We start from the raw sequence: 57,486 nt of genomic DNA, 5'->3' as shown, positions 1-57,486 counted from the left end.
AAAAGATCTTGCTTTTTCATCCGATCCACAACAAGTTTTGACGAGGTACTGTTATCTTTATCAACAAAAACGATTGGAATTCCAATCTCGCTTCCCTGCTTTTCAATCAGCCCTCCAGCTCCTACTGCAAGTAGAACAGGGAAAAGAAAAAGCAGCCACGTTGTCCATTTTTTTAGCATTTGTTTAATATTTAATCCCATTAATCTCATATTACTTTTCCCCTCTTCCTAACTTGAATTTCATCAACGTTAGAGCGAGAAAAGCACATGAAAGGAAAAAAAGAGATAGAGAGGATTTTAGAAAATGGTTATACTCTTCTCCACTAAATAAGGCAAGAAACGATTTTAAAATCATAGAGTTCGGATAATACACTTCAAGCCATAAAAGTTCTTCTGGAAAATAGACAGGTGGGATAAGATGTCCTCCTAAAAGAGCGCTGACAATCATAAAAAAGAGTCCACATAGTTGATAAAACTGAATACGTTTTGTTAATGCTTCTATCAGGATAAATAAACTTATAAAGAAAAAGGCTGAAATTACGGTTAAACCTCCAAAAATCCAGCTATTTTCCACTGCTTTTAATCCGAGACTTTCAAAGATAGGCACTCCAATCAGAAGCGAACATAGACTAATTAGAAGAAGCAAAGCAAAACCTTTTCCGATACTAATGGAAAAGAGCGAGATATGACGTGAAACAAAACGATGATTTAATGCTTTTGTTTGCTTTGTTCGCAACAAAAATAGCCCTCCATAACTCCAAAACATAATAAGCAACACATAAAAAGAGACCGCATAGTACTGAATGACATTTTGACTGAACAATCCCTTTACAACATCATGAGAAAAAGCTTCATTCCTTTCTAAAACGTGAAAAGAAAACGAAAGCAGAGAAGATCTAAATTCTTTTTCAAGCTCACTTTCCGAAAAACCAGCATCTTCTGAAAATTTATATACAGTATTTATTCCACTTTGTGATGCTGAAACAAAGTCAGCCGCGCTCTTCATAAGATAGGCGACAAGCTCAGATTGAAGAGGTCTTCTGCTGTTTCCTATTACTTCAACAGGAATATTTTCTCCATTTTTTAATCCTTCACTAAATCCTTCGGGCACAATAATAATGGCCGCTATTGTATTTCTCTTTAAAAGTCTATTTGCTTCATTTATATCTGTTTCAATTGGCGTAATTAATTTATGTAATTCTTCATTTTCTGTAAACTGCTGAAGAATAAATTGCGTTTCAAACGTATTGTCTTCATCAACAATGCTAACCGAAAATGATTTAACTTGCTCTCCCTTGTGAAATAGCGCACTAAATGTAACGCCAAGAGTTGCCACAAGGGCTAGCGGAATGAGCAAAAGCAAAATTGTCATGCGCCAGTTTTTTAAAAGTATTTTAAAAGAAAGTGAAAAAAACGTGCCTGTCCGCTTCATCTCGTTCACCCGCCGCTAACTGGTGGTATAAAAGCAACAACGTCATTTTCAGATAACTTTTCCTCGTCGAAAGCGTACTCTTCGTTAACAGCTACCATTACATTATCCAATAGGAAATCATATTTCTTTTGAAGCATTTCTTTAAGTTCTCCAACCGTTTGACCGCTATATTGCACATGAAGCTCTGACTTTCCTACTTGTTCTTGCAAGCGTGCAAAAAGTAAAATTTTAATCATTCTGTTCTCCTTCCTTCTGAGGCTTTCCATCTGGATATGGAATTGTTTCAAGCTGATCTCCAATCCACTGTTCCCCATCTTCCCAAAACTCTTTTTTCCAGATTGGGACAATTTGTTTAATTCGTTCAATTGCATACTCGTTCGCCTCGTATGCATCACGTCGATGAGGAGTTGAAACAGCGATAACAACGGCAATATCTAAAATATCTAGCATTCCGATTCTGTGTGTAATCGCTACTTTTACATCTCCCCACTTTTCTTCTATTTCTTTGCCAATTTTCTCAAGCATTTTAACCGCCATTTTGTCATATGCATCATATTCTAGCTTCAGCGTACGCTTCCCTTTTGTAAATTCCCTTACTGTACCAATAAAAGTTGTAACGGCTCCTGCTTCACGTCTCATCACTTTCTTCATTACTTTGTTTGGCTCAATCGGTTCGCGCACAATTTCAAATAGTTGATTCATCATTTATCACTTCCTTAAAATAATTACCTAACCATTCAGTAAACTCATTACTATGAATAGAATATACAAGATAATGTCCCTTGGGAATTGGCCCCCACGTTAAAACAAGTAACACGTTAGATAGATTCTTAAGCATATGTACATCTTCTTCATTTTTCACTAAACAGATTTTAGGATATGCCTCTTCTTTATACCCTTCTACAATAATCATTTCAATAGAAAAAAGACGATAAAGTTCGATAAGCTCATCAAGCGTCCATTTTTCTTTTTTGATGGAAAGTGAAAAAAGACCGCCTCCTTCTACTCCCGAGACATCAGCACCAGCAAGGCGATGTCTTACACTATCCTTTCCTTCTACATTATAGGGTTCTCCTCCGTGACCATGATGTTTAATAGTGGCAACACGCACATGCTTCTTTTTTAAATAAGAAACGATTTTTTCTACTAGTGTTGTTTTGCCACTATTTTTATAGCCTACAACCTGCAAAATATGGGCCATAAAATCACTTCCTCTTATGTATAATCCTTCTTCTAGTTTACCATGAAAATGATCTAAATAACGTTGTATTCCCTTCCCTTTAAAAAGAACGACGCTTTTGGTAAGTATCTTGATCATTAATATTAAGAAAAGCAAAAGAAGGACTTTTAAGGTTGTTAGCAAAAAGTACAGAAATCGAGTCTAGAAGACTGCTCATTCTCAAGTTCCCTTCCTCAAGGTTCTCTATAATAAAAGGAAGCGTTCTTTTATGATAAAGAGCGATTAGTGGCTGCTTCTTTTCTTCTATCACAGGAACAATTGCATCAAAACGTTCGTCTCTGAGTTCTTTTAATTCAGCAAGCACATCCCCTGTTATATTTGGTGTATCACAAGGGAGAATAGCGTACCAGTTTGCTTTTATTTTTTTCATTCCCGTATACAAGCCTGCAAGAGGCCCTTTTCCACGATATTTTAAATCATCCAGATACACTTGGTCATACATCGTTTTTAATTTTTCTTCAAGGGATGGATGACTAATAATTACTGTGTTTTGTGTTTCTTCATTAAGGGCTTCAAATGACCATTGATAAAATTCTTTGTCTTTCCAATGAGCAAAAGCTTTTTGTCTTCCAAAACGTCTAGACTCTCCTCCTACTAGTAACACCCCTGCTATGTCCATAGAATTCCCCTTCCTTTTTTAGTTGATTATGTCACAGTTTTTTCAGTACCTCAATGTACTCATTTAAGGTTACTTCGTAAAAACGGGCAACTTGTCTAATTCATTAACCTATACGTTTTATGTTCTTCTGCATAAGCTAAAAGTACAGAAAGAAAGAGGGAAGTTAGATTTACTTTAGAAACAAAGGAGGGCAATAAAATGGGCTTTAATTCTGGCTTTGCATTAGTTGTCGTTTTGTTCATCTTGCTTATCATCATCGGTACTTCTTACACTTACTAAGAAGAAAAAGAGCCTCTGAGCGCTTGTAAGCTCAGAGGCTCTTTTTTTATTTTTTAGGACCAAAAAATTTATTTTTAGTCTTCTTAACCATTTTCCCAGTTGTATCTGCAGATTTCCCAATCATCTCGTTTGCCTTGCTTGATGTTCCTTTCAAAATGTTCGAAGATGTATCTGTTACCTTTCCAACCAATCCACCTTTTCCGGATACGCCTTTAACAATATTGTTTGCTGTATCAACTGTTTTATGAAAAAGCTCATTTACTTCATTTGACGTATTTTTCACAAACCCTCTTTTTTGCCCATCTCGTTGGTTCTCCTCACGTTGTGAAATAATAGTCTCCTCCTTTATATTCTGCTTATTTTCATACATATGAACAACATCGGTTGTCCTAGAATATTTCTTTCATTTTATAGATAAAAACGCATACACATTTCTCTTTACAACAAAACAAAATATTTAAAAAGATAAATGTCAGAATAGTTTTATTTTAATTAATTAAAGATAGCGCTTACATTATATACAGCAAGCGGTGCAACAAAGTTTCATTTTTCATAACAATAGGTTTAGAACCTTGAACATTGGGTAATATTTTGTTAGGTTTAGAAACCATAAGCGATTTATTCATATTTTTGTTTTTGTGTCAATATGACGTAAGAAGAAAAATGTGAAAAAAATTACAGAGTTGTGGAGATATTGAACTACCGTACTCTTCTCAATATCTCAAGAGAGGAGGAACCGAAAACTTTCCATTTTATTTCACGCGTAATGAGCACATCATTGCGAGAAAATAAGTAAAAAGATTTTATGTTCTTATAAACCACATTAGTCGTAAGTTTTGTAATGTTTTAAGGAGGAAGTTGATGTCTGGAAATTTTAAAAAGTCCATATCATTGTTTGATCTTATTCTTATTGGATTGGGAGCAATCTTCGGTTCAGCTTGGCTTTTTGCTGTAAGTAGTGTTGCTTCAAAAGCAGGTCCAGTAGGAAGTTTGGCTTGGTTAATCGGGGGGGCCATTATTCTTTTAATTGGTCTCGTTTATGCTGAGCTCGGGGCAGCATTACCTCGTACAGGTGGAATTCTTCGGTACCCAGTATATTCACACGGTCCGTTAGTTGGGTATCTCATTTCTTTTGTAACGATTATCGCCTATACAAGCTTAGTTTCGATTGAAGTAACGGCAGTTCGTCAATATTTAGCGTTCTGGTTCCCAGGGTTAACAAAAGCGAATTCAGAGTCACCAACTGTTATTGGATGGCTGTTGCAGTTTGCTTTACTCGCTCTATTTTTCTTACTGAACTACTGGAGTGTTAAAGCATTTACAAAAGCAAACGCTATTATTTCAGTTTTCAAATATTTAGTTCCTGTCACAATTATCGTTATTCTTGCTTTCCATTTTAAATCAGCTAACTTCTCAGTAGCTGGGTTTGCCCCATTTGGTGGACAAGGAGTTCAAACAGCAATTGCAACAGGTGGCGTAATGTTTGCTTATCTTGGATTACATCCAATCGTTTCAATCGCAAGTGAAGTTAAAAACCCACAGCGTAACATTCCGATTGCGTTAGTTGTTTGTATTATTCTTTCAGCCCTTATTTATACAGCAATGCAAGTTCTTTTCCTCGGAAGTATTCCAACAGATATGATCGGTAACGATTGGGCGCAAATTGCCGATAAATTTTCACTTCCGTTTAAAGATATTGCCATTGCATTAGGTTTAGGTTGGTTAGCTGTAATTGTTGTGTTAGACGCTGTTGTTTCTCCAGGAGCGAGTGGAAACATCTTTATGAATACAGCATCCCGTCTCGTTTATGCATGGTCACGTACTGGAACACTTTTCAAAACGTTCTCAAAAGTAGATAAAGGAACAGGAATTCCTCGTTCTTCTCTATGGCTTTCATTTGGACTATCTGTATTCTGGACATTACCATTCCCATCATGGGACGCGCTTGTTAACGTTTGTTCGGTTGCCCTTATTCTTTCATATGTAGTAGCTCCAATTTCATCTGCTGCGTTTAGAGTAAATGCAAAAGACCTAAAAAAACCGTTTAAGCTTAAAGGTATGAGTATTATTGCACCTCTTTCATTTATCTTTGCAAGCTTTATCGTATATTGGTCAGGATGGAAAACAAACTCTTGGTTATTAGGTTCTCAGCTTGTTATGTTTGTTCTATACCTTATCTTCTCTAAATATGTACCAACAAAAGAAGTAAGCTTAGCACAACAATTAAAATCTGCTTGGTGGTTAATTGCTTATTACATTATCATGCTTGTTATTTCTTACCTTGGTTCATTTGGTGGAGGAACAGAGACATTAAAAAATCCTGTAGACTTAATTCTTGTCACTGTAGTAGCACTAGCTATTTACTACTGGGCTAAATATAGTGGATTACCAAAAGCAATTATTGATAATGATGAGCCTATACCTGAAGAGAAAACGGAAGCTAACGCAGAACCTGCTAAATAAAGCTTGTTTCGCAAACTGAATAAAGTTAAAATAAAAGCTGCCTTCTGGCAGCTTTTATTTTTCACAAAGGAGCTATTAAAATGAATTATGAAGGCTTATTAAAAGCTTATTTATCTCTTTGGAACAACCGCCAGCTTTCTTCCTATAAAGAAGCTGAAGAAAAACTTAAAGAGCTTATAAAAGAAGATTTAAGTTCAGCATGGTCGCACCCTCGTATTCGTAAATCAAAAGAAGTTCAGCTTACAACTGCCCTTACTCGAATTGAACAGTCTTCTTTAGAAAATGAGACGAAACAAGCATTAAAAGCTTTGTATGAACAAATTTATGACGCGATAAAATAAACGTCAAGGAATGAATTCCTTGACGTTTATTTTTTATTTATATGAAAAAGCCTTTTCCGCTTTCTCAAATGCTTGTTTTAAATCTTCTTTTAAATCCTCAACATCTTCAAGGCCAACTGAAATACGAAGAAGATGCTCTGTAATGCCTCGTTCTTCTTTATCTTCTAGAGGCATGCTTGCATGAGTCATCGTAGCAGGATGCGTTAAAATGCTCTCTACTGCTCCAAGGCTTACCCCAACTGAAGAGAGAACAACATGATTAAGCGTCTCTTTTGCTACTTCTTTATCTTTTAATTTAAAGGAAATGATAGCCCCGTAGCCACTTGCTTGCTCACTTGCTAATTTGTGCTGTGGGTGAGATGGAAGTCCTGGATAATACACCTCATCTACTTGTGAGTTATCACTTAGCCACTGCGCAAGCTCTAAAGCTGACTTTTGTTGCTGATCTAGACGTACTTTTAGTGTCTTAATCCCTCTTAATAGAAGCCAGCTATCATTAGGACTTAAAATCGCTCCAAAAGCGTTTTGTACAAACCCAATTTTCCCAGCAAACTCTTCGCTATTTGTAATGGCAACTCCAGCTACAACATCACTGTGACCTCCAAGATATTTCGTTGCGCTATGAACGACAATATCTACGCCTTTATCAAGCGGTTTTTGTAAGTATGGCGTCATAAACGTGTTATCCATAATCGTAAATAAATCATATTCTTTTGCAAGGCGCACAATTTCTTTAATATCTGTTACGTGTAAGAACGGATTTGATGGAGTCTCAAATAAAATCGCTTTTGTTTTTTCTGTAATACGTTGTTCTACTTCTTTAATATCTGTTGTATTAGCAAACACAGCTTTAATATTAAAATTAGTGAAGAGCTGTGTAACCGCTCTGAATGTTCCCCCATATACATCATGTGAAACGATAATTTCGTCTCCACTTTTTAACAAACATAAAACAGAAGAAATAGCAGCCATACCTGATGAAAAAGCAAATCCATACGTTCCATTTTCTAAGGATGCAACAGTATGTTCTAGAGCTTCTCGTGTAGGGTTACCTGATCGAGAATAATCGTATCGGTTATTTTTTTGCTGATTAAACGTAGTTACTTGATAAATAGGCACATTGACAGAACCAAATGGCTCTTCAACGTGAGTTTTAGCGTGTATAAGCTTTGTGCTGAACTTCTGATCTTTTGTACTCATCAAATCTCTCCTTAAAGTCTTGAATTAAATCCTCTCCATGCTCAATACCAACTGATAAGCGAAGCAAGCAATTCGTTACTCCAATTTCATTTCGAACATCCTCTGGAATATCAGCATGTGTTTGGCGTGCAGGGAACGTAATTAATGTTTCAACGCCTCCTAGGCTCTCAGCAAACGTAACTACTTGAAGATGTTCTAATAAGAAAGGCACTAGGGCTTCTTCTTTTACAGAGAAGGAAAGCATTCCTCCAAAGCCTTTTGCTTGTTTCTTCATTACGTTATAGCCTGGATGACTTTCTAATCCTGGATAAAATACTTTATCAATCAAATCTTGTTCTTCAAGCCACTGAGCAATTTTCAAAGCATTTTCCTCGTGGCGATCCATTCTTAATGCCAATGTTTTTAAGCCACGAAGAAGGAGAAAACATTCCTGTGGTCCAAGAATGGCACCAATAGCATTTTGATAAAAGCGAATTTGTTCACCAAGCTCACGACATCGACTAACAACAAGTCCACCAATAACATCATTGTGTCCGCCTATATACTTACTTGCACTATGTACAACAAGATCTGCACCAAGTACAAGTGGCTGCTGTAGATATGGAGACATAAATGTGTTATCAACAATTGTTAAAAGATCATGTTCTTTTGCAATAGCAATTGCTTCATGCAAATCTGTAACGTGCATAAGTGGATTTGTTGGTGTTTCAATAAATAGAGCTCTTGTATTTTCTTTTAGATTTCTTTTTATCTCTTCTGAATTTTCAGTGTTAACATATGTAACCTCTACGTCATTTTTCTTGACAATATCTTCAAGAATACGATATGTTCCACCATATAAGTCTTTTGAGATAATAAGATGATCGCCTTTTTCAAGAAGAAGGAAAATGGCTGAGATAGCAGCCATACCTGATGAAAAAGCAACTCCTACTTCTCCTTTTTCAAGAACCGCAATTGCTTCTTCAAGCGATGTTCTAGTAGGATTGGCTGTTCTAGAATAATCGTAACCTGTGCTTTCTCCTAAACGAGGGTGTTCAAACGTAGATGCTTGATAAATTGGCGTTGTAAGTGAACCTGTTGCAGCATCTCTTTTCATTCCTGATCTTACTAACTCTGTTTCAATATGCATAATATTCTCCCTTTCTTCCTCAATATAAAAAAGCCACTCTTTACAAATGAAAGAGCGGCTAATCCGAAATCTCTCATCTGTAAGAACAATTTGTTCTACAGGAATTGGCACCGTTCAAGTATATTACTTGATGGTTGCCGGGCTTCATCGGGCCAGTCCCTCCGCCACTCTTGATAAGAGTAAATTTATAATTCATTGATTTTGTTAAGTAATTAATCTTACTTTAGTAAAAATATGAGTGTTTGTCAACGAAGTTTTCTAAAAAGGTTAAATATACACACTATTCAAAAGGATTTTCTACTATATCCTGTTTTAAGCATATATTAAAAAAACAGCAGAAACGAATGTCTCTGCTGTTTCTTTTACTCATATAAAAAAGCAGTGATGGAATATACAGTGCAGTCCCATCTTCTTAATCTTTCACTCACTAGTTCATTGTATTCTGCTACGCTTTTTGTTGCCTCATATAAAGGAAAGTCCATTGCCTTATTCCTCCTCTATCTTATTTTTATCATTATAGACAAACGTAGGAACATCTAATCTTGTGAGTTTGTTCCTTTCTATCTCTTTTTACGCTTTTGAAGCTCTTTTTTTACAATTGGAACACCTTTTTTAATAGCTCTTTGGACTTTAGGATTCTTCAGTAATCTGATAATTTTGCTCAATCTTCCCATGATTATTTCAGCTCCTTATTATTTCGATACTGACTAAGACGTTTGCAGTATTTATATAAATAAGCAATTGCTTCTAAAAACCATTTTGGAAACTTTTTTGGGAAATAAGATTTTTGATAAAAATAGCGATAAGCTCTTGCTAAATCGCGCCACTGATAGCATGTTTTCTTCTGAGTATAGCGTACAACATCAATAATACGAACTTCTTTATCCTGCGTTAGAATAAGATTGTGTAAATGAATATCTGAAGGGTTTAATCCTTTCGAGCGTGCAAAGGCAAGTCCTTTTTCAACCTCTTCAATTGCTTTTGTAGGAATTCTCACACCTGTTGTTAAACACTGATAAAACGTTTTGCCTTTAATATATTCCATTACAATATAGTTTGGTCCAACTTCATATATTTCAGGAAAAGTGAGAGAATGTGATAATTTTTCATACACTTCTCCCTCTTTTTGCGCTAAGTGATCAAACGAAGGAAAAAATAGTTTAATCACTTTATTTTCATTTTTCACTTTAAAAGCCCACGCACTTCTCCCTGTTCCTATTACTTTTAATTCTCTTGGCAGGTGAATAAGAGAATATGAAGAGCCTTTTTTTTGGAACTTAACTTCCTCTACGAGTTCTGAAGCTTTCCTCACATTTTTTCCCCCTTCACTCTTTTTTCAAACATACTACAAATTTCACACTTTCCATAATAATATGCTTTTAAAAAAAAGAGCTCTTACCTTTGGTAAAAGCTCTTTTGAGATGACTTTTTTAAGCTGAGAACTTGCGTAGCTTTGTATCTAAAATAAAATTACCAAATGGAATAACAGATGCTAACAAAGCACTTACAATCCATTTATATGACCAACGTACTTTCATCGTGACATAACCAACCATTAAAATATATAAAACAAACAATCCCCCATGAATAGAACCAACAACTGTTACAACTTCAGGGATATTTGCTATATACTTAAGCGGCATTGCAATTCCTAAAAGAGCTAAGAGAGAAAGCCCTTCAATGAGTCCTACAAACCTCATTCCACCGAGTGGAGAGTTCATCATATTATCGTCTCCTTTGTATTGTTTTTATTTATGTATGTCCAAATTCATTTTTTATGTGCTTACGTTTTTAGTATACCAAAGTTACAAATCTTTTATCACCTTGTTCCTGTGACAGTTTCATGACATTAAGAAGCCGGGAATACCCGGCTTTTTCCTATACTTTAAAAATCGACGTAACACCTTTAAAAACCGTTGATAGCTGGTTAACAGCGTTCATCATTTGACCTGCTGTATTCATCATTTTATCCATATTATACGTACCATCGCTGTTCTTAAACTGTGCTAAAATTTGCGGTGGCTGACTTTTTGTTTGCATCCACTGCTTAGGATAGTAGTGGGGCTGACCTTGTTCATACATATTCTGCTGTGGCATATATCCACCGGTTGTTATATGTTGATTGTACATGTTAGGAGTATAAGGGACATCTACAAACTGAGTGTTGTTTACATATGGATGACTTTGATACAAATAGGGATTTCCGTAATTTTGAATAGGTGCATATCTGTACTGATGAACTCTTCTCATCCGTTCTTCCCCCTCTCTTTTCATTTTTATACTATGTAAACAGCCTAGGCAGACGTGAATACGAAATTTATCGTTTTTTGTCATTTTTTGTCGGAATTCTAAATTTTTCGAACAAAAGGAACTTGCCGATTATTGTGTTAAACTATAAAAAAGGGGTAAGGGGGAGTTTAAAATGACAGTTGAAACACTTCGTAACCGTTTTGTTGACGTAAAACAATGTGAACCAGAAAATCACGATCAGCTACTCGATTTTGCTAGGCGCAAGTATTTAAAAGGGGAATTGAGTCTTAGCGAGTACAAGAAAGTGATGTATGCACTTGAACAAGATGGAGCAACTAATTTAACTTTTCCTTAATACTAAGAGAGCGCTTAATAAAGTAAGCGCTCTCTTTTTTTATATTTCCTACAAAAAGGAGCTTTTATTAAGCTCCTTTTTCTCTTTCTGCTAAAATAGATTCTAAAAAATACTTATTTGATATATACATTTTGCTAAATTGTTTAGCTCTTGTATCTTTATGGAACGATTGCAAAATAACATTGTGTAAATTCTCAGTTGCTGCATCAACTTGAGTAAAATGAACATATTTGGGTTTCGTCTCTAGAATCCATTTCCTTACAGCTTTTTCCCATTCATCAAGCAATGAAAAAAACGTTTCAGCATATGGCTTTACTTCCTCATAAAAATCTGCTGATTGTTCTTTCGCTTTTACAACCTTTAATCTATTAGAAGCTTCTTCATTATAAGATAGAAGCTTTTCAGTAAGCTTATAAACGTTGGACATCAAATCACCTCTAAGAGGTTATTGTAACATGGAAATAAAAAGTTGTAACATTAAATTGATTCTGCGATAGCGATGCGATATTCAGACTTTTTTACATATTTTAGTTCATCAACTGCTTTTTCGATTTCTAAAAGAGAGGCTTTGATTGAAGACAGCATTTCTTCTGACGCAGTGGGCTGTTCTTTCGCTTTTTCGCTTACTCGTCTTCCTAGCTCTTTTTCAGTTTCGTCTAAACCTACAATCGCCTGATCCAAAAGACCTAAAAGCTCACTTTTACGAACCCATTTTTTATTCATTTGTCTTCCTCCTCTACGCTATGTTCTTCTATTTATTCTTTCTTTTTTCTTTCCTCCCTTTCTCGCTGACAAAACTAGTTTTGATTCGCTAAATAAATCTTCTTTTTAACGGTTATTCGACATTTTCTAAAATGTATGATTTTCAGATAATCGACCATACTAACGATTGGAGGTGGATATCAATGAAAGAACGTTTCGAAAACAACACAAATGACAGCACTGAACAAACACTTCAAAAACAACATAACGCTGCTCAAAATCTTGCAGATCAACAAATGGATGCAGGAAACTCAACAGAGATGAGCAAAAAACAAGATGGACCAAATCGTCCTTCTACTTAATATCATAAAAAAAGGACATCAACATTATGTTGGTGTCCTTTTTTATTTTCCTTTTATGAGCTCTTTAATTCTTCCTTCTACTAACATATAGAAGTGAAGCATCCTTTGTTTCTTTTTATACCATCTTGTAATGTTCACAATTTCAACAAGAGGCATATCTACTAGCCATCTTTCAAGCTTTTCTTTGCTTTCAACCCATTTATCTCTCTGCGTCTCATGATGAGCAACAGGTCTAAATGCAGAACGAAGATATGGGGTGGCTATTTTTCCTCTTTCTCTAAAGTATTGTTCATAATCATAACGAGATCCTGTATGAGGAGTTGAAGAAGCAAAATCATCAAATAAAGTAAAAAGCTCTCTGTGAAAAAGAAGTTCTGAAAGCTTTATCCCTAGTTCAATACGCTCTTCAACTTTTAAAAAGTTATATACAGAAAGACCATAAAGCTCTCCTTGCATTGTTGGAAATAGAACGGAGCTAAAATGCAACATTTCTTGAAGTTTGAAAAAAGGACGAGAAAACACTCTTTTCTGATAAACAGGATGAGAAATAACAGGTTGTTGGATAATATGCTGTTCATTCACAATGAGCGCATGGACGAGCCTTTTTTTCTTTCCTTCCTCCCAAAAACGAGTCCACTCTTCTTCCATAAAAGAATGAACATCGAACTTAGAAAGCAATGAAAAAAGCGACTTCTTCTTCTTTTTTGATAATTCATAAAGTAAAAGCTGTGGGTATGCATCTTTGAAAATGAGCCAATTGGCACGCTCATATGTTAAAAAAAGACGTTTTCTTAGGTTTTTCTTCAAAGCAAAAGAAAAATACGCTCCTTCTAAATCACACATATTCCATCCTGCATTGCGGGATACCATACTTGCAAGGAAAGCCCATTCTATTTCTTCATGACGTTTAAAATATGTATAGTATGCCTCTGTTCTTGAGATGTTGTCTATGTTTGCTTTTTCCGTTTCTTTTATAATATAATCAACAATCTCCTGCTCGTTCATTCCTGTTCCCTCCTTTCTAACAAACGACCTTTTTCATATTTTTGTAACTATGGACTTATGATTTTTGTTATGATATATAATATATTTTTTTGTGGGGCGTTAAATTTAAAGGGGGGAAATCATTCATGATTCGATATCCAAACGGTCGCGCGTATCAGAAAGCAGAGATAAACCATACTAAGCAAAAAGGAAATCATATTTACAGCAATCGTGGGATGACGCTTGAAGATGATTTAAATGAAACGAACAGCTATTATTTAGACCATAGCATTGCTGTTGTTCACAAAAAGCCAACGCCCATTCAAATTGTAAACGTAAACTATCCGAAAAGAAGTGCTGCAGTTATTAAAGAAGCTTACTTTAAACAAGCTTCAACAACGGACTATAACGGCGTTTACAAAGGAAAATATTTAGATTTTGAAGCCAAAGAAACAAAAAACAAAACGTCTTTCCCACTTCAAAACTTTCATGATCATCAAATTGAACATATGAGCAATGTTGTGAAACAAAATGGCATTTGTTTCGTTATTTTAATGTTCTCTTCTGTGGAAGAAATATACTTGTATGAAGCATATCATCTTCTAAAATGGTGGGACGACATGAAAAAAGGCGGGAGAAAGTCCATTCCGAAAAAAAGTATTGCACAAGATGGACATCTAATTGAACTTGGATTTCAGCCTAGAATTCCCTATTTAAAGGTTGTTGACGAGCTTTATTTTAAAATTTAGCTTCTTAATATTCCCCTTTTATGTTAAGTTAATTGTTGACTTTCTTTTATCAATAGGTATGATTATAGTGGTTGATTCTCTTTTCAATTCGTTGAAAGGTAGGAATGAAAATGTCTGATCAATATAGTTCTCGCGAACAGCGAAGAAAACAAAAGGAAAATTCAAAGCGAGGAAGAGGAAAACAAAAAGGCGATAAAGGAAAAAAGAGCCTTTTTAAACGCGTACTAGCTATCATTCTTCTACTTGGCGTTATTTGCTTCGTAATTGGGGTAGGAACGTTTGCTTATATCGCAAGCACCGCTCCAGAGCTTGACGATGCAAAGTTAACTGACCCTGTTTCCTCAGTTATTCTAGACAAGAACGGCAAGGAAATAACGGAACTCGGCGGTGAAAAGCGAGAGCTTGTTACATATGACGAGATTCCAGATAAGGTTAAGAATGCTTTTATTGCAACAGAAGATGTACGCTTTTATAAACATAGCGGAATTGACTTTTACCGAATCGGTGGAGCGGCTGTTGCGAACGTAACGAGTGGATTTGGAGCTGAAGGAGCAAGTACAATTACCCAACAGGTTATTAAAATGTCTGTTCTTACTCCTGAAAAAACTGTCACTCGAAAAGTACAGGAAATGTGGCTAGCTCTTCAACTTGAACGTAAATATTCAAAAGAAGAAATCTTAGCTATGTACTTAAATAAAATTGACTATGCGCGCTCTCAAGTGTTCGGAGTCAAGAAAGCCGCTGAGTTCTTCTTTGGAAAAGACTTAGACGAGCTTACGCTTGAGGAAGCTGCCCTTCTTGCTGGTCTTCCACAAGCTCCAGGAGCGTATGATCCTTATACACATCCTGATCGTGCTGAAAAGCGTCGAAACACAGTATTAAACTTAATGGCGAAACACGGCTTTGCTTCAAAAGAAGAAGTAGAAAAAGCTAAACAAGTGCCTGTTACAAAAAGTTTAATTCCGATTGACGAACAGGAAGAGACAGATGGGGAATATACGACATTTATTGATGAAGTCGTAAAAGAAGTAAAACAAAAAACAGATGTAGACGTCTATTCTGCTGGTCTTAAAATTCATACAACGCTTGACACAGATGCGCAAGATTACGTTGATGAACTTTTATCAACAGACAACATGGTCAACTGGCCTGATGACAAGTTTCAAGCAGGATTTACTGTTGTAGATACTAAAACGGGAGCGATACGTGCCGTTGGTGCGGGACGTAATCGGGTTGCGCGTGGCTTAAGTTTTGCAACAGGAGTCAATCGCCAACCAGGATCAACCATTAAACCAATTTTAGATTATGGACCTGCTGTTGAAAATTTAAAATGGTCCACATACCATCAGCTAAAAGATGAACCGTATGAGTATTCAGATGGTACGCATATCGGAAACTATGGTGGCAATTATCATGGTACTGTGTCAATTCGAAAAGCGCTTGAACAATCGTACAATATTCCAGCACTCAAAACATTCCAAGCTGTTGGAGCAGATAAAGCTCGTGAGTTTGGAACAAATCTTGGTTTAAATCTACCAGATCCTATTACTGAAGCTTACTCAATCGGTGGATTTAGCGGCGGTGTAACTCCAACACAAATGGCTGGAGCATACAGCGCGTTCGGTAATAATGGTGTGTATAATACACCACATACTGTAACAAAAGTTGAATTCCCTGACGGAAACGTTATGAATTTATCTCCTGAATCTGACTCTGTTATGCACGATTATACGGCATATATGGTGACAGATATGTTAAAAGACGTTGTGAAAAAAGGGACGGGTAAAGCTGTTTCTGTTCCAAATGCAACGGTGGCAGGAAAAACGGGTACAACAAACTTTAGTAAAGACGACCGTGAAAAGTATAATATTCCATCAAGTGCCTCCCCTGACGCATGGTTTGTCGGCTATAGTCCGAACTATACGATTGCCGTGTGGACAGGATATGAGAACATTGAAAAAGGAAAGTACTACATGGATACAAGCCAAGAGCTTGGCATGGCGAAGCAAATCTTCAGTAAAGTAATGACTCACGTTTCTGAAGATGTAAAAGATGAAGACTTTAAGAAACCAAGCTCAGTATCTGAAGTAACGGTTGAAAAAGGCTCAGCAAACCCAGGTCGTCTGGCGAGTAAATATACGCCTGACAGTGCAAAGGTTACAGAGCTTTTCGTAAAAGGTACAGAGCCTTCTAAAGTATCAAAAACATATGAGAAAAAAGCAGAAGAAAAGAAAAAAGAAGAAAAAGAAGAGGAAAAAGAAGACAGTGACGTTAAGAAACCATCAGGTCTTAGCGCTTCATACAACAAAGCTTCCAATCAAATTGTGTTAAATTGGAATTATAGTGGAGATACAGACGGTGTTTCCTTTAGAGTCTCTTCAACCGTAGATGGTCAAGCGGGTTCATCTACAACAACAAACGGCACTTCAGCTACGTTTGAAGCTTCCTCTCCTAACGGTAACTATACTTTCACCGTTGTAGCGGTCAATAGTTCAGGGGATGAGAGTGACGGTGCTTCAACATCCCTTCGTATAGGAACTGGAGACGGTTCAACAGGAACTGACGAAGAAACGGATAATAATAATCAGGATGATCAGCAAGGTACACGTCCTGAAGATGAACAACCGTCCGAAGATGATAGCGGAAGCGATGACGAGAGCAACAATAATAATGATGATACAACCGATGAACAAAATAACGAGCAGCCAACGCCAACTCAGCCAACGACTCCACCTAGTGGAAACGAGGGAAATGGTGAAGGAACTGAGGGCGAAAACGGTGGTGGCAATACTGAAACACCAACTCAGCCTGAAACTGAAACGCCAACAACTCCAACTCAGCCTGAAACTGGAACTGGAACTGGAACTGAAACACCAACAACTCCAACTCAGCCTGAAACTGCTCAATAAAAATAGCCGATCCTTTTAAAAGGATCGGCTATTTTCTTTTTATAATGGCATTTACTTTTGCTTGTTTATTAGCTTCTGTAAAGAGCTCATCAAGCTGCATATAAGATACATACTGATTCGGCTTTTGCATAATAAAGAAAAGACGTTCTGTAACATTGAACGGTTTGATTTCTAAAGAAGCTACATGCTCTGAGAAATTTTGAAAACCAGGAACTGGTGAATGATTCATCCAAAAAAGAAAGGTAATAAATTGACCAATTGAACTTTTCATAAGTTCTTTAACATCTTCTTTTTTTCGCTGTCGAAACAGCTCTCTTATCTCTTCCTTTTCATTTTGAAACACTTTAAAAGGAGTCTCGCTCCCCTTTTCCCACGGGCGTTCTTCTCTTTCGTTCAAAAGAGCCATTATATCATAATAAAACAAATCACTTTTGGAGGAAACAACGTCCTCCTCTTGATAAAAAAGCGGATGAATAAAGCTTTGTGGCACTTTTATGCTTTTCATGCTTTTTTACTCTTCATTCTTTTCTTTCCTTCGCGACAAAGCTCAAGAAGTGGACAAATCTCGCATTTTGGGGCTTGTGCTTTACAATGATAGCGCCCGAAAAAAATTAAGCGATGATGTGTAACAGACCATTCATCTTCAGGTACTTTTCTCATTAGTGTTTTTTCCACTTCTAAAACAGAGTCTTTCCACCGACAGATAGCAAGTCTCTTTGAAACTCTTTCAACATGTGTATCAACAGCTAGAGCTGGTACACCAAAAGCCACTGATAAAACAACATTAGCTGTTTTACGCCCTACTCCTGGAAGCTTTTCAAGCTCTTCTCTCGTTTTTGGAATTTCTCCATTATGTTCCTTTATTAATAATTCACAAAGTTTGCGGATGTTTTTAGCCTTATTTCGATAAAGACCAATAGAACGAATATCTTGCTGTAATTCTTCTTCTGTTACGTTCACATAATCCTGTGGTTCATGGTATTTCTCAAACAAGTGGGTTGTTACTTTATTAACTAGGGAATCTGTACATTGTGCAGAAAGCACTACAGCAATCGTTAAATCAAATGGATTACGATGATTGAGCTCACAGTGAGCATCAGGAAACATCTCAGCCATTTGATCCAAACAGTAGCGAATTTCTTTTAGAGTTAACATTCTTTTTGTTCTCCTTTATTGTTCCTTATCCAAAAAAAGAAAACGAGAGAGCCCTCCCGTTTTCTTCTACTGCTCTAACCAATTAAAAAAGGGAATCGTCGTTTTGCGCGTTCCTTCATTAGAACTTACTCCTTGCTTTGACTGCTGATGTTGTCTAAACTTTCGACTTTGGTTTCTAGCTTGTTCAATTGTTTTTACACCGTTCTTTTTCCATTCAAAAAGAATGCGGTCAATATAACGAAAGTTTAGTTTCCCGCTCATAACAGCTTCACGAAGCGCAGCCTTAATAATAACTGGCTCATGGTCGTCTTGGTCAATCCACATCGATAATGTTTCACATTCAAAAGGTGATAGCGGACGACCAAACTCTTTTTCAAACATTGTGTAAAGGTCTGTCTCCGACTGTTCTCTTTCTTGTTCTTCTTCTTCGTGAACCGTTTCAAACATAAGGGAAGCAAGCTTTTGCCATAGAGGTCGTAAAGAGTACTTTTCACAGATCATCATAGAAACGTCTTGCTGCTCAATTGCCAAGAAGCCTCTCTTCATTAAACTTCGTAAAACTTCTGAGCAAGCTGTTCCGTCAATACTCATGCGGTTGGAAATTTCAATTGGGGTTGGAAAGGGATTGCCGCTTCCAATAGATTCATGAATGTGTAGCAGCGTTAAAAATTCAATTTCATTAAGTCCAATGTCCGCATAGTGCTTGAGCAAAACTTTTGGAATAGAAACGTTTCCCCCTTCTAACCACTCTACTACCCTCTCTCTATCCATTGCGAACACCTCTTTTTATTAGTATATCATGTTGTAAAGAGTAAATAGAACTTCAATTATTACCTAAGCTAGAAAAGCTAGAGAAAGGTGTTTAAAAAGCTTAATTGCTTTTTAAACACCTTTTTCTCTTTGTTATTAAGGATATAAACGATTTAATAAACGTGGGAATGGAATGCTCTCACGAACGTGTTCTGTACCGCTCAACCAAGCTACAGTACGTTCAAGACCTAATCCAAATCCAGAGTGAGGTACAGAACCATATTTACGAAGCTCTAAGTACCATTTGTATGCTTCTGGCTCAAGACCGTGTTCTTCTACACGCTGATCTAATAAGTCAACATCATGAATACGCTCTGAACCACCGATAATTTCGCCATAACCTTCTGGAGCAATCAAATCTGCACAAAGAACAACTTCCTCACGCTCTGGATCTGGCTGCATGTAGAATGGTTTTAGTGATGTTGGATAGTGTGTAATGAAAACAGGCTGATCATAGCTGTTAGCAATAGCTGTTTCATGCGGCGATCCAAAATCATCTCCCCATTCAATATCATCAAATCCTTGCTCTTTTAAGAATGTAATGGCATCATCATACGTAATGCGTGGGAATGGAGCTTTAATGTTTTCAAGTTTTGATACATCTCTATCAAGCGTTTTAAGTTCAAGCTTGCAGTTTGCTAGCACTGCTTGCGCAATATGTTCAACATATTGCTCTTGAACCTTTAAGCTGTCCTCAAATTGATAAAATGCCATTTCAGGCTCAATCATCCAAAACTCGATTAGATGACGGCGTGTTTTAGACTTCTCTGCACGGAATGTTGGTCCAAACGAGAATACTTTACCAAACGCCATTGCAGCAGCTTCCATGTAAAGCTGACCACTTTGAGAAAGGTATGCATCTTCTTCGAAATATTTTGTATGGAAAAGCTCTGATGTTCCTTCAGGGGCACTTCCTGTTAAGATTGGTGGATCAATTTTTGTGAAATCATTTTTGTTAAAAAATTCATATGTGGCACGGATAATTTCATTACGAATTTTTAGCACCGCATGTTGCTTACGAGAACGAATCCAAAGATGACGATGATCCATTAGAAACTCTGTTCCATGCTCTTTTGGTGTAATTGGATAGTCTACTGCTTCATGAATTACTTCTAAACCTGTAACAGAAAGCTCATATCCAAATGGAGAACGCTCATCTTTCTTTACAATTCCTGTTACGTAAAGAGAAGATTCCTGTGTTGTTGACTTTGCTACTTTAAAAACATCTTCTCCAACTTCTGCTTTAACAACAACGCCTTGCATAAAGCCTGTCCCATCACGAAGTTGTAAGAAAGCAATTTTTCCGCTTGAACGTTTATTTGCAAGCCACGCTCCAATTGTGACTTCTTGATCAATATAGTTACTTACTTGTGAGATTGTTACCTTCACCATTTTAGCCTCCAAGTCATTCAATATGTATCCTTTTTTAAACACGTTTAAAGCGCCCGTTTCATGCGCGCACGCTTTCTATTATAACGTCCACTTTCAACAAGTACAAGAGCCGTAAAAGTATCCCTTTTTTTACAGCTCTTTTTTTTATCGCTAGGCGTTCATCCGATCCTTCATAAAATTCCTTATCCGTTCCACTGCCCGACTAAGTTCATCAAGTGATGTTGCATAAGAAAGTCTTGCGTTATGAGGCGCTCCAAATCCAGAGCCTGGAACAAGCGCTACTTTTGCTTCGTCTAAAAGCCCTTCCACCCATTTATCAACTGTATCATATCCTGCAAGATCTGCTGCTTTTGATACATTTGGAAAAAGATAAAAAGCACCATGCGGTTTCAGACATGTAATTCCTGGAATTTTTATTAACTCTTCGTAAATAATGTTTAAACGCTTTTGAAACGCCACTCTCATTTCTTCTACGACACTTTGATCTCCAGTGTATGCCTCAATAGCTGCATATTGCGCAATTGAAGTTGGATTTGAAGTACTATGGCTAGCTAGGTTTGTCATTGCTTTGATAATCTGTTGATCTCCCGCAGCATAACCAATTCTCCAGCCAGTCATTGCATGTGACTTTGATACTCCATTAATAATAATTGTCTGTTTCTTTATATCTTCTGACAGCTCTGCAATTGAAACATGACGATATTTATCATATACAAGCTTTTCATAAATCTCATCTGAAATAATAAGAATATTATATTGCACACAGAATTTCCCAATCATTTCAAGCTCTTCTCTTGTATAAATCATTCCTGTTGGATTGCTCGGTGAATTTAAAACAATAGCTTTTGTTTTGCTTGTAACAGCTTCTTGAAGAGAAGAAATAGTGATTTTAAACTCGTTTTCTTCGTATGTTTTAACAAAGACAGGTTCTCCACCAGCAAGCTTCACTTGCTCAGGATAACTTACCCAGTACGGAGTTGGGATAAGCACTTCATCTCCCTCATTTAACACTGCTTGAAAAAGCGTATAAAGAGCATGCTTTGCCCCTGTACATATAATAATTTCAGAAGCATCGTAATGAAGGTTCTGATCTCGTTTAAACTTTGCAGAGACAGCCTTTTTTAAAGAAAGCAATCCACCTGATGGCGTGTATTTAGTATAGCCTTGCTCCATCGCTTTTTTAGCTTGTTCTAAAATATTATGAGGGGTATTAAAGTCAGGTTCCCCAGCTCCAAGACCGATTACATCGTATCCCTTTTCTCTAAGCTCTCTTGCCTTTGCCGTAATTGCAAGCGTTGCGGACGGCGTTAAAGATGAAACACGATTAGCTAACATACCGCTCCCCCTTATGTAGTAACCATAAGCACCTTAGCCCCTCGTTAAGCTATAGCGACGATAAAAGTCTCCCCTTCCTGTCGTGACATAATAATAAGTTAGGCGATTTTCATCGTCTGTATACGTCACTTCCCAAAGCGGCGTTTTTCCATTAGGGCTTACAGCTAAGCGAATGGATTTAATTTCTTCTGGATTTCGATCTTGTTTTACAATACTTTCTACTCTTTCCTTAGAAATAATACCCTCTTTTTTTCGAACTATAACGTCACCTTTTTTCGCTTTTTCAGGAACCCATGCAATTACATTTTCACCTTTTTCGTTTTCTCCGCTTGCAATGTAATATGTTTTCTTTCCATGATAGGTCGAAATTGGCTCAACGTTTTTTAATTTATACTGTTTCGTTAAAATAGAAATGTCGCCTTTTTCCACTTTTTCTGCGCTAATTGAACTATGATAAATATCTGCACAAAGCCATACAAAAAGAGCAACAATAATGCTACCACCGATAATAAACCATTTTCTCATTTCAAATCACTCAAGTCCTATAAATTGTAAATACAGCTTTTTCTTTGTCTTCTTCATCTAAAGCTAGTCCAAACATTAAATCTTGACGCTTTAACGTTCGATTCAACGTATCCACCACTTTATAAAGGTCTGAAGAATTCTCTACAGTTACTGTTGATAATACTTCAATTTTCGTTTCCATATTCATTTCGCTCCTATCAAAAAAATTGCCAGCATATTTTGTACGATTAGCGCACATATTATAGCCATAAAGATCATGACTTTAAGCAATATTATAACAGTTCAACCTAGATTTTACGACTACATCAAAACAAAACTCCTGCCACACACAGGGAAGAAAAGCAGCTATGATAAAGTAGCTGCTTTTTTTATTCTGAAGGATCCCACCATTCTTCAAGTCCTTCTATCATTTCATCAAATGGTTTGTATACAACATCCACTTCTGGGATAGATTTAATAAACTGTTTTCCATACGGTGATTCTATAATCCGTCGATCAAAAATCACGATTGCTCCTTTATCTCTCTTCGTACGAATAAGACGACCAAATCCTTGTTTAAATCGAATAATCGCATCTGGAAGAGCTTGCTCTGTAAAAGCATTTCGTCCTAGCTTTTTTATTCGGTCCATTTTAGCCGCGACAACCGGGTCGTGTGGAGGTGCGAAAGGAAGACGTACGATAGCAAGACACGAGAGAGCTTCTCCTGGAATGTCCACACCTTCCCAAAAGCTGCTTGTTCCAAAGAGAATAGATTGATCAAACTGTACAAAGTCTTTGACAAGTCTTGTTCGATTTCTTGTTGAAATTCCTTGTCCAAAAATCATAAAACGCTCTTCAAAATCTAAGTCTTTTGTATAGTGAAACGTTTTTTTCAACATTTCATATGACGTAAATAAAACAAGCATTTTCCCATTTGTCACCCGAGCAACTTGCAAGATGGAATGAGCAAGAGAAAGACAGTAATCATCAAGATCTGTTTCATTAACGGTAGGAAGATCATCTGGAATAAAAAGTCGAGCCTGCTCTTTATAATGAAAAGGAGAGTCAACCTTCAACTGCAAAGGTTGAAAATCATATAAACCAAGTCTTTCAATTGTATAATCAAAAGCTTCTTTAATTGTTAATGTGGCAGATGTTAATACAACGCTCTTTTTATGCGTAAAAAATAAATCAGCAAGCGCTTCGCTTACATCTGCTGGTTGATTGTATAAAAAAGCAGCATTTGCCGCTCCTTTTGCTTCAATCTCAACCCAACACACTTCCCCTTCTTTTTCTGTTAGAAGAAGAGTATGTAATTTATCTCGAATAAGTAAAAGCTCTTCACAACATGCAATCAAATTATGCCATTTTTCATACTGTTTACTTACGGGATCCCACTGCTGTTTTTCTCCTTCTTGTTTAAAGATAAGATAAATTCTCTCAAAATCCTCCAACAAGAAAAGTGTCCTTAAACAAGATTCTTTAATCGCAGATGGTGCTTTTTCTACTTCGTATCGTTTACGAACTCTCGTTGTCGCTTGTTCATGCTGCATGCTTCTTCTTACATAGCGATGAATAAGACGAAATAAATCGTCCATTTCAGCTCGCACTTGTCTAATATTACCATCAAGTTTAATAAACCACGACTTTCTTCCTGTCATATACTCACCAACATCTTTTAAATACCCTTCCGTATCATTTGTACCGATCTTTAAAAGAAGATGATGAATTTGAAAATAGTCAAGCTGTGCGCCAAGCTGTTCACTCGCAATTTCTTCTAAATGATGAGCTTCATCAATAATTACACTATCATATTGAGGAAGAAATTTTTGCTTTCTCATCACATCCAGAAGCAATAAACGATGATTTGTTACGATAATGTCGGAATCTTTTGCTCTGTTTTGAGCTCGTTCATAAAATGAGAACCTCTGCCATGGTTCTTGAAAATCGATAGGGAGCGGCTGTTCATCATTAATTTGTTCCCAAAAAAGCTTTCCACCAGAAGGCAAATTCAGCTCATCAATATCCCCTGTAGTTGTCATAGTCAACCACACGACAATAGCTGACTTAGCAAGCACAATATCATAGTTGCTTTCTTTTTTAGGCAAAAAGCTAAGAAACTTTCTAACATTCAAGTAATGATGGCGCCCTTTTAAAAGAGTAACAGACACAGGAAATGAAACAAGTTCTTCAAGAAGCGGAGCATTTTGATCGATAAGCTGTTGCTGTAAATTCACTGTATGTGTTGAAACAACAACAGGCTGCTTTTTTTCTTTAGCCACAAAAATAGCTGGAATAAGATAAGCTAACGTCTTACCTGTTCCTGTTCCTGCTTCAATTATGGCATGCTGGCTCGTTGTGAGCGCTTCGTATACAGTTTCCATCATCGACCATTGAGCACTGCGTGATTCATATTTCTTCAGCACTCCTGTAAAGAGCTCTTCTCGTTTATTATAAAAGGTTTCATATGATAGATCCGTATGATTATCGACGTTTTTTACAACTGCTTTTTTAATTGGCAAATCTTGAATAATTTCAAGTTCTTCTCGCTCTTGTGCACGCACAGCTTCTTTCAATCCCTGATTAAAAAGCTCACCAATAGCGCTTTTGTAAGAAGGAGCAAAACGTGAAAGCCATGTTAGCGTTTCTTTAGGAAGCTCCTTAATTTTATCAAGGAGCAACAAAAGCAAGTCACCTGTTGCTTCTGCATCACTATCTGCTTGATGTGGATTATCATGTTCCATATTAAAGTGAGTTGAAAGCTGCTGAAGCTTGTATCCTTCATTTGTTGGAAGTAAAATACGTGAAAGTTCCACTGTATCAATTAGCTTATTTGTTAATGGCCTAAAACCAATTCTTTGTAATTCTTGATTCAAGAAAGAAAAATCAAAGTGAACGTTGTGCGCTACAAAATAAGCATCCCCAATAAACTCAACAAGCGAGGAAGCAATCTCTTCAAACGTTGGTGCATGTTGCACCATTTCGTTATTAATATGCGTAAGCTGCTCAATGAACGTCGGAATTTCAGCTTTTGGGTTTACAAAAGTTGAAAACCGAGCAAGAACTTCTCCATCTGCCATGAGCAGAGCCGCAACTTGGATAATGCGATCTCCGTTTTTAGGGTTATGTCCTGTTGTCTCTAAATCAAGCACAACGTACTGATTACTCATTGTAAAGTCCACCTCTATTGTTCCATAACTAACATTTCTCTATGTAAATATAAAAAGAGTGTCACCATCTTTTAGACACCCTCTTCTCTATGTTGTTTTAAAGTTTATCCCTGTTAAAACAACATTATTAAATATGAACTATTGCCGATTGGCTAAGTTATAGAGAAAAGCAATGGCGACTACTGTCTCTAAAATTTTAACAGTTGGCTCATGTTTAAGCAATTGTTTGATGTCCGTTGCTCTTGTGAAAAAGAGAGGAAGAAAAACAGAACTGTTTTTTCTTCCTCTCTTTTTAAACTTCTATTTACTAGCATTACCAATTTCAGTAATTTCAAGCCTATTTCCTTTTACATCACTTTTTAACATCTAGAATCACGTTATCAATTAAGCGTGCTTGGGAAAACTTCACTGCGATAGCGATAATAATCTTCTCTTCAAGAACAGTTATCTCTTCTAAAGATGGATAGCGATAAAGGTCCACATAATCAACTTCTCCATCTGTATGCTCATTAATGTGAGCGAGAACGCTTTCTCTAATCTTTTGTTTATTTCGTTCCCCTTGTTCAACAAGCGTACTTGCCCGATGCAAACTTTCATATAAATGAGGAGCTTGTTCTCTTTCTTTTTCTGTTAAATAAACATTTCTTGAACTTTTAGCTAAACCGTCTTCTTCGCGCACTGTCTCAACACCAATAATTTCAATTGGAAAGAAATAATCCTCCACAAGTCCCTTCGTTACAGCTACTTGCTGAGCATCTTTCAAACCAAAATAAGCTCTATCTGGCATTGTTATATGAAATAGTTTTGAAAGGACAGTTACAACTCCATCAAAATGTCCTGGTCTGCTTTTTCCACAAAGAACGTTAGTACGATCTATAGCTGTAAGTTTCGTTGTCGGAAATGTTGGATACATTTCATCAACAGAAGGCAGAAAAACAACGTCAACTCCTTCTTTTGCTGCAAGAGTAAGATCACGCTGTTCATCTCTTGGATATTTTTCAAAATCTTCATTAGGACCAAACTGAGTCGGATTAACAAAAATACTTAAAATCACAGTATCATTTTGTTCTTTAGCTTTTTTAATAAGCGTTAAGTGGCCTTCATGTAAAAAACCCATTGTTGGCACAAATCCAATTGTCCGACAACTCTTTCGCTCTTCTCTTACAAAATCCTTCATTTCTTCTACAGTTTTTATAACTTTCATACCTACGGCTGTCTTCATGCTTACTTCCCTCCGTAAAGAGAAAAAAGCGCTTCTTCTTTCATCGTAAAAGAATGCTCTTCACTTGGGAATGTTTTTGCTTTTACATCACTGACATACTCACGTAAGCTTTTTTCAATATATTCATTTGCATTTCCGTATGTTTTCACAAATTTAGGCAATCGTTCAACGCCATAAGAAATGACGTCATGATAAACAAGAACTTGCCCATCTGTATATGAACCAGCACCAATTCCAATGACAGGGATCTCTAGTTCCTCTGTAATTCGTTTTGAGAGCTGATATGGTACACATTCAAGCACAACTGCAATAGCTCCTGAGGCTTCCGCACATTTCGCATCTTCAATAAGCTTTAATGCTGACTGAGCATCTTTTCCTTGCACTTTATAGCCTCCAAGTACGCCTACTGTTTGTGGAGTAAGCCCTAAATGACTTACAACAGGAATGCCTCCTTCTGTTAAAGCTTTAATAACACTAAGCGTTTCACCTGCTCCCTCAAGCTTCAAAGCATGTGCACCACTTTCGCGCATTATTTTGGCTCCTACTCTTAGTGCATCTTCTCTTGAAGTGTGATAGGACATAAACGGCATATCTGTCACAATAAACGTCTTGCCTGCTCCTCTTTTTACGGCCTTTGTATGATGTATCATATCTTCTACCGTAACAGGAATTGTTGACTCATATCCGAGTACAACCATCCCAAGAGAATCTCCAACAAGAATCATCTCAACGCCCGCTTGTTCTGCTAAACGGGCAGACGGATAATCGTAAGCTGTTAGCATTACAATTGGCTCTTTTTCCTTTTTCATTTTCATAAAGCTGTCTCTTGTTCTCATGTTCGCTTCCTCCTTTAAATGGAGAGAAATGAACAACCCTCTGGTTTGTCATTCCTCTGTCCTAGTCCATGCCCGGATCAAGGCAGAATAGTATTTCTTTTCAATAAAAAAGAGTGAAAGATGTAGTTCATATAGATACTACTCTTTCACTCGTCATTATAAGAGAAAAATCCCTTTTTTACCACTACTTATTATCACTAAGCTCAATATCAGCAGAATAAATGTAATGCATTTTCCCTTCAAGATCTTCAAGCATTAATGTTCCTTCAGGAGTAATGCCTTTTGCTAACCCTTCAATTGAGCCTTTTAACGTGCGTGCAATAATATTTCGCCCAATTGTAATAGCATATGCTTCCCACAGAATTTTAATTGGTGCAAACCCTGCTTTTAAATATTGATAATAAAGTTCTTCTAACCTCTTTAAAATAGCTTGTACAAGTGTTGCACGAGAGATTTTTTTACCTTTTTCAATAGAAAGCGATGTGGCAATAGAAGAAAGCTCATCATTAAAATCTGCTTCTTGTTGATTTACATTAATCCCCATTCCAATAATCACAGAATGAATCTGGTCAGCATCCGCCTGCATTTCAGTTAGAATACCCACGAGCTTCTTTCCGTTTATTAAAATATCATTAGGCCATTTAATATCTACTTTTATATTTGTAATTTCCTCAATTGCTTGCACAATAGCCACAGCTGCAAGCAGTGTAAGCTGTGGGGCTTCATGAGGAGGAATTTGTGGACGCAAGACAAGACTCATCCAAATGCCTGTTGTTTTTGGAGAATGCCATGCTCTATTTAACCGCCCACGTCCACCAACCTGTTCTTCTGCAATAACAAGCATGCCTTCTTCACATCCTTCTTGTGCAAGACGATGCGCAACCTTTTGAGTTGAATCAACTGTTTCTCTATAACAAATGTTTTGGCCAAGCTTCTTTGTATCTAATCCAAGCCGTAGAGCGTCTGGCGTAACAAGCTCTGGCTTTTTAATAAGCTTGTACCCTTTTCTTCTAACAGCTTCAAGCTCATATCCATCTTTTCGTAAATCCTCAATATGTTTCCAAACTGCCGTACGTGAACAGCCAAGTTCATCACTTATTTTCTGACCTGACACATACTCTTCTTCTCCAGTGGTAAACATTTCTAACAATTTTCGTCGAATTTCAGACTCCACTTGCTTACCCACTCCTTAATGACGTTCCGATCATTTTCTATTTTGCCAAAAACAATGTTTTCGCTTAGTTCTTGGATACATTGTGCAATCCACGGACCTTGAGCACGATTGCCCCATGAAACCAGATCTTTTCCATTTGCTTCGATATCTTTAGGAGAATAGATTGGAAGGGATTCATAGATCAATCGAATTTTCTCTTCTTCACTCTGCACGCCTTGTAAAATCCTTTTTAGATGATTTACTCTTAACGCAACTTCTAATCCACTTTGATAAATAGCAAAAGGAGTCCATTCTTTTATAGAACGGTAAAAAACGACCGTCTTTTCGGTTTCTTTTATTCGTTTGTTCGAAAGCTTCCACTTTCTTAAAAATAGAGCGGTATCCTCTACTTCTAGAATCAGACAAAGGAGCGACCATGCTGAGGTCTCTTCACTGATGGTCGTCCAGTCATATTCTATAAGCTCCTTCTTTTCATGAAGAGGTAAAACGTCAAGCAATCCTGTGTCTACAATGGTTCGAAAAGCTTCTGTAGCTTTATTTCCGAGCATGAGTTTCTGAAACTCAACTGAAATACGCTCCATTGCGATATTTTGCAAAAGATAGCGATTTCTTCTTATTGCTTCTTTTACTTCAGGAGTAATTGTAAATGAAAGCTGACTCATAAAACGCACAGCTCTCATCATACGCAGTGCATCCTCACTAAAACGTTCATCTGCGTTTCCCACGGTTTCAATGATACCCCTTTTGATAGCATTCCTTCCGCCGAAAGGGTCAATTAAGGTTTCATTCGCGTCCATTGCAATAGCATTCATTGTAAAGTCACGTCGTTCTAAGTCTCCTTCAAGCGAACTAATAAACGTAACTTCATCAGGACGTCTAAAATCTTTATAATCACTTTCAGTCCGAAATGTTGTGACCTCATATGGTTCATTTTCAAGGACCACCACAACTGTTCCATGCTCAATGCCAACTTCAATAACTTTCGGGAACAAACGAACAACATCCTCTGGTCTTGCTGAAGTAGCAATATCAATATCGCCAATAGGGCGGCCAATAATAAAATCGCGAACAGACCCTCCAACAAAGTATGCTAAATAACCGTTTTGCTGAAGCTTATGTAAGATTGCTAAAGGTTTTATAAAAGGGTCTCTCATGATGTTCACCTCACTCTGTTTAACGCTTTTTCATAAAGCTCCTCATATTGCGTGACGATATCTTTTGAAGAAAATTTACTCCATACGGAACGAAGAGCAGAAGCCGACATTTCTTCATACAAACTATCATTTTGTAAGAGAGATAGAGCTTTTTCGGCAGCTTCTTCATAATTACCAACTTCACAGATATAGCCTGTTTTCCCATCTTCAATAACTTCTGGAATTCCGCCAATATTTGTCCCAATGCATGGAACACCGTTAGCCATTGCTTCTAATAAAACAAGGCCAAAGCTTTCTTTTTCAGAAAGAAGAAGCTTAAGATCGCTAATAGCATAAAGATCATCCACATTTTCCTGTTTTCCAAGAAAAAGAACTTTATCTACAATATCAAGATCTTTAACAAGATAGCAAACAGCCGTCATCTCTGGGCCATCTCCAACAAGTAAAAGCTTCGCATCAACCTTTTGTTGAACATGATAAAAAGCTCGTACAACATCTGTTACCCGCTTCACTTGTCTAAAGTTTGAAACGTGAATAAGGACTTTTTCTCCTTCTTTAATTCCATATTCTTTTTTAAGCAGTGAAACATCTTCCCCTGTTTCTTCTTTCTGTTCAATAAAGTTATGAATCGTATGAATCTCTTTTTGAGGAGCAATAAGGTCATACGTTTGTTTAACAAGTGAAGAGGAAACAGCTGTTACTTCATCAGAATTTTCAATTGCGAACTTAATAATACTCTTCAAGGAGAGGTCATAACCGAGTACAGTAATATCCGTTCCATGCAAGGTTGTCACAACTTTCAAATGCTCTCCAACCATCTGTTTTGCTAAGAAAGCACAAACAGCGTGAGGAATGGCGTAATGAGCGTGAAGAAGATCCAACTTCTCACGCTTTGCCACCTCTGCAATCTTACTCGAAAGAGCTAAATCATATGGTGGGTATTTAAAAACAGAATACTGATTCACTTCCACTTCATGAAAGTAGATATTTGAATACACTTTATTTAAACGAAATGGCATGCTTGAAGAAATAAAATGGATCTCATGTCCTTTTTCAGCAAGTAATTTGCCGAGTTCTGTTGCTACAATTCCAGATCCACCAACGGAAGGGTAACAAACAATACCGATTTTCAATTTCATTAAAGATTTCCTTTCTGTTCTTCATGAACAATTGTGCGCCATTTCAAATCTCCACGACGAAGCCCATGAATAAGTACTTCAGCTGTACCCATGTTTGTTGCAAGCGGAATCGCGTAAACATCACAAAGACGAATAAGGGCTGTTACATCTGGTTCATGAGGCTGAGCTGTTAAAGGATCACGGAAAAAGAGGACCATATCCATCTTGTTGTTGGCAACCATTGCCCCAATTTCTTGGTCTCCTCCAAGAGGACCAGATTGAAAGCGATGAACATCAAGGCCTGTTGCTTCTTGAATTCTAAAACCTGTTGTCCCTGTTGCAAAAAGTTCGTGATCTTTTAAAACTTCTTGATATGCTGTCACAAATTGGACCATATCATTTTTTTTCTTATCATGAGCAATTAGCGCAATTTTCATCTCTTCTCCCGCCTTCTATTCGATAATATTTTCAAGTCCATAAACAAGCGTATCAATGTTCATTACCGTATTCACACAAAGCTCAACACCTGACATGAAGGACGCTCTATTATAAGAGTCATGACGAATCTTTAATGACTCTCCGTCGCGTCCGAATAACACTTCTTGATGTGCAATAAGTCCTGGTAGACGAACGCTATGAAGATGTATTCCATCAAATTCTGCTCCACGTGCTCCTTCTATAATTTCTTTTTCTTCAGGATGCCCTTGCTTCTTTGGTTCACGTACTTTGGAAATAAGCTCTGCTGTTTTAATCCCTGTTCCAGACGGAGCATCAAGTTTGCGGTCATGGTGAAGCTCGATAATTTCTACGTCTGAAAAATAACGAGCTGCCATTTGTGAAAACTTCATCATTAAGATCGCACCAATTGCAAAGTTAGGAGCAATAATACAGCCTACCCCTTTTTCTTCTGCCATTTCTTTAAGCTCTGTTAAATCTTCTTCAGAAAAACCAGTTGTACCTACAACAGCGCGCACCCCATAGCTAAGTGCAGTTTTCGTATGTAATCGTCCAATTTCAGGTGTTGTCAAATCAACTAAAACATCTGGCTTTGTTTCTGTTAAGCATGTATGAATATCTGTATAAATAGGAGCATCAACTGCCGGTAATCCTTCTACATCACTAATTTTCTTTCCTTCATTAATACGATCAATAGCTCCTACAAGCTCAAAATTTTCCGTGTTTTTCATTAAGTGAAGGGCTTCTATCCCCATACGTCCTCGTGGTCCTGCTACTACAACTTTAACTTTATTCATCTTACTTATCCTCCTCAATTTTCGTCCAACGATTCGCATCACGCGTATTAAATTTATTCATCACAAGATTATGCGATTCTTCTAAGCTAATGTTCAACGAGTTGGCTAAACAAATAAGCACAAAAAGAACGTCTCCGATTTCTTCTTCCATTGCTTTTTCTTTTTCTGTATCTTTTTTCGGTTTTTCTCCATAATAATGATTGACTTCTCTAGCAAGTTCACCAAGCTCTTCTGTCAGACGAGCCATCATCGCAAGAGGACTAAAATAGCCTTCTTTAAATTGACCAATATATTCGTCTACCTCTTGCTGCATTCTTTTCATTGATTTGTTTTCCATTGTTTCACCTCGTTCATACTAAGAGAGTTGTAAAAACGCTTCCTCTGTTCATATGTTAGCGAATGAGAACGTTCTTGACAATTATTCTAGCTTTAAAAATAGCAATTGTCACTATCAACTCTCTTTTCTATGGTAGGATAGGTGTTGAATACTACGTTAAAAAGGAGGGGCTTTATGCTTAAAGGAGTGCGTATAACTAACATTGTATTTATTTTGCTTGGAACCGCTATCTTTGGCTTTGGGCTTGTTAATTTCAACATGCAAAACAATTTAGCTGAAGGAGGATTTACAGGTATTACCCTGCTATTATTTTTCCTTTTTAAGATTGATCCTTCTTATTCTAACCTTGTCTTAAATATTCCACTCTTCTTCATTGGATGGAAATTGCTTGGACGCGTAGCCTTTATCTATACAATTCTTGGAACAGTAGGGCTTTCGCTATTTCTCTGGATATTCCAGCGTTTTCCTATCAATTTTCATCTCGAAAATGATATGACCCTTGTTGCTCTATTTGCAGGTGTTTTCATTGGAGTAGGACTCGGAATTATCTTTAGATTTGGAGGCACAACAGGCGGTGTCGATATTATCGCTCGTCTTGTAAATAAATATGTAGGATGGAATATGGGGCGAACGATGTTTATGTTTGATTTTGGTGTAATTGCTCTTTCACTTATTACATATTTAGATTTTAGAGAAGCAATGTACACGCTTGTTGCTGTGTTTGTTGCTGCACGCGTTATTGACGTGATGCAAGAAGGTGCTTATACAGCAAGAGGGGCCACCATTATTTCAAAGGAAAATGATAAAATTGCACAACGTATTTTGAAGGAGATGGACAGAGGGGTCACAATTTTAAAAGGCCAAGGTTCATTTTCTAAACAAGATATGAACGTCCTCTATTGTGTTGTCGGGAAAAACGAAGTATTTAGATTAAAGCAAGCTGTCACATCTATTGATCCACATGCCTTCGTTGCTTTCACAACCGTTCATGACGTGCTTGGAGAAGGTTTTACACTTGATGAAAATAAGATGCCATTACAACGTTAAAAGAGCCGTCCAGCTGGACGGCTCTTTCTTATTCTTCGCTATTTGACATTCCTGTATAAATTAAAACAAGTCGGACGAGCTCAAGCACTGCTACAGCTGCTGCTGCTACATATGTTAAGGCTGCTGCATTTAACACTTTACGCGTGCGGCGTTCCTCATCATTTCGAATTACCCCTGAAGAGACAAGCTGAGCCATTGCTCGATTTGACGCATCAAACTCAACAGGGAGTGTAACAATTTGGAATACTACAGCGGCTAGCATAAATACAATTCCCAATAACAGAAGATTTGACATTCCTGCTATAATTCCGATAAAAATCAAAATCCAAGAAAAATTCGAACCGATATTAGCAACTGGAACAAGTGAATGACGAAGTCTTAAAAACGCATAGCTTTCATGGTCTTGAATCGCATGCCCTACTTCATGGGCTGCAACAGCCGCTCCTGCTACTGATGTTCCATAGTAATTATCCTCTGATAAACGAATAACCTTTGCACGTGGATCATAGTGGTCTGAAAGAGTCCCGCCAACTGGTTCAACTGTGACATCATAAATTCCATTGTCGTTCAAAATACGACGAGCAACGTCTGCTCCTGTCATATTTGAAGAACTATGAACTTTAGAGTATTTCTTGTAAGCACTTCTTACTTTCCAACTCGCTAAAATTGGAACTAAGATGATGATTATAAAATAAATGAGCATTCCCATTTATACGCCTCCACATAGTTAAATTTACTTATCCTCATTCTATTAAAGGGAGCGCTTCATGTCAAAAGATTTGCCTTCCTCTAATAAGAACTATGAATTGTCTGGCTTCCAATATATTTGCGCCAGCCAACGTAAAGAAGAGTCGTCACAATAATACTTCCTATTGTCATCATTACCCAAAATGGAGAAACATCAGATTGAAAGGGAGCTTTTTCAAAAAGCGTCTGAAGATCTTTTTCAATTTGTTTGAAATAAGCTTCTTTCTCTCCATCACTCATCGCCTCAAGGCTTTGATTATTCAGGAAAGCAACGTGATCATTCATTTTCTCAATATCTTGCTGATTGCGATCAACTTGTGCACTTGGAAGAATAAGATCATATTGCTGCAAAAACACGGCTAAATCTTCTTGAAATGCAACCTGATCGCCAGTTTCAGCATTTTCCTTTAACTTCCCAAAAGTACTTAACATCTCTTCTTCCATTTCTGTCCAAAGTGGTTGATGATTCGTTTGAAGCGCATCGACCAAAAGCCGGAACTGCATCACTTTTGCACTTGGTTCCTCTTCGTTGTTTCCTTGTTCTAACGCTTGTAACGCAAGACTGTGACTATATTGTAAAATTCGAAACTGCTCTGTTGAAATATGCAAACTTTCTCTATTTACTGGAGTCAGCTCGTCATTAAAACGGTCCATAAATGTGATGGCTTCCTTATAATGCTCCTGCTGCGCTAAGGACAAAGCCTGATCGGCAAGTTCATTCAACGTACTCCAACTGCTTTCTGCTTGCACAGTCACTCCTTTTTGCAACAAAAGAATCATGCAGAATAACGTTATCCATCGCTTCATGTTCGTCCCTCCTCACTACTAAACTTTATGTAAGAAAGGACGAGTTTAGACCATGTCTAATTTCTTTCAGCAATGAAATTTTGTGTGTAGTATTGTTCATTAACACCGACTCCAAGCTTATCAAAATCTGGATTTAACATAGCTTTTCTGTGACCTTCACTATTAAGCCATCCTTCAACAGCTGCAATTCCATCCTGATACTCGGCAGCGATATTTTCCCCTGCTGTATCATAAGGGACGCCTCCTTTTTCTAGGCGATCAGCTAACTTTCCAAACGTTGGAGAAACGTGATCAAAGTAATTATTTTCTTTCATATCTGTACTGTGTCCATATGCTACTTTAGCAGCTCCTTCACTCCATCCTAGCTCATTTAGGCCATGTCTAATCCGAATCACGTTTGTAATATCAAAAATTTGTTGTTCATTCCCATGCTGAATCTCTTCTTGAATCTCTTTAGAAGGTTTTTCTGCACTTATAAGTTCCCCTCGATATGTAAGCTCATAAGGACGCTGTTCGATCAGGGTCTTAGCATCCATTGCTCTTATACTTGATATTTTGTTTGTATATTGATCAAAATAAAGCTGGACAAATACGTCTTCGTATTGAATAAGAGGTTTCATCTGCATATCTGCTTCAGACATTTCAAATTGATACATATTTCCCTTATAGTTGAATTGAACTTGTGGAGAAACAGGTGTATGTTTCATCACTTCCTGCCTCGTTTCATTAATGGAATAAGGGGCGACATTGACGTTATCGCCAATTGTATATACCATAACAACTTTATCTTTTTCTACACCAATTTGCATATATGAGGAAGGAGAAGAACGATAGATCCACCATTTATAACCATATTGTGATTCATCGATTCGGTCTGGTTTGCCAAAGCGTTCTGAAACATCATCTTTATTTTTACCAATTAAAGATAAAATAGACTCTTTACTTATTGATGCTTCTTCTTTTTGGTCACTAAACGTTGCTTCTTCCTTCTGCTGATTTTTTTCCTCATCGTTGGATTTAAAAGGTATACTGCTTACCGCATAAAAAATAGCGATAACCGCAATTACAAAAAATATCTTTCTCAACTTTCCACCTTCTCTCTATCTACACTAATATATCATGTATGTTCAACAGCTTATTATTTTCACTCTTATTATGTATCATACATTCTTTTTATGTTTTGTGCTTTTATTCTCCCTTTTAAAACAGTGAATACTTCTTATTATAACCTTCTTAGCTTTTTAAAAACGAGTTACAAAATAAGAGCGACAGATATTTTCTGTCGCTCATTAGTTCGGCTTCTTAAAAGTTTAGTTCTTTCGAAATTTCCACAAGCGCTAAACCTGCTTTTTCGTTTGAGTACTGATTTAACGCTATGTCTCCTAATGAAACAATTCCTGCAAGCTTGTTGCTATCTACAACAGGTAGACGACGAACTTGATGCTCTGCCATCAAAGAAACTGCTTTTTCTAATGAATCGTTTGGTGTTACTGTTACTAAATTAGGACTCATAACATCTGTAACTTGAGAAGAATTTGGTCTTTTTTCAGCTATTGCCCGAATTGCTAAATCACGGTCTGTAATTAGCCCTACAAGATTATTTCCATCAAGAATAGGGATAGCTCCAACATTTAGTTCTTTCATCTTTACAGCTACTTCATAGATGTTATCCTGAGTTGTACAGCAGTCCGTATGATGACTCATAATATCGCGTACAGTTTCCATTCGTTTTCTCCTCGCTTCTTGTTGTTTTTTCAGGAAAATTCCAAGCTTTCTAAAACGATTAGGAACCTCTTCCCATAGTTAGTATGAGTTAATTCTTTCACCTTATGTACGCTGTTTTTTTGAAAAAAATATCTATAAAGAGAACGTTTTCATTGAAAGTTTTTTCCACACATACTATGATTAAGAAAAGAATATGTTTGATAAAAAGGAGTGAAGTCTTTTGCGTTTTGAACAAGTTGATTTCGATGGTCTAACCGCTCCACTTGATCGCCTTGATTACATCATGGAAAAGCACGGTCTTATTCGAGCAGAGGGCTGGGATTATGAACGTGTTACATACGATCGAAAGTTTGAGATTCAATCTGATACGTACTACTTGCGCGTCCAAGCTTTTGTGATTGAAGGCGATGTAGGAGCACATAAAGCAAATTTACAACTTTTAACTCCTCTTCTTGGCAAACATTATTATCCCCACGGAGTGGAATACGGTGAAGGCGAAACATTTCCAGCTCATCTTGTCGAACAATGTGAATCACTGCTTCTTGATATTGAAGGCGAACTTGGAAGTTTACAACAAAGTAAAAAAGACGAAAGAGTTTAAACTCTTTCGTCTTTTTTATTTTAGAAGAAGTCCGGAAAATAAGTTGGTTTCACGTTTCTTACTGCTTCTTGTAGCGCTTCCACATCTGAAATGTCACCGTGAATCTGTCCTCCATAATAAAGGTCTATTGGTGTTATATACCCTAGCAAAATTGCAGTCAAAGGACCAACAGAAAGCTTTAATCCTCCTTGCTCTCCATCTTTCAGTTTCTTCACTTTCCCGTCAGAAATAGCATAAGTTCCCTCATTCCATGGAGCCGAACTATCCTGAACGTTCAAAAGAAGGTCCCTTTTCATGCTGAGCTTGTAAAGAGATAGAAACTTTTCAACATCTATAATTCGGGCCATAAAATACGGCCATATTTTTTGTTCAATACGAGGATTATCCAAAAGGTGGGCAAGGATATCATTTTTCGCTGCTTTAATTGTGACTTTATCAACCATTGAATCGTGTTGACAAATAAAGTTCCATATAGACTTTTTGGCATCTACGGTTATGCTTACATACTCATGTACAATCATAGTACGGTTGTTGATTTCATAGCGAAGATACCCTTCCTCTTGATCCTCCTTATTTTTGCATACTATGTAGTAATCTCCTTCTTTATAAATCCTCTCTCTCCACCACTTCTCTGTTCTGTTTAATGTTCCGCTATAGTGATTCTGCACTTTTTTATATAAAAATTGTAGCGCTGGCAAACTTTCTTCAAAAGAAAGTCGTACAATACGTCCTTCTCCTTCTTGAAATTGTTTAAGATCAACATTTTCGATTGTATACTGTTTTTCGTCTGCAAAAACTTCGTATCCATATTTGCGATAGAAACTTACTTTAAACGGATGAAGATAAGAAATAACTTGGCCCATTTTCCTCATCTCTACAAATGAAGCTTCCAAAAGCTTTGTAACAAGTCCTCCACGTCGATGTTCTGGATAAGACCCAACGCTTGCAATGCCTCCCATCGAATAATATTCCCCATTTATGCATACTTCTGATGAAAGGACTTGGAGATTTGCTGCAAGTTCTTCTTCTTTTTTGATGCCGAGCACTAAGTTTTCCTGCATTCTTTGAAGACGAAGTTTTTTCTCTTCCTTTGTAAATCCCCGCTGAAAAGCATAATCAGATAGCTCAATTGATTTTTTAAAATCTCTCTCATCTATTAGTTTTTCTACATTCATCTTTTCTTCCCCCTTTGCTTTTCCTTTATATTGTAAAGCGAGGTAGAATGACTTTCAAATGTTTCTATTTGTTCACAATATGCTCAGAGGGGGAAAAATCGTCGGGAAGCGGTGAGATAGCATCTTTTGCTCGCTCTCTTCGGGCCCATCCAAAAAAGACGTACGCTAAAATAGAACCATATACAATTTCTTGAATAATTTTCATCAAAACCCCACCAAGCTGTTGATCTTCTAATGGCGGAAGCGTATTAAACATTTCTGGACCTGATATATTTAATGAACCTAACATATCCACTGGCACACAAAGCGACATTGCCTGTAACCATGCATCAGGAGAGGTATATGTCTCGTAAAGCGGAGTATCTGCAAAAATAATAAGCGCGCATGCAGGCGTCAGTAAAACCCCATTAGCAAAAATATAACCTATTTTCTTAATCCCTGACATGTCATTTTCATTTACTTTATTCATAAGAGGCCACCACATGCAAAAAGAAGATACAAAAAGAAAACTTGTTACACTGCCATGTATAAAAGCATTTGTTTTTACAAAATCGAAGATAAGAGGAAGATGATAAAACGAAAAAGCACCATTGAATAAAATCAAAGAAATAAGCGGTTTTGTAGCAAATGAAAAGAGCGGTTTAATCCGCTTATTAAACAGCATAACTTCAAATCCCCATGATGGAATACCAAGAATAAAAAGAGGAGGCACAACTAAATATAAAAGAGCCATTTGCGTCATATGAGCACTAAAAATAAGATGACTAAGAAGGTCAACAGGACTTCCTTTAATAATATATAGAGTAACAATTGCTAGTACAAAAAACATTTTCGTTTGCCATGAAGTTTTTTTCCCTTTCCTAAATCGACTGTAGCCCTTATTGACTATGAGAAAATAAAGAAGAGTAATAAAAACAAGAAACAGAAAGAAATAAGGACTAAAAAGCGCGCGAAAGCCAAATATATCAAGATTAGACATGTTCTTTCTCCTTTCTCTACATAAATGTTAGAAAAGGATCAGCATACTGCTGATCCTTTTTGTAGTTTCAAATCCAAACAATCGTTAAAAATGTCAGTACTGTTAAGAAAGCAACAAAAACACCTGAGTACAAAAAGAATGCTGCTGTTCCATGACCTCTATGACTCATATGCATAAAATAGTAAAGTTGAAAGACCACTTGCACAACACCAAGCAATAAAATAAACGGTACGATAAACCAAGCTGAGTATTTATCATAGGAGACTGCAAAAAAAGCGACTAATGTTAAAAAAAGCATAAGGGAAAAGGAGACAACTTGCATTCTCATCTCATCCCTGTTTTTCTTAAGGCGATATTCCCAATCGCCTCTTACATTTTTTTCTTCTGTCGTCATGTTTTATCCCACCATTCCCATTAAATATACGACTGTGAAAATAAAGACCCAGACAACATCGATAAAATGCCAATAAAGACTTGCGACGTAGAATTTAGGCGCATTGTATAAGCTTAGCCCTCTTCTTCCATTTCGGATTAAAAGGGTAATAAACCAGCTTAATCCAACCGCAACGTGCCCTCCATGAAAGCCAACAAGCGTATAAAAAGCAGATCCAAATGCGCTGCTTTTAAATGTAAACTCAAACTCGTGTACATAGTGATTGAATTCATAGATCTCAAGTGCCAAAAATCCCGCTCCAAGTAAAATTGTAATAATAAACCAAACCTGCATTTTACGATATTGAAAGTTTTTCATATGATAAATCGCGTATACGCTTGTTAAACTGCTTGTTAATAACAACATTGTGGCAATAAATACAATTGGAAGCTCAAATAAGTCTTGAGACGTTGCTCCTCCAGCATTGGAATCCTTTAGAGCCAAGTATGTCGCAAATAAAGAAGCAAACAAAACGGTCTCTCCGCCAAGAAAGAGCCAAAACCCTAAAAACTTGTTCTTTCCTTCTAGTGTTGCTTTTTCAGGAGATTCAGGGAAATTTTCTCTTGTTAACTTTTCCTCTGCGCTCAATTATTTAACCTCCTTTTCATCTTCATCTAGAAGCTCTTCTTTATGAATGTGATAGCCATGATCATCAATCCAAGATCTTAAAAACATAGAAGCGAATGTAATAAATAACCCTCCTGCTCCAATCGGATCTCCCCAAGCATAGTCATTTCGATAAAGAAATCCAATTGCCGCAATAAACAATCCAAGGGACATTAAAAGCGGTAAGATAGAACCATTTGGCATATGAATATCTCCTACTGGCTCAGCTGGAACGATTTCCTTTCTTCCTTCCATTTTTTCAATCCACAATGGATCAAGACCACGAACGAGAGGTGTTTGCTTAAAATTGTATTCAGGCGGTGGAGATGGAATAGCCCATTCAAGCGTTCGACCGTCTCCCCATGCATCGCCATCTACTTGTTGTTTGCTTATGCTCGTTTTAATAACATTAATCACTAAAATAAGCACAGCAACAGCCATAAACACAGCACCAATTGAGCTGATTAAGTTTGCTGTATTCCACCCTTGCCCATCTAAGAATGTCCATACGCGGCGCGGCATTCCCATTAATCCAACAAAATGCTGAATAAAGAACGTAAGGTGAAAACCAATTGAAAATAACCAGAATGTAATTTTCCCAAGTTTCTCGTCAAGTATTTTCCCAAACATTTTCGGCCACCAATAGGTAACACCAGCTAGAAGACCAAGTACAACACCACCAACAATCACGTAATGGAAGTGAGCAACAACGAAGTATGTATCGTGATATTGGTAGTCAGCAGGAGCAGCTGCAAGCATGATCCCTGTTACGCCTCCTAAAACGAACGAAGGAATAAATGAAACAGCGTAAAGCATTGGCGTTGTAAATGAAATACTTCCGCCCCACATTGTCAAAAGCCAGTTGAAGATTTTAATTCCGGTTGGTACAGCAATCGCCATTGTTGCAACAGCAAATATTGCATTTGCAATTGGACCAAGTCCTGTTGTGAACATATGGTGAACCCATACCATAAATCCTAAAAATCCAATAAGCACAATGGCAAATACCATTGATGTATATCCAAAAAGACGTTTTCTTGAAAACGTTGCAAACACTTCTGAAAAAACACCAAATGCAGGAAGTATAAGAATATATACTTCAGGATGACCAAATATCCAGAAAAGGTGCTCCCAAATAATTGTATTTCCACCAAGGGTCGGATCAAAGAAATTAGCACCAAAAAGGCGATCAAAAATCATAAGAAAAATGCCGACAGTAAGCGGTGGAAAAGCAAATAAAATGAGGGCCGAAGCAACAAAAACGGTCCATGTAAAAAGAGGCATCCTCATATATGTCATGCCAGGAGCACGCATATTAATGATTGTGACTAAGAAGTTAATCCCGCCAATGAGCGTTCCTGCCCCAGAAATCTGTAAACCAAGCGTATAAAAATCAATACCATGGCCAGGGGAGTGCAAGGATAAAGATGCATAAGATGTCCATCCTGCATCAGGAGCTCCACCTAAAAACCAGCCAAGATTAAGAAAGATTCCACCCATTAAAAACAGCCAAAATCCAAGTGCATTTAAAAATGGAAAAGCAACATCTCTCGCTCCAATTTGCAGAGGGACAACGGCATTCATAAGGGCAAATATAAGTGGCATGGCAGCTAAAAAAATCATCGTGGTTCCGTGCATTGTCATCAACTCATTGTACGTATCAGCTCCAACAAACGTATTCTCAGGAACAGCAAGCTGAATACGAATAAGCATTGCTTCAATGCCACCAACAATAAAGAAAAAACCGCCTGCAACTAAATAAAGAATGGCAATTTTTTTATGGTCAACCGTTGTTAAGTAATCCCATAAAACAGACTTAGGTTTTGTATTCGCTAATGTACTCACGCGTGAACATCCTCCTTTACTTTAGAATTGTGCTATTCTTTAAGCTTCAATGTTTGTAAGTATTGTGTTAATTCATCAACTTGTTCTGGAGTTAATTCTTTATATGTTCCTGTCATTTTATTTCCTGGCTTAACTGATTCCGGATTTTCAATCCATTTTTTCAGATTTTCTTCATTGTGATCTAAAACACCAGCAATTTTTTCTCGATCTGCAAAGCCTGCCAGATTTGGAGCTGTTCTTGCTTCAGCAGGGCGTTTATCTCCTGCATCAACGGCGTGACAGCTTAGACAGTTTTGCTTAAATACTTCTTCTCCAGCGCTCGCTTCTGCTGTTGTTACTTCAGGTTTAGTATTTGCTAGATTTTTAGCCCATTGATCAAAACTTTCTCTATCAACCGCTTTTACTTTAAAATCCATCAATGCATGTGAAGGTCCACAAAGTTCAGCACATTTCCCATAAAATACGTTTCCTGCTTCTTTAGATCTCTTACTATCAAACTCTAAATAAAACTTGTTTGTTCCATCTGTATTTGTATCAAGCTTGCCTCCTACAGCTGGAATCCAAAAAGAGTGCTTTACATCTGAAGCTTGCAAATTAAAATAAACTTTTTCATCTGTTGGTACAACAAGGTCTTGAGAAGTAATAATCTTCTGATTCTTATACTCAAATTCCCACCAGTATAAATTAGCTCTTACGTTTACAACCACTGCATCTTCTGGATTTTTCGCGTTCTTCATTTCTCTTGTGTCCGCTAATTTGAACGTGTAGGAAACAGTTGGTACAGCAAGAATAACAAGCAGTAAAATTGGAATAACGGTCCACAAAATTTCTAGCTTATGATTTCCTTCTACCTGTCTTGGAAGATAGCTTTCTCTTCCTTTTCGTCGGAAACGAATAATAACGTAGATAAAAATAATTGTCACAACTACAACGACTAGAACCATAATGGCTGTGCTTAAAAGCATAAGTTCATACTGTGCGTCTGCTACTTCACCAGCTGGGGTAAGCGTTGATATAAAAGGCTCACCACAGCCAGAAAGAAACAGGATAACAAAACTGAGCAAAGATAATAGGCGCCATTTTCCCATGTTCTATCCCCCTATTCTTTTATTTTCAAATCAACTTTCGAGATAAAAGCGTTTTCTTAAAAAAATTTTAAACTTTTACAAAAACGCTTCCTATTCTTCTATATAAAAAGTAAAGAAGAAACAAATTAAGTAAAGAAGCTAGCTAAAATCATACTTATAAAAAGAAACGTGACATAGTTAACAGAATAAACAAACATGATTCTAGCCCATTTTTCAGTTTTTAATTTCCAATATAAACTTACCCCTACTAAGAGCCAACCTATTGTTAAAATAGATGCAATAACAACGAATGTTATGCCTAACTCATAAAGATAAAAGGGTAGCGGAATTAAACAAGTTATCCATACAATCATTTGTCGCTTTGTTAGTGGATTACCATAAACAACAGGTAACATTGGAACTTTAGCAGCTCTATACTCTTCAGCTCGCAAAATGGCAAGTGCAAAGAAATGGGGAGGCTGCCAAATGAATAAAATCAAAAAGAGAATCCAGGCTTCAAGACTTAATGTAGGATCAACAGCTCCCCATCCTATTAACGGAGGAACAGCTCCTGAAATACTCCCAATAATCGTATTTGTTGTATAGCGGCGTTTCGACCACATGGTGTAGAAAAAAATGTATGTAAAAATGCCGACTACTCCAATAAGAGCGGCTATAACATGAGCAGCTAACAGCATAAAAAGTCCTGTTGCTGTCAATCCAAGTCCAATAAGTAATACAGTTAAAGGATGAAATCGACCTGTAACAGTTGGTCTTGTTTGTTTACTTTTCATAAGAGGATCAATATCGCGATCAATATAATTATTTAAGCTACAAGATCCCGCAATAATAAATGCTGAACCTACTAGGGTGAAGAAAGCAAGATCTAGATGCTCAGTAAAAGGTTTTTCATTAAACTTGAGGGAAAGCCAAAAACCTGTAAATGTAGTGAGCATACTTGAGTTTACGATGCCAATTTTAATAACAGTTAAAAACTCTTGCCAAACTGTTGTTTTAATTTCTGGATTCTGCGGTGGCAATGATACGGATTCTGTGGAATAATCCATTTCCTCTCCCCCCTTTTGACTCTCATAAAGCTACTTCAGGCTATACAGAGGTGTATCTTGCTCTAGGTTATAAACATATGAGCCTAATTTAGTATTTTTAACATTGGAAGTTGATTAGTGCGGTTCTATCAATAATTGTGAAAGAAATATGAAAAAAATATGGACTTTTTATGTCAAACAAACAAATCTCTTATTCTCTTGTTGATTGTTTTCTATAAAAACCTCTAAAATGGATATGGAATATGTGAAAGGACTAATCTCAAGCGTAATCTTGGAGAGTTTTTAATACTTTTCTCTTAGCATACCACAAATTGCAGCGCTTTCATGTTAAAAGTTAGCTATTTTCTATAAGTTTACATTTCTGTGGTAAACGTTTTTTTTCCTGCACCTCTTCCTTTTTTCTTGTCTTTTTCATAAAAGAATTTATGATAGGATAAAGAAGCGCCTTTATAACATTTCACAACAACATACTTAACAAAAGATGCTATTGACAATGAGGATGGTGAATAATTTGCAACGCGGTTTAAAAGTATTATCTGTTATTACAACACTTGCGATGTTGTTTATTTTATTAGGTGGGGCACTCGTAACAAAGACCGGGTCTGGCATGGGCTGTGGCCGTTCTTGGCCACTTTGCCACGGAGAGCTTATTCCAAGTAATATTACTCCTGAGCTTATCATTGAGCTTGCTCACCGTGTAGTAACAGGAGTGGGCGGTTTTATCGTCTTAGCTTTATGTATTTGGTCATGGATTGCAATTGGACATATTCGTGAAACAAAGTTCTTATCAATCATGTCTCTTGTGTTCCTTATTCTACAAGCACTTCTTGGAGCAGGAGCAGTAGTTTGGGGACAATCAGATATCATTATGGCTTTACACTTTGGTGTTTCTCTTGTTTCATTTGCTTCTGTTCTTCTTCTTACTCTATTAATTTTTGAAGTAGATAAAAAACTTGATGCTGATAACGTATCTATCCGCAAACCAATGAGAGGATTTATTTATGGAACACTAGCCTATAGTTTTATTGTTGTATATTCAGGAGCGTTCGTTCGTCATACAGAGTCAAGTCTTGCTTGCCCTGATGTACCGTTCTGCTATGGAACGAATATGCCAACACAATTTAATGAATGGGTTCAAATGGCTCATAGAATGGCTGCTGGCCTTATTTTTGTTCTTATTTTGATCGCTTTCATTCATGCTGCGAAACATTATAAAGATCAAAAGAACATTTATTATGGATGGTTAGCATCACTTGTTCTTGTTTGCTTGCAGGCATTGTCGGGAGTGCTTGTTGTCTACACAAAACTAAGCCTTTTCTTCTCCCTTTCACATTCATTATTTATTAGCTGTCTATTCGGTGTTCTAAGTTATTTAGTAATGGTAGCAAGTCGAGATAAAAAGAAAAAACGTATATAATAAAAAAAGCGACGAGAGAACTCGTCGCTTTTTTTTTATTTTTGAATTTCCGCTAATAAGTCACCCGTGCTAATTCCTTCACCGTTTTTAGCATAAATCTCTGTAATGACACCATCAAACGGAGCTTGTACTGTTGTTTCCATCTTCATTGACTCTGTAATCATTAAATGATCACCTTTTGAGACTTTCTCTCCTTTTTCAACAAGGACTTTCACAACCGTACCTGGCATTGAAGCACCAATATGGTTCTGATTTTGTCTATCTGCCTTAACCTTAGCAGCAACAGTTGATTTAATACTCTCATCTTTTATCACAACTTCACGAGACTGACCGTTAAGCTCAAAATAAACGACTCTCGTTCCGTCTGCTGCAGGCTCTCCAATTGATACAAGCTTAACAATAAGCGTTTTACCACGCTCAATTTCCACTTCAATTTCTTCTCCTAAACGCATGCCATAAAGGAATGTTGGCGTATCTAATACAGACATATCACCAAACTGTTCAAGCGTTTTTTGATAATCTAGAAATACTTTTGGATATAGAGCAGATGCGATAACATCAAAGCTTGTTACAGGTCTGTTAAGCTTATGGAATAAGGTATCGCGAATATCTTTAAAATCAGCTGGTTTTAACAGCTCACCAGGACGAACTGTGATTGGCTCACGCCCTTTAAGAATGATGCGCTGAAGCTCTTTTGGAAAACCACCATGAGGCTGACCAAGATAACCTTCAAAAAACTCAACAACAGAATCAGGAAAATCAAGTGTTTCTCCTCTGTCATATACATCATCTTCTGTTAAGTTATTTTGCACCATATAAAGTGCCATATCCCCAACAATTTTTGAAGAAGGCGTTACTTTTACGATATCTCCAAACATCTCGTTTACGCGCGCATACATAGCTTTTACTTCATCCCAGCGCTCACCAAGACCAACGCCTTTTGCTTGCTGCTGCAGATTGCTATATTGTCCACCAGGCATTTCATGAACGTACACTTCTGTATGCGGAGCATTCATTCCACTTTCAAATGCACTGTAATACTTACGAACATCTTCCCAATAGTGTCCAAGCTTCTCAAGGTTCTCAACAGCTACCCCAGGCTTTCTGTCCGTTCCTTCAAGCGCATAGTAAAGCGTGCTTGCACTAGGCTGTGAAGTTAAACCAGACATTGAACTTACTGCTACATCGACAATATCGACTCCTGCTTCAATAGCTTTCGCATATGTGAAAATTCCGTTTCCGCTTGTATCATGCGTGTGTAAGTGAATTGGAATATCAATTTTATCTTTTAAAGCTGATACAAGTTCATATGCTGATTGAGGCTTCAATAACCCTGCCATATCTTTAATGCCTAGAATATGGGCTCCTGACTCCTGTAGCTCTTTTGCTAAGTCTGTGTAGTAGTTTAAGTTATATTTACGGCGAGTTGGGTCTGAAATGTCTCCTGTGTAGCATATTGCCGCTTCTGCAATCTTACCTGTATCACGAACAGAGTCGATTGCAAGACGCATACCATCAACCCAGTTCAAGCTATCAAAAATACGGAACACATCAATCCCTGCTTGTGCTGACTTTTCTACAAACTCTTTAATAACATTGTCAGGGTAGTTTTTGTAACCAACCGCATTTGATGCGCGTAGAAGCATTTGAAATAGTACGTTTGGTGCTTGCTTACGAAGTTCAATTAAGCGATCCCATGGATCTTCCTTAAGGAAGCGGTAAGCAACATCAAATGTAGCGCCTCCCCACATTTCCATTGAAAATAGTTCAGGAAGTAAGCGCGATGTTGGTTCTGCAATTTTTTTCAAATCGTGTGTACGCACGCGCGTTGCTAGCAATGATTGATGGCCATCTCTGAACGTTGTGTCTGTAAGAAGAACTTCTTTTCGTTGTTTTACCCAATCTACAAGTCCTTCTGCGCCTTCTTTATCTAAAATTTGTTTAGTTCCGTCTACAAATGGCTCACTGCTTGAAATCTTTGGAACACGTGGCTTTTCAAAAACCGGTTTTTTCTTCGTTCCAATTCCAGGAAATCCGTTAATTGTGACATTTCCGATATAAGAAAGCATTTTCGTTCCACGGTCTTTTCGTTTAGGAAACACAAAAAGCTCTGGAGAAGCATCAATAAATGATGTATCATAATCTCCTTTTAAAAACTTTTCATGTTTTACAACATTTTCCAAAAAGGCAATGTTTGTTTTAATTCCACGGATTCGGAATTCTTTTAAGTTTCGAACCATTTTAGCTGCAGCTTGTTCAAAAGTTAAAGCCCATGTTGTTACTTTTACAAGAAGTGAATCATAGTATGGTGTGATAACGGCTCCTTGAAAACTGTTTCCTGTATCTAAACGAACCCCAAAACCACCGCTTGAACGATATGCCATAATTTTACCTGTATCAGGCATAAAATTGTTTTGTGGATCTTCTGTTGTTACACGAGATTGAATCGCATAGCCGTTTGTTTTAATATCTTCTTGTAACGGTATTCCAATCGCATTTTCGTGTAAAGAATACCCATCAGCAATTAGAATTTGAGATTGTACAATATCGACTCCTGTAATCATCTCTGTAATTGTATGCTCTACTTGTACACGTGGATTTACTTCAATGAAGTAGAATTCGTCCCCAGCTACGAGAAACTCAACTGTTCCAGCGTTTATGTACTGGATATTCTTTGCCAGTTTAACCGCTGCGTCACAAATTCTTTGGCGAAGATCTTCACCAAGCGATAAACTTGGCGCAACTTCCACTACTTTCTGATGGCGACGCTGAATCGAGCAATCGCGTTCATACAAGTGAACGATGTTTCCATCATGATCTCCAAGAATTTGCACTTCAATATGCTTTGGATTTTCAATACATTTCTCAACATATACTTCATCGTTTCCAAATGCTGCTTTTGCTTCAGATTTTGCTCGATCATAAGCTTCCTTTAGTCCTGAATGACTGCGGACAATTCTCATTCCACGACCACCGCCACCTAGAGATGCTTTAATCATCAATGGGTAACCGTATTTTTCACCAAACTCTTCAACTTCACTTAGTGACGAAACAGGACCATCTGTTCCTGGAATAACAGGAATCCCAGCGCTTACTGCTTGGTGACGAGCTTTTACTTTATCTCCAAACATATCTAAATGTTTACTTTTTGGTCCAATAAAAGTTAATCCTTCTTCTTCACAGCGCCTTGCAAATTGGATATTTTCCGATAAGAAACCATATCCTGGGTGAATTGCATCGACGTTATGTTCTTTAGCAATTTCAATAATATTTTCGATATCAAGATAAGCATCAATTGGTTTTTTCCCCTCACCAACCAAATATGCTTCATCTGCTTTATATCTGTGGAAGGATCCTGTATCCTCTTTCGAGTAAATTGCAACCGTTCGAATGTTCAGCTCTGTACAAGCACGAAAAATTCGAATTGCAATTTCTCCTCTGTTTGCAACTAAAACTTTCCCAATATTTTTTGTTACTGTGCTCATTTTACCCTCTCCCCTTTACATCAAAAACTTTACATCAAAAAATTTGCTATATGAAGATATATTACTTGAACTTTTTAATGCTCACAAGGGTTATGTGTAAATTTTCTGAATAACATGTCAAAAAACCACGAAGATGTACGCTTACATTTCGTGGTTTTTCGACATATTATTCACTGTTTTTTTTTCAAAAAGAGCTCTCTTCCTTTGAATCTACAGCTCGCAAAGGGGATTCCTCTCCTTGTGCTTTCTTACTTCGATAATTTGTAAACATAGATATATTAACAACAATTCCCATTGAGGCTAGTAAAAGTAAAATTGATGTTCCTCCGTAGCTTACAAAAGGGAGTGGAACACCTGTAAGGGGAATAACACCTGTAATTCCACCTAAATTGAAAAAGGCTTGAATTCCAATTGTTGTGGCAATACCAATACAAATTAAACTTCCATATACATCTTGACATTTTTTAGCGAGAAGCAATGTTTTAATAATAATAAATGCAAGAAGAAATAAGACCGTAGCTACACCAACAAATCCTAATTCCTCTGCAATAATCGCAATAATGGCATCTGTATGTGATTCTGGGAGATAGCCGTACTTTTGCACACTTTGGCCAAGACCAGCTCCAAAAAATCCTCCAGAGCCCATCGCTATATATGCATTAACAAGCTGAAACCCTTCTCCTGATGCATCTTTGAATGGATCTAACATTGTTGTAACACGGGCAATTCTTGTTGGTGAGATATAGCCTGTCATCCAAGCTATTGGCAGGATAACAAGAATACACCCAACCCCTAGAGCCAAAAACTTTCTAAATGTGTACTTATTAATACCTGAACAAAGAAGAACAGCAGCAGCAATCCCTAATACAATCATGGCTGTCCCAAAATCCGGTTGAACAGCAATTAATCCGGTTAAAAATATAACGATTAAAACCGGTCCTGTAAATGCTCTTTTAAAATCATTAAGATATGGCTGACGTTTTTCAAGCACCATTGCCAAATAGAGAACAATGGCGAGTTTTACAAATTCAGAAGGCTGAATACTCAAGCCCCCAAAACGTAACCAACTTGCGGCATTGTTCGAAACATGTCCAAATAAACTCACGAGAAAGAGTCCAACAACGACGAGCGCTAATATTCCTTTAATAAAGCGAGCATAAAGCTGATATGGAACAATCATCGTCACAAAAAACACGAGCGCTCCAATAATCAACGAGAGTTTCTGCCTTTGATAGAAGTGATCTGGTGCAAAATCATATCTTGAGACAGCCGTAATCACGCTTGCACTGTAAACCATTACAAGGCCAATTGAGCACAGAAGAACAAGCGCAATAATAATTGAATAGTCATAGTTTCGAAACATCTTTTTAAACATAGTCTCTTCCCTCGTCCCTTCAACATCGTTGAGATGAAAAAGTTGTCTGTGTTATAAGTAAGGTGCAGCATGTGTGTAGGGTATATCCCTTTCTAAGTAAGTCTAAAACCTGTCCTTTTGAAAGTTGAGCACTATAGACAAAAAGTTCTTATTTTTATCTTTTCTTCCTTTTAGGCACAAATTCCTTTATGTATGAAATAAGAAATCTCCTACTTTTGAATGAGAGAGAACGAAACTAGGGATTATTGCCCTCTTATAACGTAAAATGATAAAAACTCAAACCGACTGAGCCTAAGTTTGAGTTTTTATATTTCTTATTTTTTTGTAAAGGCTTCATGTAGGGCTGATAGTTCACGTTCTAGGCGATCTAATAGTTGCTTCCCCTTATCTTCCTCGATAAGATGAAGTCTTACCGCAAAGTCAATTTCACGTGATAAGCCAAACATTTGCGTATCTAAAACCTCTTCATAAAGAGGACATTGCGGCATTGTTAAGTTATCCATTTGAACTTGAATAAGCTTCAAAATCTTCTCCGCATCCGCCTTTAGCAGTGCGTATGCTCTTTCACGATGATCTACTGCAACCTCAGGCGTCAAATTAATCCCTCCGTTCCCGAGCGATTTCCTATTCTATCTATAAATCATACAGTTAAACGAACTAAATTGCAAGAAAAAACAAGTGGTTCATTCTAAATTACGATGAACAATTTTAAAAAATAAAAGTCTTTTAACATTCATAAAATAGGCTTCTAACGAAGAGCGTTGATTTATTAAGAACATTTACAATTTGAAGATGACAGCTTTGTTCTTGTTCTTTATACTAAAAGAGCGGAGATTAATTATTGTAAACAAAGGGAGTTTTTCATAGTGAATGATATTATCATCTTAAAAGGAAAAGTATCTTATCCAATTACATTAGATCCAAGCGTCTGGATTTTTGATGACCGCAAAGTTGAAAGACAAACGCTTAAAAGTCAAAATGATGAAAGCGATTCAAATGAATTAACAGCAAGACAGTGGTCTCGTGAAATTAGTGAAGGAAACGTTTCTCCTCCTACTTTGAAATCTGAACGTAAATACGAACGTGAACGTATTTTAACAGGATCATTCGCTATTCACCTTTCTCATTTTTTAAAAAATGCTGAGCCGCTCAGTGAGGCCTGTGAGCTTGCCGTTATAACTCAAAAGGGTGAAGTCATTGTACCGCTTGAAGAAGCCTATAGCTATTTGTTAGCCTTTTCAAAAGATGGCAAACCGCTTAAAGATGATGGTCCTGTTCATCTTCTAAAAAGCGATGGCACAACAGAAGCAACACACATTACAGAATTTCAAGTTCGTTAATTAAGCTCCGTTTCCTCTACATGAGGAAACGGTTTTATTTTACAAAAGATCAGCAGCTAGCTGCGCGAGTTCAGAACGCTCTCCTTTCACAAGTTGCACGTGACCGGCTACTTTTTGTTCTTTAAATCTTTCTAGTACGTACGTTAATCCATTGTTGTATTCATCTAAATATGGATGATCAATTTGGGCAGGATCTCCCATAAGAACAATCTTACTTCCTTCTCCAACACGAGTTAAAATCGTTTTCACTTCATGTTTAGATAAGTTTTGGGCTTCATCAATAATGATGAACTGATCTGGAATACTTCTTCCTCTTATATATGTTAAAGCTTCTACTTCGATAGAACCCATTCCTGCTAAAATAGCGTCAAGCTCCCCAGGTTTTTTCGTATTGAATAGATATTCCAAGTTATCATAAATAGGCTGCATCCATGGTCTGAGCTTTTCTTGTTTTTCTCCTGGTAGAAACCCTAAATCTTTCCCTACTGGAACAATTGGTCTAGCAACAAGCAATTTCTTATAATACCCCAAATCTTCTGTTTGCATAAGACCTGATGCCAATGCTAAAAGCGTTTTACCTGTTCCTGCTTTACCAATAAGGGTAATAAGTGGTATATCATCTCGGAGCAAAAGTTCAAGCGCCATTGTCTGCTGAACGTTTCTCGGTTTCACTCCCCAAATATGCTCATAATCAAACAATAACTTTTTCACTTTCTCTCCTGTTGAATCAACAATCCCAACAGCAGAACCAGAGCCTCCAAATGCGTCTTTCATCACAACAAATTGATGTGGATAGAACGGATGATTTGCCCACTGTGATAAGCTAAGCTCACCTTGTTCGTAAAAACGATTAAGCTCGTCTTTGGGAATGTAAAGATCAAGAAAACCGGAGTAAAGGTGGTTTACTTCGACAACTCGGTCGCTTAAAAAGTCCTCTGCTAAAAGACCAATCGCATCTGCTTTGACACGTACAAGCGTATCTTTACTAACAAGGATAACCTGTCTTCCTTCTTCTTTTGTTTCTTCCTCAAGAGAGAGATTTTTTGCGACTGCAAGAATGCGATTGTCGTTTGTTTTCTCTACAAATACTTCTTGAAGTTGATGAAATGACCGATGATTAAGCTCAATCCGCAGTGAACCCCCATTTTCTAACGGAATTTTCTCATGAAGTCGGCCATGCTGACGAAAACCATCGATAAGTTTAGATACTTGTCTGGCATTTCTCCCTACTTCATCCATATATCTCTTTTTAGAATCGACTTCTTCCAGTACAACAGCTGGAATAACGACTTCATTATCTTTAAAAGAGAAAATAGAGTGTGGATCTTGTAATAGTACGTTCGTATCTAACACATAAATCTTTTTCAAAGGTTTTTGCCCCCTCCATTTGTCTTCTTTGAAGAATAAGCACCCGATACTCTCACCTTTCTATGTAATATGACAATAATCCTCTACTTCTTTTACTATATGTAGCCATGCATAAAGATAGAAGAATGAACAGACAATAATTTAGAAAAGCCATTGTTCCTATGCTAGCTATATGTTCAAAGAAGTTTTAAAAAGGTCTCATCGCCATATTACGCACTATAAAAGGAGAGATTGCTGTATGCAAAAATACTTTATGTGGCTTGTACTACTTGTAGTATTTCTAACAGGCTGTCAAAATAACAGTGCAGCAAACGACGAAAGAAACAATGATAATTTAGTACGAGTAAAAAATACAACTCCCCAACCTGAAGAACAACAATCAAATAACGCTATCTCCCAACGGCTGATAAACCTTGCAACAGACGTCCCGAAAGTTGAACGTGCAACAGCCATTGTTGTGGGAAGATACGCTATTGTTGGCATCGATGTTGGAAGTGACCTTGATCGTTCAGAAGTAAGTTCTATCAAGTATGCTGTTGCTGAAAGTCTTAAACACGACCCAAATGGTGCAAATGCTGTTGTTATTGCTGATCCTGATACGTTCTCTCGTTTGCAAGGGATGGCACAAGAAATTAGAAACGGACGTCCTGTAACAGGCGTTCTCGACGAACTCGCAGCAATTGTAGATCGTTTTGTACCTGAAATGGCTAATGAAATACGACAAAAACATCCGAATGAAACAAATACAAATAATGATCGCTTGAATGAACAAAATCAGCGAGAACTACAAAAAGAACAGAACGATCAGTCTAATAATGAACTTCAAGATAAAGAATAATAAAAACGCTTAGTCTTTTTCCATGCAAAGACTAAGCGTTTTTATTTGCTTTTATAAAATTCATCGTAAATGTACATGCTACGTTTCTGTTTGACATTTCTACCACCTCTTCCATTGACAGGATTGATAGTTGCCTTACAACCTCTTTACAACAATCAGTAAAGATTATGTTTATCATAACGTGTTTTAGAAGAAATGAAAATAGAATTCAGAAAATTCCTTTACTTATTCACCCTTTTTTTACACTACATTTACATCTGAAACTTTTACCATTCATCTTCGTCCTTTTTCGATTCATAAAGCTTAAAATTCCCCGTTGCTTTTCGCTCTTCTGTACGCTTTGTAATACGGTCATGACACGTTTGACACATATATGTATGAATAGGACGATTTCTAATTTTTTTGGCTAACGGTAATTCGTTATCAATTGTTTCAATTACATCACAAATTACGCATTGAACTCTCATTTCTCCACCTCAACAACGTTTTTGCTTATAAAAACAGGATAACGTCCAACAACGCTATCCCGCTTTTTTACATTTGTTCGTTTTTCTTTGCTTGATGCAAACGCACTTTGTAGACACCAAGCACAATAGCTGCAATGAGCAAGCCTTCTGCTACAGGTAAAAAGGCTCCGAAAAATGTAAGAATTGTGCAGCCAAAAGCTAGTAATGCATAAATGATCACGTTCTTGATGATAGGTAGCTTTCGCGCAAAACCTAAATTGTATACAACAACGGCTAGCAAAAGAATGGTAAAGTACAATAACCACATGCCCGCTTCGGGGTTTTCGTCCACTTTAAAAAGCTTCGCAAAAAACTGAAGGCGTTCACTGACACCCATCATCAATCACGCTCCTTTAAATATTAACTTTTAAGGCCACACTTATCTTTATTTATTTGCAAGCTTTTTCTTTTTAGCTGCTTTTTCGCGCTCGTTTTTATCTAGAACCTTCTTACGTAGACGAATAGATTCTGGTGTAATTTCACAATATTCGTCTTCGTTTAGATACTCTAATGATTCTTCAAGAGACATAATACGAGGTTTTTTCATTGTTACTGTTTGGTCTTTTGTTGCAGAACGAACGTTTGTTGCATGCTTCGTTTTTGAAATATTAACAACAAGATCGTTTTCACGAGAATGTTCTCCAACAATCATACCTTCATAAACTTCTGTATTTGGCTCAACAAAAATTACGCCACGTTCTTCAACTTGCATAATTCCGTATGAAGAAGCCTTACCTGTTTCCATTGATACTAACACACCTTGGCGACGTCCACCAACTTGGCCAGCTTGCATTGGTTGATAGCTATCAAAGCTATGGTTGATGATGCCGTATCCGCGAGTTAGTGATAAAAACTCCGTTGTATAACCGATAAGACCACGAGAAGGTACCATGAAGATTAGACGAACTTGGCCATTGCCGTTGTTTGTCATGTCTAACATTTCACCTTTACGAGCTCCCATTGATTCCATAATTGAACCTGTGTACTCTTCTGGTACGTCGATTTGTACGCGCTCAACAGGCTCAGAACGAACACCATCAATATCTTTGATGATAACTTCTGGTTTTGATACTTGAAGTTCGTAACCTTGACGACGCATGTTTTCAATTAAAATTGAAAGGTGAAGCTCTCCGCGTCCTGAAATAACCCAAGCATCAGGAGAATCAGTAGGATCAACACGTAAACTTACGTCTGTTTCAAGTTCTGACATCAAGCGCTCTTCAATTTTACGCGCTGTTACGAATTTACCTTCTCTACCAGCAAAAGGACTGTTGTTCACAAGGAACGTCATTTGTAGAGTTGGCTCATCAATACGAAGAACAGGAAGTGCTTCCTGATGATCTACAGGACAAACAGTTTCTCCAACGTTGATATCTTCCATTCCAGATACAGCGATTAAATCTCCTGCTTTTGCTTCTTCAATCTCAACGCGTTTTAATCCGATAAAACCAAACATTTTTGTTACACGGAACTGTTTAACAGAACCGTCAACTTTCATAAGTGCAACTTGTTGACCAACTTTCATTGTTCCGCGGAAAACGCGTCCAACTCCAATACGGCCTACATAGTCGTTGTAGTCAAGCATCGCAATCTGGAACTGTAGCGGTTCTTCGCTGTTATCAACAGGTGCTGGAATGTGCTCAATGATAGCATCAAATAAGCTTTCCATGTTCTCATCCTGCTTTTCAGGATTGCGGCTTGCCGTTCCGTTAATTGCTGATGCATAAACAACAGGAAACTCAAGCTGTTCTTCAGTTGCATCAAGCTCGATTAAAAGATCGATTACTTCGTCCACAACTTCTGCTGGACGAGCAAAGTCACGGTCAATTTTGTTTACAACAACAATTGGTGTTAAATTTTGCTCTAGCGCTTTTTTAAGTACAAAACGCGTTTGAGGCATACACCCTTCATAAGCATCGACAACCAAAAGAACGCCATCTACCATTTTCATGATACGTTCTACTTCTCCACCGAAGTCAGCATGTCCTGGTGTATCTAAAATATTAATACGTTTATCTTTATAATGAATGCCCGTATTTTTTGCTAGGATTGTAATTCCTCGCTCACGTTCTAGATCATTTGAATCCATTGCACGTTCGTGAACTTGCTCGTTAGCACGAAACGTTCCAGATTGATGTAACAGCTGATCTACAAGTGTTGTTTTCCCATGGTCTACGTGGGCAATAATTGCAATATTTCGTAAGTCTTGACGAATGTTCAAGCCCTTCAACTCCCATACTTTTGTGTAAATACTTCACTAGCTTATCCAAATTTCACACATATCAAGCTAATGCCTAGGATATTATAACATAAAGAAACTAGAAATGCTTTCGGTTTTTCGGTACACTTAAGATATTCTTCACAATATGAAGGACATTTGGGAGGGTTTATGTTGAAGTCAATTAAATGGGGTTTACTTTTATATGCAATCTTGGGAACGCTATCAATTATGTTAATTGGGGTTTTTCTCGGAGAAGGTAGCATGGTTGGAGTAATTGGTTGTATTGTTGCACTTATTGTTATTATTGGACTTGGTTTTACGACAAAAAAGAAACTTCGTGAAGCTGGAAAGCTATAAAAAGGAC

62 protein-coding genes and 1 riboswitch (1 of these 63 cut by a window edge) are annotated in these 57,486 nt (G+C 37.2%); of the genes, 13 read left to right on the top strand and 49 right to left on the bottom strand.

The window, feature by feature from the left end; all coding sequences use genetic code 11:
- From ACK3CR_RS12480 to ACK3CR_RS12455, 6 genes are all read right to left on the bottom strand, one after another.
- A protein-coding gene (locus tag ACK3CR_RS12480; RefSeq protein ID WP_328123415.1) for an ABC transporter permease crosses the window boundary here: on the bottom strand, positions 1-209 show its beginning. It extends 943 nt beyond the left edge of the window; 209 of the gene's 1,152 nt are visible here — the first part of the coding sequence; its start codon is at positions 207-209; its stop codon lies off the left edge, out of view.
- 1 nt (position 210) lies between these two features.
- Positions 211-1,431 (bottom strand): ABC transporter permease, encoded by a 1,221-nt coding sequence (locus ACK3CR_RS12475; protein WP_430239435.1) that lies wholly within the window; start codon positions 1,429-1,431, stop codon positions 211-213.
- 5 nt (positions 1,432-1,436) lie between these two features.
- Positions 1,437-1,667, bottom strand: a complete 231-nt coding sequence (gene moaD / locus ACK3CR_RS12470) for a molybdopterin converting factor subunit 1 (RefSeq protein WP_243513653.1) — start codon at positions 1,665-1,667, stop codon at positions 1,437-1,439.
- A complete protein-coding gene (locus ACK3CR_RS12465) occupies positions 1,660-2,136 on the bottom strand; it encodes a molybdenum cofactor biosynthesis protein MoaE (RefSeq protein ID WP_243513656.1) in 477 nt (158 codons plus the stop codon). The genes moaD and ACK3CR_RS12465 overlap by 8 nt, the downstream gene beginning before the upstream one ends.
- On the bottom strand, positions 2,117-2,632 hold the full coding sequence (mobB, locus tag ACK3CR_RS12460) for a molybdopterin-guanine dinucleotide biosynthesis protein B (protein WP_243513658.1): 516 nt from the start codon (positions 2,630-2,632) through the stop codon (positions 2,117-2,119). The genes ACK3CR_RS12465 and mobB overlap by 20 nt, the downstream gene beginning before the upstream one ends.
- Positions 2,633-2,711: 79 nt before the next feature.
- Complete coding sequence (locus ACK3CR_RS12455; RefSeq protein ID WP_243513659.1) at positions 2,712-3,290, bottom strand: molybdenum cofactor guanylyltransferase; 579 nt, start codon at positions 3,288-3,290, stop codon at positions 2,712-2,714.
- Between the two features lie 198 nt (positions 3,291-3,488).
- Between ACK3CR_RS12455 and ACK3CR_RS12450 the strand changes: the two genes are divergently transcribed.
- Positions 3,489-3,569 (top strand): YjcZ family sporulation protein, encoded by an 81-nt coding sequence (locus ACK3CR_RS12450; protein ID WP_074842781.1) that lies wholly within the window; start codon positions 3,489-3,491, stop codon positions 3,567-3,569.
- Between the two features lie 46 nt (positions 3,570-3,615).
- On the opposite strand, the gene ACK3CR_RS12445 is transcribed toward ACK3CR_RS12450, so the two are convergent.
- Entirely contained in the window at positions 3,616-3,852 is a 237-nt protein-coding gene (locus ACK3CR_RS12445) for a hypothetical protein (RefSeq protein WP_019393062.1), read from the bottom strand.
- A gap of 578 nt (positions 3,853-4,430) precedes the next feature.
- On the opposite strand from ACK3CR_RS12445, the gene ACK3CR_RS12440 reads away from it, so the two are divergent.
- Together ACK3CR_RS12440 and ACK3CR_RS12435 are read left to right on the top strand one after the other, a co-directional pair.
- Complete coding sequence (locus ACK3CR_RS12440) at positions 4,431-6,032, top strand: APC family permease (RefSeq protein WP_243513661.1); 1,602 nt, start codon at positions 4,431-4,433, stop codon at positions 6,030-6,032.
- A gap of 80 nt (positions 6,033-6,112) precedes the next feature.
- The gene (locus ACK3CR_RS12435) at positions 6,113-6,373 is read left to right on the top strand and encodes a hypothetical protein (protein WP_243513663.1); all 261 of its coding nucleotides are present in this window, start codon (positions 6,113-6,115) and stop codon (positions 6,371-6,373) included.
- 33 nt (positions 6,374-6,406) lie between these two features.
- Here ACK3CR_RS12435 and ACK3CR_RS12430 read toward each other — a convergent pair whose 3' ends face one another.
- From ACK3CR_RS12430 to ACK3CR_RS12410, 5 genes are all read right to left on the bottom strand, one after another.
- Entirely contained in the window at positions 6,407-7,573 is a 1,167-nt protein-coding gene (locus tag ACK3CR_RS12430; protein WP_243513665.1) for a trans-sulfuration enzyme family protein, read from the bottom strand.
- On the bottom strand, positions 7,527-8,702 hold the full coding sequence (locus ACK3CR_RS12425) for a trans-sulfuration enzyme family protein (protein WP_488975502.1): 1,176 nt from the start codon (positions 8,700-8,702) through the stop codon (positions 7,527-7,529). The genes ACK3CR_RS12430 and ACK3CR_RS12425 overlap by 47 nt, the downstream gene beginning before the upstream one ends.
- 70 nt (positions 8,703-8,772) lie before the next feature.
- Positions 8,773-8,882: riboswitch (SAM riboswitch) on the bottom strand.
- Positions 8,883-9,378: 496 nt separating this feature from the next.
- Positions 9,379-10,014, bottom strand: a complete 636-nt coding sequence (locus ACK3CR_RS12420) for an RIO1 family regulatory kinase/ATPase domain-containing protein (protein ID WP_268582595.1) — start codon at positions 10,012-10,014, stop codon at positions 9,379-9,381.
- Between the two features lie 118 nt (positions 10,015-10,132).
- On the bottom strand, positions 10,133-10,426 hold the full coding sequence (locus ACK3CR_RS12415; protein WP_243513668.1) for a DUF3817 domain-containing protein: 294 nt from the start codon (positions 10,424-10,426) through the stop codon (positions 10,133-10,135).
- Between the two features lie 154 nt (positions 10,427-10,580).
- A complete protein-coding gene (locus tag ACK3CR_RS12410; RefSeq protein WP_019393053.1) occupies positions 10,581-10,952 on the bottom strand; it encodes a YppG family protein in 372 nt (123 codons plus the stop codon).
- Between the two features lie 172 nt (positions 10,953-11,124).
- On the opposite strand from ACK3CR_RS12410, the gene yppF reads away from it, so the two are divergent.
- Positions 11,125-11,307: a YppF family protein gene (gene yppF, locus ACK3CR_RS12405; protein ID WP_061803588.1), complete on the top strand. Its 183-nt coding sequence runs from the start codon at positions 11,125-11,127 to the stop codon at positions 11,305-11,307.
- A gap of 67 nt (positions 11,308-11,374) precedes the next feature.
- On the opposite strand, the gene ACK3CR_RS12400 is transcribed toward yppF, so the two are convergent.
- Positions 11,375-11,734 carry a DUF1798 family protein gene (locus ACK3CR_RS12400; RefSeq protein WP_243513671.1) on the bottom strand — a complete coding sequence of 120 codons (360 nt, stop codon included), beginning with the start codon at positions 11,732-11,734 and terminating at the stop codon, positions 11,375-11,377.
- Between the two features lie 50 nt (positions 11,735-11,784).
- Positions 11,785-12,030 carry a hypothetical protein gene (locus tag ACK3CR_RS12395; RefSeq protein ID WP_243513673.1) on the bottom strand — a complete coding sequence of 82 codons (246 nt, stop codon included), beginning with the start codon at positions 12,028-12,030 and terminating at the stop codon, positions 11,785-11,787.
- A gap of 182 nt (positions 12,031-12,212) precedes the next feature.
- Here ACK3CR_RS12395 and ACK3CR_RS12390 point away from each other — a divergent pair, with 182 nt between their 5' ends.
- On the top strand, positions 12,213-12,371 hold the full coding sequence (locus tag ACK3CR_RS12390) for a hypothetical protein (RefSeq protein ID WP_161939292.1): 159 nt from the start codon (positions 12,213-12,215) through the stop codon (positions 12,369-12,371).
- Positions 12,372-12,413: 42 nt separating this feature from the next.
- On the opposite strand, the gene ACK3CR_RS12385 is transcribed toward ACK3CR_RS12390, so the two are convergent.
- Positions 12,414-13,376 (bottom strand): DUF2515 family protein, encoded by a 963-nt coding sequence (locus ACK3CR_RS12385; protein WP_488975501.1) that lies wholly within the window; start codon positions 13,374-13,376, stop codon positions 12,414-12,416.
- 125 nt (positions 13,377-13,501) lie between these two features.
- Here ACK3CR_RS12385 and recU point away from each other — a divergent pair, with 125 nt between their 5' ends.
- Positions 13,502-14,104 (top strand): Holliday junction resolvase RecU, encoded by a 603-nt coding sequence (gene recU / locus ACK3CR_RS12380; RefSeq protein WP_243513679.1) that lies wholly within the window; start codon positions 13,502-13,504, stop codon positions 14,102-14,104.
- A 110-nt stretch (positions 14,105-14,214) separates the two neighbouring features.
- Positions 14,215-17,013, top strand: a complete 2,799-nt coding sequence (locus ACK3CR_RS12375; protein WP_488975500.1) for a transglycosylase domain-containing protein — start codon at positions 14,215-14,217, stop codon at positions 17,011-17,013.
- A gap of 28 nt (positions 17,014-17,041) precedes the next feature.
- On the opposite strand, the gene ACK3CR_RS12370 is transcribed toward ACK3CR_RS12375, so the two are convergent.
- The 16 genes from ACK3CR_RS12370 to ACK3CR_RS12295 all read right to left on the bottom strand — a co-directional run bounded on the left by ACK3CR_RS12370 (position 17,042) and on the right by ACK3CR_RS12295 (position 32,473).
- Positions 17,042-17,518 (bottom strand): YpoC family protein, encoded by a 477-nt coding sequence (locus tag ACK3CR_RS12370; protein WP_243513685.1) that lies wholly within the window; start codon positions 17,516-17,518, stop codon positions 17,042-17,044.
- The gene (nth, locus tag ACK3CR_RS12365; RefSeq protein ID WP_488975499.1) at positions 17,515-18,168 is read right to left on the bottom strand and encodes an endonuclease III; all 654 of its coding nucleotides are present in this window, start codon (positions 18,166-18,168) and stop codon (positions 17,515-17,517) included. Before nth ends, ACK3CR_RS12370 begins: the two co-directional genes overlap by 4 nt.
- Before the next feature lie 66 nt (positions 18,169-18,234).
- Positions 18,235-18,939: a DnaD domain-containing protein gene (locus ACK3CR_RS12360; RefSeq protein ID WP_488975498.1), complete on the bottom strand. Its 705-nt coding sequence runs from the start codon at positions 18,937-18,939 to the stop codon at positions 18,235-18,237.
- 135 nt (positions 18,940-19,074) lie between these two features.
- Entirely contained in the window at positions 19,075-20,367 is a 1,293-nt protein-coding gene (gene asnS / locus ACK3CR_RS12355) for an asparagine--tRNA ligase (protein WP_243513697.1), read from the bottom strand.
- 153 nt (positions 20,368-20,520) lie between these two features.
- Entirely contained in the window at positions 20,521-21,705 is a 1,185-nt protein-coding gene (locus ACK3CR_RS12350) for a pyridoxal phosphate-dependent aminotransferase (RefSeq protein ID WP_243513699.1), read from the bottom strand.
- Positions 21,706-21,738: 33 nt separating this feature from the next.
- Complete coding sequence (locus ACK3CR_RS12345) at positions 21,739-22,230, bottom strand: cell wall elongation regulator TseB-like domain-containing protein (protein ID WP_243513702.1); 492 nt, start codon at positions 22,228-22,230, stop codon at positions 21,739-21,741.
- Between the two features lie 10 nt (positions 22,231-22,240).
- Positions 22,241-22,411, bottom strand: a complete 171-nt coding sequence (locus ACK3CR_RS12340; RefSeq protein WP_019393039.1) for a YpmA family protein — start codon at positions 22,409-22,411, stop codon at positions 22,241-22,243.
- A gap of 187 nt (positions 22,412-22,598) precedes the next feature.
- On the bottom strand, positions 22,599-25,379 hold the full coding sequence (gene dinG, locus ACK3CR_RS12335) for an ATP-dependent DNA helicase DinG (protein ID WP_243513704.1): 2,781 nt from the start codon (positions 25,377-25,379) through the stop codon (positions 22,599-22,601).
- A gap of 352 nt (positions 25,380-25,731) precedes the next feature.
- Positions 25,732-26,583, bottom strand: coding sequence for a pantoate--beta-alanine ligase (panC, locus tag ACK3CR_RS12330; protein WP_488975791.1), 852 nt, complete (start codon positions 26,581-26,583; stop codon positions 25,732-25,734).
- 20 nt (positions 26,584-26,603) lie between these two features.
- The gene (gene panB / locus ACK3CR_RS12325; protein WP_488975497.1) at positions 26,604-27,437 is read right to left on the bottom strand and encodes a 3-methyl-2-oxobutanoate hydroxymethyltransferase; all 834 of its coding nucleotides are present in this window, start codon (positions 27,435-27,437) and stop codon (positions 26,604-26,606) included.
- A gap of 184 nt (positions 27,438-27,621) precedes the next feature.
- On the bottom strand, positions 27,622-28,611 hold the full coding sequence (locus tag ACK3CR_RS12320) for a biotin--[acetyl-CoA-carboxylase] ligase (protein ID WP_243513709.1): 990 nt from the start codon (positions 28,609-28,611) through the stop codon (positions 27,622-27,624).
- Positions 28,581-29,765, bottom strand: a complete 1,185-nt coding sequence (locus tag ACK3CR_RS12315) for a CCA tRNA nucleotidyltransferase (protein ID WP_488975495.1) — start codon at positions 29,763-29,765, stop codon at positions 28,581-28,583. The genes ACK3CR_RS12320 and ACK3CR_RS12315 overlap by 31 nt, the downstream gene beginning before the upstream one ends.
- A 5-nt stretch (positions 29,766-29,770) precedes the next feature.
- Positions 29,771-30,904, bottom strand: a complete 1,134-nt coding sequence (bshA, locus tag ACK3CR_RS12310; protein ID WP_243513722.1) for an N-acetyl-alpha-D-glucosaminyl L-malate synthase BshA — start codon at positions 30,902-30,904, stop codon at positions 29,771-29,773.
- Positions 30,904-31,320 (bottom strand): methylglyoxal synthase, encoded by a 417-nt coding sequence (mgsA, locus tag ACK3CR_RS12305; protein ID WP_019393032.1) that lies wholly within the window; start codon positions 31,318-31,320, stop codon positions 30,904-30,906. Before mgsA ends, bshA begins: the two co-directional genes overlap by 1 nt.
- Positions 31,321-31,335: 15 nt before the next feature.
- Entirely contained in the window at positions 31,336-32,136 is an 801-nt protein-coding gene (gene dapB, locus ACK3CR_RS12300) for a 4-hydroxy-tetrahydrodipicolinate reductase (protein WP_243513726.1), read from the bottom strand.
- A 1-nt stretch (position 32,137) separates the two neighbouring features.
- A complete protein-coding gene (locus tag ACK3CR_RS12295; protein ID WP_019393030.1) occupies positions 32,138-32,473 on the bottom strand; it encodes a nucleotide pyrophosphohydrolase in 336 nt (111 codons plus the stop codon).
- 174 nt (positions 32,474-32,647) lie between these two features.
- Between ACK3CR_RS12295 and ACK3CR_RS12290 the strand changes: the two genes are divergently transcribed.
- Positions 32,648-33,520: a YitT family protein gene (locus ACK3CR_RS12290; RefSeq protein ID WP_019393029.1), complete on the top strand. Its 873-nt coding sequence runs from the start codon at positions 32,648-32,650 to the stop codon at positions 33,518-33,520.
- A 28-nt stretch (positions 33,521-33,548) separates the two neighbouring features.
- On the opposite strand, the gene ACK3CR_RS12285 is transcribed toward ACK3CR_RS12290, so the two are convergent.
- The 4 genes from ACK3CR_RS12285 to ACK3CR_RS12270 all read right to left on the bottom strand — a co-directional run bounded on the left by ACK3CR_RS12285 (position 33,549) and on the right by ACK3CR_RS12270 (position 36,799).
- Positions 33,549-34,229 carry a zinc metallopeptidase gene (locus tag ACK3CR_RS12285; protein ID WP_061803570.1) on the bottom strand — a complete coding sequence of 227 codons (681 nt, stop codon included), beginning with the start codon at positions 34,227-34,229 and terminating at the stop codon, positions 33,549-33,551.
- An 80-nt stretch (positions 34,230-34,309) separates the two neighbouring features.
- Positions 34,310-35,074, bottom strand: coding sequence for a sporulation protein YpjB (locus ACK3CR_RS12280; protein WP_328123392.1), 765 nt, complete (start codon positions 35,072-35,074; stop codon positions 34,310-34,312).
- Positions 35,075-35,130: 56 nt separating this feature from the next.
- A complete protein-coding gene (locus ACK3CR_RS12275; RefSeq protein WP_488975494.1) occupies positions 35,131-36,159 on the bottom strand; it encodes a CAP domain-containing protein in 1,029 nt (342 codons plus the stop codon).
- A 217-nt stretch (positions 36,160-36,376) separates the two neighbouring features.
- Positions 36,377-36,799 carry a CBS domain-containing protein gene (locus tag ACK3CR_RS12270; protein WP_019393025.1) on the bottom strand — a complete coding sequence of 141 codons (423 nt, stop codon included), beginning with the start codon at positions 36,797-36,799 and terminating at the stop codon, positions 36,377-36,379.
- Between the two features lie 220 nt (positions 36,800-37,019).
- On the opposite strand from ACK3CR_RS12270, the gene ACK3CR_RS12265 reads away from it, so the two are divergent.
- The gene (locus tag ACK3CR_RS12265; protein ID WP_243513738.1) at positions 37,020-37,400 is read left to right on the top strand and encodes a YugN family protein; all 381 of its coding nucleotides are present in this window, start codon (positions 37,020-37,022) and stop codon (positions 37,398-37,400) included.
- Between the two features lie 20 nt (positions 37,401-37,420).
- Here ACK3CR_RS12265 and ACK3CR_RS12260 read toward each other — a convergent pair whose 3' ends face one another.
- From ACK3CR_RS12260 to cyoE, 7 genes are all read right to left on the bottom strand, one after another.
- Positions 37,421-38,575: a GNAT family N-acetyltransferase gene (locus ACK3CR_RS12260; protein ID WP_488975493.1), complete on the bottom strand. Its 1,155-nt coding sequence runs from the start codon at positions 38,573-38,575 to the stop codon at positions 37,421-37,423.
- 64 nt (positions 38,576-38,639) lie between these two features.
- Complete coding sequence (gene ctaG, locus ACK3CR_RS12255) at positions 38,640-39,554, bottom strand: cytochrome c oxidase assembly factor CtaG (RefSeq protein ID WP_243513745.1); 915 nt, start codon at positions 39,552-39,554, stop codon at positions 38,640-38,642.
- 67 nt (positions 39,555-39,621) lie between these two features.
- Positions 39,622-39,948: a cytochrome c oxidase subunit IVB gene (ctaF, locus tag ACK3CR_RS12250; protein ID WP_488975492.1), complete on the bottom strand. Its 327-nt coding sequence runs from the start codon at positions 39,946-39,948 to the stop codon at positions 39,622-39,624.
- Between the two features lie 3 nt (positions 39,949-39,951).
- Positions 39,952-40,575 carry a cytochrome (ubi)quinol oxidase subunit III gene (locus ACK3CR_RS12245; RefSeq protein ID WP_019393020.1) on the bottom strand — a complete coding sequence of 208 codons (624 nt, stop codon included), beginning with the start codon at positions 40,573-40,575 and terminating at the stop codon, positions 39,952-39,954.
- The gene (gene ctaD / locus ACK3CR_RS12240) at positions 40,576-42,438 is read right to left on the bottom strand and encodes a cytochrome c oxidase subunit I (protein ID WP_243513748.1); all 1,863 of its coding nucleotides are present in this window, start codon (positions 42,436-42,438) and stop codon (positions 40,576-40,578) included.
- A 32-nt stretch (positions 42,439-42,470) separates the two neighbouring features.
- Positions 42,471-43,526, bottom strand: coding sequence for a cytochrome c oxidase subunit II (gene coxB, locus ACK3CR_RS12235; RefSeq protein ID WP_243513752.1), 1,056 nt, complete (start codon positions 43,524-43,526; stop codon positions 42,471-42,473).
- Positions 43,527-43,651: 125 nt separating this feature from the next.
- Positions 43,652-44,572, bottom strand: coding sequence for a heme o synthase (cyoE, locus tag ACK3CR_RS12230; protein WP_243513756.1), 921 nt, complete (start codon positions 44,570-44,572; stop codon positions 43,652-43,654).
- 511 nt (positions 44,573-45,083) lie between these two features.
- Here cyoE and ACK3CR_RS12225 point away from each other — a divergent pair.
- Positions 45,084-45,989 (top strand): COX15/CtaA family protein, encoded by a 906-nt coding sequence (locus ACK3CR_RS12225; RefSeq protein ID WP_243513758.1) that lies wholly within the window; start codon positions 45,084-45,086, stop codon positions 45,987-45,989.
- A 35-nt stretch (positions 45,990-46,024) separates the two neighbouring features.
- On the opposite strand, the gene pyc is transcribed toward ACK3CR_RS12225, so the two are convergent.
- The 3 genes from pyc to ACK3CR_RS12210 all read right to left on the bottom strand — a co-directional run bounded on the left by pyc (position 46,025) and on the right by ACK3CR_RS12210 (position 51,445).
- The gene (gene pyc, locus ACK3CR_RS12220) at positions 46,025-49,474 is read right to left on the bottom strand and encodes a pyruvate carboxylase (protein ID WP_243513759.1); all 3,450 of its coding nucleotides are present in this window, start codon (positions 49,472-49,474) and stop codon (positions 46,025-46,027) included.
- 184 nt (positions 49,475-49,658) lie between these two features.
- Positions 49,659-50,849 (bottom strand): FtsW/RodA/SpoVE family cell cycle protein, encoded by a 1,191-nt coding sequence (locus tag ACK3CR_RS12215; protein WP_328123388.1) that lies wholly within the window; start codon positions 50,847-50,849, stop codon positions 49,659-49,661.
- A gap of 314 nt (positions 50,850-51,163) precedes the next feature.
- Complete coding sequence (locus ACK3CR_RS12210) at positions 51,164-51,445, bottom strand: Fpa/YlaN family protein (RefSeq protein ID WP_019393013.1); 282 nt, start codon at positions 51,443-51,445, stop codon at positions 51,164-51,166.
- Between the two features lie 270 nt (positions 51,446-51,715).
- Here ACK3CR_RS12210 and ACK3CR_RS12205 point away from each other — a divergent pair, with 270 nt between their 5' ends.
- Positions 51,716-52,189 carry a peptidyl-prolyl cis-trans isomerase gene (locus ACK3CR_RS12205; protein ID WP_243513763.1) on the top strand — a complete coding sequence of 158 codons (474 nt, stop codon included), beginning with the start codon at positions 51,716-51,718 and terminating at the stop codon, positions 52,187-52,189.
- 39 nt (positions 52,190-52,228) lie between these two features.
- Here ACK3CR_RS12205 and ACK3CR_RS12200 read toward each other — a convergent pair whose 3' ends face one another.
- On the bottom strand, positions 52,229-53,557 hold the full coding sequence (locus ACK3CR_RS12200; protein ID WP_061803556.1) for a PhoH family protein: 1,329 nt from the start codon (positions 53,555-53,557) through the stop codon (positions 52,229-52,231).
- A 238-nt stretch (positions 53,558-53,795) separates the two neighbouring features.
- Between ACK3CR_RS12200 and ACK3CR_RS12195 the strand changes: the two genes are divergently transcribed.
- Positions 53,796-54,395 carry a YhcN/YlaJ family sporulation lipoprotein gene (locus ACK3CR_RS12195; protein WP_243513766.1) on the top strand — a complete coding sequence of 200 codons (600 nt, stop codon included), beginning with the start codon at positions 53,796-53,798 and terminating at the stop codon, positions 54,393-54,395.
- A 266-nt stretch (positions 54,396-54,661) separates the two neighbouring features.
- Here the strand turns inward: ACK3CR_RS12195 and ACK3CR_RS12190 are convergent, their stop codons facing one another.
- From ACK3CR_RS12190 to typA, 3 genes are all read right to left on the bottom strand, one after another.
- Positions 54,662-54,862, bottom strand: coding sequence for a YlaI family protein (locus ACK3CR_RS12190; RefSeq protein WP_061803554.1), 201 nt, complete (start codon positions 54,860-54,862; stop codon positions 54,662-54,664).
- A gap of 67 nt (positions 54,863-54,929) precedes the next feature.
- Positions 54,930-55,238, bottom strand: coding sequence for a YlaH-like family protein (locus ACK3CR_RS12185; RefSeq protein ID WP_026009607.1), 309 nt, complete (start codon positions 55,236-55,238; stop codon positions 54,930-54,932).
- 48 nt (positions 55,239-55,286) lie between these two features.
- Positions 55,287-57,122, bottom strand: a complete 1,836-nt coding sequence (gene typA, locus ACK3CR_RS12180; protein ID WP_040058264.1) for a translational GTPase TypA — start codon at positions 57,120-57,122, stop codon at positions 55,287-55,289.
- A 168-nt stretch (positions 57,123-57,290) separates the two neighbouring features.
- On the opposite strand from typA, the gene ACK3CR_RS12175 reads away from it, so the two are divergent.
- Positions 57,291-57,479 carry a YlaF family protein gene (locus ACK3CR_RS12175; RefSeq protein ID WP_410914315.1) on the top strand — a complete coding sequence of 63 codons (189 nt, stop codon included), beginning with the start codon at positions 57,291-57,293 and terminating at the stop codon, positions 57,477-57,479.
- Positions 57,480-57,486 lie beyond the last annotated feature (7 nt).

Source organism: Priestia sp. TRM10, from assembly GCF_057808375.1.
The sequence above is the reverse complement of the archived record's forward strand: the minus strand, read 5'-3'. Positions and strand labels throughout refer to the sequence as shown.

Bases quoted from the DNA above. Each gene is read 5' to 3' on its own strand.
- ACK3CR_RS12185 (WP_026009607.1), bottom strand. From the start codon at position 55,238: ATGGGTGTCAGTGAACGCCTTCAGTTTTTTGCGAAGCTTTTTAAAGTG.
- mobB (WP_243513658.1), bottom strand. From the start codon at position 2,632: ATGGCCCATATTTTGCAGGTTGTAGGCTATAAAAATAGTGGCAAAACA.
- ctaF (WP_488975492.1), bottom strand. From the start codon at position 39,948: ATGACGACAGAAGAAAAAAATGTAAGAGGCGATTGGGAATATCGCCTT.
- coxB (WP_243513752.1), bottom strand. From the start codon at position 43,526: ATGGGAAAATGGCGCCTATTATCTTTGCTCAGTTTTGTTATCCTGTTT.
- ACK3CR_RS12430 (WP_243513665.1), bottom strand. From the start codon at position 7,573: ATGAGTACAAAAGATCAGAAGTTCAGCACAAAGCTTATACACGCTAAA.
- ACK3CR_RS12395 (WP_243513673.1), bottom strand. From the start codon at position 12,030: ATGAATAAAAAATGGGTTCGTAAAAGTGAGCTTTTAGGTCTTTTGGAT.
- panB (WP_488975497.1), bottom strand. From the start codon at position 27,437: ATGAGAACAAGAGACAGCTTTATGAAAATGAAAAAGGAAAAAGAGCCA.
- ACK3CR_RS12175 (WP_410914315.1), top strand. From the start codon at position 57,291: ATGTTGAAGTCAATTAAATGGGGTTTACTTTTATATGCAATCTTGGGA.
- bshA (WP_243513722.1), bottom strand. From the start codon at position 30,904: ATGAAATTGAAAATCGGTATTGTTTGTTACCCTTCCGTTGGTGGATCT.
- ACK3CR_RS12385 (WP_488975501.1), bottom strand. From the start codon at position 13,376: ATGAACGAGCAGGAGATTGTTGATTATATTATAAAAGAAACGGAAAAA.
- dapB (WP_243513726.1), bottom strand. From the start codon at position 32,136: ATGAATAAAGTTAAAGTTGTAGTAGCAGGACCACGAGGACGTATGGGG.
- ACK3CR_RS12425 (WP_488975502.1), bottom strand. From the start codon at position 8,702: ATGCATATTGAAACAGAGTTAGTAAGATCAGGAATGAAAAGAGATGCT.
- ACK3CR_RS12285 (WP_061803570.1), bottom strand. From the start codon at position 34,229: ATGGGAATGCTCATTTATTTTATAATCATCATCTTAGTTCCAATTTTA.
- ACK3CR_RS12375 (WP_488975500.1), top strand. From the start codon at position 14,215: ATGTCTGATCAATATAGTTCTCGCGAACAGCGAAGAAAACAAAAGGAA.
- mgsA (WP_019393032.1), bottom strand. From the start codon at position 31,320: ATGAAAATTGCGCTAATTGCTCATGATAAGAAAAAAAATGATATGGTC.
- ACK3CR_RS12270 (WP_019393025.1), bottom strand. From the start codon at position 36,799: ATGGAAACTGTACGCGATATTATGAGTCATCATACGGACTGCTGTACA.
- ACK3CR_RS12390 (WP_161939292.1), top strand. From the start codon at position 12,213: ATGAAAGAACGTTTCGAAAACAACACAAATGACAGCACTGAACAAACA.
- ACK3CR_RS12345 (WP_243513702.1), bottom strand. From the start codon at position 22,230: ATGAGAAAATGGTTTATTATCGGTGGTAGCATTATTGTTGCTCTTTTT.
- ACK3CR_RS12350 (WP_243513699.1), bottom strand. From the start codon at position 21,705: ATGTTAGCTAATCGTGTTTCATCTTTAACGCCGTCCGCAACGCTTGCA.
- ACK3CR_RS12450 (WP_074842781.1), top strand. From the start codon at position 3,489: ATGGGCTTTAATTCTGGCTTTGCATTAGTTGTCGTTTTGTTCATCTTG.
- ACK3CR_RS12260 (WP_488975493.1), bottom strand. From the start codon at position 38,575: ATGAATGTAGAAAAACTAATAGATGAGAGAGATTTTAAAAAATCAATT.
- ACK3CR_RS12465 (WP_243513656.1), bottom strand. From the start codon at position 2,136: ATGATGAATCAACTATTTGAAATTGTGCGCGAACCGATTGAGCCAAAC.
- dinG (WP_243513704.1), bottom strand. From the start codon at position 25,379: ATGAGTAATCAGTACGTTGTGCTTGATTTAGAGACAACAGGACATAAC.
- ACK3CR_RS12280 (WP_328123392.1), bottom strand. From the start codon at position 35,074: ATGAAGCGATGGATAACGTTATTCTGCATGATTCTTTTGTTGCAAAAA.
- ACK3CR_RS12475 (WP_430239435.1), bottom strand. From the start codon at position 1,431: ATGAAGCGGACAGGCACGTTTTTTTCACTTTCTTTTAAAATACTTTTA.
- ACK3CR_RS12315 (WP_488975495.1), bottom strand. From the start codon at position 29,765: ATGAGAGACCCTTTTATAAAACCTTTAGCAATCTTACATAAGCTTCAG.
- ctaG (WP_243513745.1), bottom strand. From the start codon at position 39,554: ATGTCTAATCTTGATATATTTGGCTTTCGCGCGCTTTTTAGTCCTTAT.
- ACK3CR_RS12290 (WP_019393029.1), top strand. From the start codon at position 32,648: ATGCTTAAAGGAGTGCGTATAACTAACATTGTATTTATTTTGCTTGGA.
- ACK3CR_RS12295 (WP_019393030.1), bottom strand. From the start codon at position 32,473: ATGGAAAACAAATCAATGAAAAGAATGCAGCAAGAGGTAGACGAATAT.
- recU (WP_243513679.1), top strand. From the start codon at position 13,502: ATGATTCGATATCCAAACGGTCGCGCGTATCAGAAAGCAGAGATAAAC.
- ACK3CR_RS12415 (WP_243513668.1), bottom strand. From the start codon at position 10,426: ATGATGAACTCTCCACTCGGTGGAATGAGGTTTGTAGGACTCATTGAA.
- ACK3CR_RS12455 (WP_243513659.1), bottom strand. From the start codon at position 3,290: ATGGACATAGCAGGGGTGTTACTAGTAGGAGGAGAGTCTAGACGTTTT.
- ACK3CR_RS12340 (WP_019393039.1), bottom strand. From the start codon at position 22,411: ATGGAAACGAAAATTGAAGTATTATCAACAGTAACTGTAGAGAATTCT.
- ACK3CR_RS12440 (WP_243513661.1), top strand. From the start codon at position 4,431: ATGTCTGGAAATTTTAAAAAGTCCATATCATTGTTTGATCTTATTCTT.
- ACK3CR_RS12360 (WP_488975498.1), bottom strand. From the start codon at position 18,939: ATGGATAGAGAGAGGGTAGTAGAGTGGTTAGAAGGGGGAAACGTTTCT.
- ACK3CR_RS12400 (WP_243513671.1), bottom strand. From the start codon at position 11,734: ATGTCCAACGTTTATAAGCTTACTGAAAAGCTTCTATCTTATAATGAA.
- panC (WP_488975791.1), bottom strand. From the start codon at position 26,583: ATGAAAGTTATAAAAACTGTAGAAGAAATGAAGGATTTTGTAAGAGAA.
- pyc (WP_243513759.1), bottom strand. From the start codon at position 49,474: ATGAGCACAGTAACAAAAAATATTGGGAAAGTTTTAGTTGCAAACAGA.
- ACK3CR_RS12410 (WP_019393053.1), bottom strand. From the start codon at position 10,952: ATGAGAAGAGTTCATCAGTACAGATATGCACCTATTCAAAATTACGGA.
- ACK3CR_RS12190 (WP_061803554.1), bottom strand. From the start codon at position 54,862: ATGAGAGTTCAATGCGTAATTTGTGATGTAATTGAAACAATTGATAAC.
- yppF (WP_061803588.1), top strand. From the start codon at position 11,125: ATGACAGTTGAAACACTTCGTAACCGTTTTGTTGACGTAAAACAATGT.
- nth (WP_488975499.1), bottom strand. From the start codon at position 18,168: ATGTTAACTCTAAAAGAAATTCGCTACTGTTTGGATCAAATGGCTGAG.
- ACK3CR_RS12435 (WP_243513663.1), top strand. From the start codon at position 6,113: ATGAATTATGAAGGCTTATTAAAAGCTTATTTATCTCTTTGGAACAAC.
- ACK3CR_RS12195 (WP_243513766.1), top strand. From the start codon at position 53,796: ATGCAAAAATACTTTATGTGGCTTGTACTACTTGTAGTATTTCTAACA.
- moaD (WP_243513653.1), bottom strand. From the start codon at position 1,667: ATGATTAAAATTTTACTTTTTGCACGCTTGCAAGAACAAGTAGGAAAG.
- ACK3CR_RS12215 (WP_328123388.1), bottom strand. From the start codon at position 50,849: ATGTTTAAAAAGATGTTTCGAAACTATGACTATTCAATTATTATTGCG.
- ACK3CR_RS12370 (WP_243513685.1), bottom strand. From the start codon at position 17,518: ATGAAAAGCATAAAAGTGCCACAAAGCTTTATTCATCCGCTTTTTTAT.
- cyoE (WP_243513756.1), bottom strand. From the start codon at position 44,572: ATGGATTATTCCACAGAATCCGTATCATTGCCACCGCAGAATCCAGAA.